A 56096-nucleotide genomic window follows, 5' to 3' on the forward strand; every position below is an offset into this window, starting at 1 on the left:
ATAAACAACTGCCTCTGGAAAAGCCTTTTTCATTTCATCTAGTGCGCCAATATGATCCATATGACTATGAGTCAGAATAATTTTGTTAATGGGTTTGTTTAATTGATGTGCAAATTCAATGATCGAGCTTGCTGCCATTTTCAAAGCTGCATCAATTAAGATGAGTTCATTCTCTTCCTCAAATACATAACAATTTACCGGAAAAATACGTGGCATGAGTGTAAGCTGGTGCAAACGGTCAAATGTTGTCAATCTCATCTTGTTTCCCCCTAAAACTAATGTCGTTAGTTTTATATTAACTAATAGTATTAGTTTTAGCAACTATTTTTTCATCGACTGCAATATAAATATCAACTTGCGCTTCTTTTGGATCAATTGATCGTTCGTCGTACCATTCAAAATCGCCAGTATATGTTCGCAAGTGACGCTGATCCCAGCTCCAAATCTGCTGCCATGTTTCAAACACAACCTCTTCAATCGGGCCCTTTCTCGTTTGAAATCTTGCGTAGGTGGAGCCTGGAATCTCTTTTGCATCTTGTGCTAGCTGCTGGTCAACCAATTGCCCCGCTGTGAACAAATAAGCGCCATTTTCATCCTTTTCATAATCTGAATACAGCCCTATGACTGGCGCATGGCCCCCGTCGAGCTGCTGCGTGAAAAATTGCTGCCAAAGCGGTGCAATCTTCCGCTCGTTTGTTTGCTCCATTTCATTTGTTGTTCGAACAGATAATCCCTTGATCCATTGTTTCTGTAAAATCACGATATCGTACATACATTCTCATCTCCTTTTTTTCCATCATATAAAAAGAAACCTGACAACATTGTGTCAAGTTCCTTTTGGTTTTTGAAATTGTTTCAACTTTAGATCAAATGCTTCCCGAACGGATAGCGGAGAGACAATCTCGACATCTGGCCCTAAATAAAAAAGAAAGCTATATAACCAATCATCCTGAGGCAACGTGATTGTGGCAAGATACGTACCATCTGCACATACGGTGAATTCATTTTCATCTATCCATTCCTTCACTTTACCAACAGAATCTTGAGTCAACCTGAGCGTTAGTGTACTGACGGAAGGTTCTTCATGCCAAGAATCATTCCAAGACTTGTCTTCATTTTTTATTCGTTTAGGAAGAAAAGATACTGAATGCGTGATAAGGTCTGACATTCTTTTGAGTTTAAACAGACGAAACGCTTTTTTCACGCAGCAATACGCATACAAATACCAGTGTCTTCCTTTTAAGACAAGTGTATAAGGCTCTACTTTTCTAGGAAGTGTTTCGCCTTTTGCATTGCGGTAGGTGAACTGGATATATTGATGCGCTGAGGCAGCGGTATGAATGAGCTGGAGCTTCTTTTCTAAGTAGCGGTCTTTCCCCCAAGAGCTTAAATCAATAAATACATGGTGCTGTTTTTCGTTTTGAGGCGGAATCAGGGATTTCATTTTCTTTAGTACATGTTCACTTTCTTTAAAGGTGTATGCACTCGTGATGCTTTCAAGAGCTGTTAAAATCAGTTCAATATCATCATCGGTGAATAATTTTTTCTCTAGACGATAGTCGTCAACGAGTGAAATTCCACCCCCTGCGCCTTGTTTTGTGACAACTGGAATCCCCGCTTGATTAATCGTATCAATGTCACGGTATATGGTTCTTACGCTCACTTCATGTAGTTCAGCGAGGTCTTTCGCCTGTACTTGCCGTTTGCTAATCAGTATCATCACAATGGACAAAATGCGATCGATTTTCATGACTTTTCCTCTTTTTCATAAATATAGGTTTTGATTTGATAAAAAAAGAAAGAATGGTAATGATAAGTAACAGCCAGCATTCGTTTACATCCCTGCCTGTGCAGGAGGAGGTTGCATCATGACACATCACGTATGGCAGTTGTTCATGATCGGGATCGTCATGCTCGTCTGGATCATCATTCGTATGAATCGAATGAGACACTATCAGCTTGTGCGCCCGGTAAATCTTTTCATGAGAATGTATGTATTTAGTCTCACTGCCCTTATTCTCTTATCAGAAGGATGGCAAAATCACAGTATTTTGATTTATGCCGTCATTGGCATGATCTTCGGGAGCAGTCTCGCCGTTCATGCCTATCAGACGATTCAAATGAAATTAGAAAATGGCCGGCTGTATGTGAAAACAAGTAAATGGATTGAAAGCTTTATTTTATGTTTGTTTTTATCTAGGCTTGCATTTAAATCGGTCAATCTGACAACACATGCGATCACCAAAATGGATATCGTTGAATTGTATCAGCATATTGTCAGCGATGATGCGTTGACAATACTCAGCTTTTTCCTTCTAGCGGCTTACTATATTGTGTTTTCTTATCAAATGATGAAAGCAAATAAACGATCAACCCATGTACATCATGCATAAAAAACCTTCCTATATAGAAGTAGGAAGGTTTTTTCTCAATCATGCTGTGCATGGTGTATCATTTGTTCAAGCACTTCCATCACATGCTGATCTTCAGGACTGTAAAAAATCGAGGTCCCTGCTCGTCTAGATTTCACGAGACGAAGATTTTTTAAAAAGCGCAGCTGATGAGATACGGTTGATTGCATAAGGTTTAGTGTTTCTGCTATATCATTTACTGAATGTTCACCTTGAGACAGCAAATGCAGAATACGAATACGCGTCGGATCAGATAAGGCTTTAAATGTTTGGGAGACAAGAAATAGACTTTCTTCGTCCAGCTCCATCCGTTCCTGTTCTTGATTTGTATTCAGTTCTTCCTTCATTTCGCTTCACCTTTCTTGTCAGTCAACTCACGACTTATTCTATGTATCATCATATACCAAAACGTGTAGCATGCAAAGCTTCCACACCTTTTGAAAAAAGATTTATTCAAATAGCATTGACACGTGGTAGCATTCTTTTTAAAATGAGCATTATTTATTCATTTTTTTAGAGGAGCTGATAGGCAAATTGACTGAAGAGCCAAGACTAAAACGCAGCCTGACTGTTTTTCCACTTGTTGTGATCGGGCTTGCTTATATGGACCCACTTGTCGTATTTGATTCATACGGCATTGTTGCTCAGCTGACGAAAGGACACGTTGCTGCAGCTTATATCTTTACTTTACTGGCATTACTATTGACAGCGCTTAGCTATGGGAATATGGTGAAGGCTTTTCCAAAAGCAGGATCTGCATATACATACGCGCAAAAAAGTATTCATCCTCACGTTGGCTTTCTTGTAGGCTGGACACTATTGCTAGACTATTTATTTTTGCCTATGGTGAATTTTGCAATCGGAAGTGCTTATTTAACCGCAGCCTTTCCTGATGTACCTCATTACATTTGGATCATCATACTTGCTATCGCCATAACGACTGTCAATGTAATCGGTATACGTCTTACAGCCAACATTACAGCGCTATTTGTGACCTTTCAGGTGATTGTCGCTGTGACATTTGTTGGGTTTATTGTTTATGGGCTCACGCAGAATGCAGGCACGGGAGAGTTACTGTCAACCCGTCCGTTTTATTCAGCGAGCTTAGATCCCGCCCTTATTTTTTCCGGCGCAACGATTTTATGTTTTTCTTTTCTAGGATTTGATGCGATTTCGACCATGTCTGAGGAAACAATTAAACCAAAAAGAACGATTCCTCTCGCCATATTTTTAACGGTCGCTATTGGAGGTGTGCTGTTTACCCTCACCTCTTATTTTTTACAGCAGGTGTTTCCAAATTTTCAACAGTTCAAGCATCCAGATGCGGCATCACTTGAAATTGCAGAATTTGTGGGTGGCGCGTTTCTCCACTCATTCTTTTTAGCCGGCACCATGGTCGCTGTCATCTCTTCCTCCCTATCATCACATGCGAGTGCCGCAAGACTCTTGTATGCGATGGGAAGAGATCAATCATTACCAAAGCGTTTCTTCGGTTATATTCACCCAACATTGAAAACGCCTGTATTTAATATTTTATTAATTGGTGTTTTCTCGTTAACCGCAGTTGTTGGTGAGCTTGAGGTCATTTACTCGTTTATCAGCTTCGGGGCATTAATTGGATTTACGTTTGTTAACTTGTCTGTTTTCGCTTACTATTTCATCAAACAAAAACAAAGAGGTGTATTAAACACACTGAGGTATGCCATCATCCCTCTTTGCGGAACGGCTTTTTGTATTTGGCTCTTAACAAGCATCAGTACAAATGCATTAATCATCGGCATGGTGTGGCTCATGATCGGTTTTGTTTATTTCTGCTATAGACTGAAAACAAGAACAGAATTTACGTTTGGCTATGATTGAATATAAGGTTTTCACTTGGTATCCTGTGCAGGATATGGCATAATATAAAGGCTGTACTTCCCTTTTAAAAGCGGGGCAAAACAGGGGTGAACTGACCTTGAAAAAGAAAAAAACAGGATGTTTTGCCATTTCAGGCTGTTTCACGATTTTTCTGTTTGTTTGCGTATTAGCGGCCATTGTCATTTCCTTTAATCAAAAGGAGTTAAAAAAGCTGCCGATTGATACGGAATCAATTGTTTTGTCGAGACTGGATGATTACAAACCGCTTGTAGAAACAGAGTTAAGAGATCAAGATTTAGATCAATATACCGCGTTAATTCTCGGTATGATGTATCAGGAATCAAAAGGCAGAGGCGGAGATCCAATGCAGTCCTCTGAATCTCTTGGTTTGAAACGAAATGAAATCAATGACCCTCAGAAAAGCATTAAACAAGGAGTCCATCATTTTTCAACCATGTACAAGCATGGGAAGAAAAAAGGCGTTGATTTGGAAACCATTATTCAAAGCTATAACATGGGAATCGGCTATATTGATTTTGTTGCAAAAAACGGGGGAAAACATTCCGAAAAATTGGCAAAGCAATACTCCAAAAAGCAAGTGAAGCGAAACCCTGAAGTCTATACATGCGGGGGCGACAAAGATAACTTCCGCTATCCGTATTGCTACGGTGATTTCACTTATGCTGAAAAAGTAAAAGAAAAAACGAAAACAGTTGAAGAAAAGATGAAATTGGCTTCATCATCCACACCATCATCGTAAAAAAAGCACTTCCGTTTAGGAAGTGCTTTTCATTTTATGAATGCTCTTTCCCGATTTCCGGCAGGATCGTTTTGGCTAAATGCTGATCCATTTCTTCATATTCATCATAATGAATCGTTTCATATAGCTCTTTTCTCGTTTGCATGTCCTCCAGCATCCCCTGCTGAGTCCCCTTTTCCTTAATCTCTGTAAATAAACGCTCATACGCTTTTGCAGCAACTCTCAGGGATGACACTGGATAAATCACCATTTGAAAGCCAAACATAGAAAATTCGTCTGTATGATAATAAGGTGTTTTTCCAAACTCCGTCATGTTTGCAAGAAGCGGCCCTTTTATATTATTTGAAGCATACGTGAAATCTTCTGCTGTAATCAGCGCCTCAGGAAAAATGGCATCTGCTCCTGCTTCTAGATAGAGATTCGCCCGGTGAATGACATCCTCCATCCCGTTTACTGACTTCGCATCCGTTCTTGCGATGACGAGAAGTGTAGGTGCCGCTTGTTTGATCGCTTTGATTTTCGCCATCATGTCTTCTACAGAAACGAGTGATTTTCCGTTTAAATGTCCGCATTTCTTCGGCATTTGCTGATCTTCAATTTGAACAGCCGCTACCTTGCTCTCCACCATTTCTTTTGCTGCCCTGGCTGCATTTAATACACCGCCATAGCCAGTATCCATATCAACTAAAAGAGGCAGCTGAGAAGCTCGAATGATTTCCTTTGCCTTTTCCGCCATTTCAGTGGAATGAATCATACCGAGGTCAGGAAGCCCTTTGCTTGCGCAAAAAGCGGCACCCGATAAATAAAGCCCTTGAAATCCCATTTTCCTCGCATAGAGCGCAGACATTCCATCGTGAACGCCTGGAATTTGAAATAAAGCGGATTTGTGCATTTGCTCTTTAAAAGCTGCGGCTAAGTCAGCTTGATTTACTTCATCATTCAAGATCCACACACTAGCTCCCCCTTATATGACAAATAAATCCATAAATGCTGGTACTGTCGTTGTTTTTAATTGATTTGGATTTTGGCAAAGTGAAACAATTTGATCGACTTGTTTTTGTGGAAATCTCGTTTTCAAATGATATACCCATTTCTTTTCAAGCAGCGGGATCCCTTCCTGCCTTCTTCTGCGATGACCAAGCGGATATTCAATTTCAATTCGATCTGTCATCGTTCCGTCTTTAAAGAAGATTTGAACACAGTTTGCAATTGATCTCTTTTTCGGATCTAAATAGTCTTCTGTATACCGTTTATCTTCTTTGACGATCATTTGATCACGCAAACGGTCAATGAGCGGATTCTGCGCCGTCTCTTCTTCATAATGATCAGCGGTCAGCTCACCATAGATTAACCCAATGGCCGTAATATACTGCAAGCAATGGTCACGGTCTGCCGGGTTGTAAAGCGGTCCTTTTTTATCAATAATTCGAATGGCTGATTCATGTGTCGTAATCTCAATCCTGTCAATCTCATCTAAACGGTCTTTTACCGCGTCATGTAGAATGACAGCGGCCTCAGCGGCAGTTTGCGCATGAAATTCTGCTGGATAGGCAATTTTAAAGAGTACATTCTCAATCACATATGACCCGAGCGGCTGGGCAAGTGTAAGTGGTTTTCCTTTCATTAACACATCTTCAAATCCCCACTTTTCTGCACTGAGGGGCGTCTGATAGCCCATTTCTCCTTTCAATGTCATCATCGCTAGTCTCACTGCACGGCTTGTGGCATCCCCTGCTGCCCACGATTTCCTTGATCCTGTGTTCGGGGCATGCCGGTACGTTCTAAGCGGTGAATTATCCACAAATGCTTGTGATAACACATGCTGCACATCTTCTTTCGTTCCGCCAAGCATTGCACAAACGACTGCACTTGATGCCACCTTGACAAAAAGAACATGATCCAAGCCATTTCGATTCAAACAATTTTCTAAAGCAAGCACACCTTGTATTTCATGTGCCTTTACAATCGCATGCAGTACGTCATTCATCGAAAGCGGTTCTTCTCCGTTTGCAAGCCTCGTTCTGCTGATATAATCGCTTACAGCCAATATCCCGCCCAGGTTATCTGAGGGATGGCCCCACTCCTGTGCAAGCCACGTGTCATTATAATCTAACCAGCGGATCATACATCCTATATTAAAAGCCGCTTGAACAGGATCTAATACAAATGAAGTGCCGGGCACTCTTGCTCCGTTAGGGACAACAGTTCCAGGTACGATGGGTCCAAGATGCTTCGTGCATTCTGGAAAGTTGAGCGCCAGCATTCCGCAGCCGAGTGTATCCATGAGTACATACCTAGCTGTTTCAATGGCCTCTTTGCTCGTAATTTCTCCATCCACGGCATAAGCTGCGATATCTTCTAATAGTTGATCTGTTTGATTGGCTACTGCTGTTTTATTCATATTCATTCCCCCGTTTTTCCATCATCATTTGAGACTTTTAATCCTCTTGGTCCTAAATACCTTACTCTCGGTCTAAAAATCCGATTGTGTGAATGCTGCTCGATGACATGCGCTGCTAATCCGCTTGCTCTCGCAGCAAAAAAAATCGGTGTATAAAGTGAAATAGGAATACCGAGCACGTAATAAATAGGTGCTGCGTAATAATCAAGGTTTGGATAGAGGTTTTTCTTTTCTTTCATGTATGCCTCGCCTGCGACGCACATGTCATAAAGCGTCGTGTCTCCTTTTGATTCGGTAAGCGTTTTCAACGATCGTTTTAAAAGAGCCGCTCTTGGGTCCATTTTTCTCATGTATACCCGGTGTCCAAAGCCCATCATTTTTTCTTTTGCGGCTAATTTACGTTCGATGAGCGAAAGGAAACCTTCTGTTGTTTTGCCTTCGAGCAGCATGTGCATGACTGCTTCGTTTGCGCCTCCGTGTAAGTCACCTTTTAATGAAGAAATCGCTCCAGTAAAAGCACCATACATGTCAGAATGAGTAGATGCAATGACTCTTGCTGCAAATGTTGAATTCGGCAGCTCATGCTCACTATAAAGCGTGAGTGTTTGGTCAAATGCTTTGATTTCGTCTTGTGCCGGAGTGCGGCCTGTTAACATCGCTAGAAAGTTTTCAGTGTAGGATTTGGTCTGGTCTGGAGTAGGTGTGGTGTCTTGTGTGAGAATATGATAGCTTCCCGCAACAATCGCTGGTAGCTGGCCAAGTAATCGAACAGCACGCGCTTGTTGGCATGCTTCTGATCGATCATTCAGTTGTTCATCGTACCCTGCAAGAGCAGATAAACACGTTCTCATGGCATCCATTGGGTGAGTGGTTTTTGGCAGTTTTGTCAAAATGGTTTGAATGGTTGGATGTAAGCTTGTTTGTGAGGAAATATCTTGCTGAAATTGGTGATATTCCATTGCATCTGGTAATCTTCCATAAATGAGCAAATAGGCTGTTTCTAAGTACGTCTTGTTTTGTGCCAGCTCGATGAGGTCATAACCGCGAATCACAATTTCTTCTTGCTGGACATCTAGGAACGAAATTGACGTTTCGCTTGCCACAATGTCTTCAAGCCCCGGTTTGTACTGCAATTGTTCAGTCATCATATAACCCCCGTTTCGTTCAATTGTGTTCTCCAAACGAGCAAACGGCCAGACATGATGTGATTCTATAGGTGGGAAGATACCGTGCAAGTCGGATACCCAATTCCCATTTTATCCAAAGCACTTCATCTTGTAAATAAAAGAACGTATGTCCAGATGGACATACGTTAGCTGTAGTATGGAGAAATCATAATATATACGATGACACCTGTTAGACTGACATAGAGCCAAAGAGGCATGGTCCATCTGGCAATTTTACGATGACGTTCGACTTGCATTTGTGCGCCTCTAAAGAGAGTGATCAGTGCAAGCGGTACAATGACGGCAGATAAGACGATATGTGTGATGAGAATAAAGAAGTAAATCGGACGAATGATTCCTTCTCCCCCGAAGTGTGTATCAGCTGCCATTGAATGATACGTCACATACGAAATTAAAAAGACAAGTGTTGTTGAAAAAGCCGCAAAGATAAATCGTCTATGGGCTTTAATGTTCTTTTGTTTAATCATAATGAGCGCTGAAAGTAAAAAGATAAACGTAAAACTGTTCATCACGGCATTCAGTAACGGCAGAAATGTAATATCCAGATGACTAAATTTATCTGTTTTTGGCATGAAAAATAATAAAGCAATTAAGCCGTTTATGGCAATTGTTAAAAAGACAACAATGCCGGTGAAATTTTTCGGTTTTTGATTCTGTTCGTTCATGTTTGAAAACCTCTCTTTATTAGTTCCGACTAAGAGTATGTTATTTAACTTTCTCTCTAAAGTCAATGAATTCGCTGTCTTCGTCGAATTTTAGACAAACTTGCCGATTGCCTGCCTTCTAGCGGCTTGAAAGATCCACTCACTTCCTTTAGAATGGGAATTTGTGTGGTTTTTATCAACTCTTCTATGAAAGGAGCAATAGACTTGTCAATCTTACAGGAAACAACAAAAGATGTGAAGACATTAGAGCAAGAATTACAGCAGTTGCAGTTCCAGATGTATCGAATGCAAGAAAATATAAAAGATATTTCAAAAAAAGCAAAGATTATTGGCATTGATCAAGCGAAGGAAGATGAATGGATGATCGTCTCTGCAATTGAGAATGCAGAGACGTGCAAAATCATGTTAAGCGATTGTGAAAAAGCTTTTCGCGGACAATCTGATTTTTCCTTGATCGCGGAATATCCTGAAGAAGGAAAGATTCACATTGCCGATATTAAAGGCCCGCCTGATAATGGCTATGGATCCATCTGTATGAAGCATTTAAAAGAAATCGCAAGAGAGCAAAACATTCCAGTCATTACTGGGGATCTCGTCAAAAGAGATTGGAACCATGTGGACCGCCTGATTCATTTTTATGAAAAACACCATTTTGATGTCCAAATTAATTGGAAAGAGCAAAGCGGAGAAATTTATTGGGTGGACAGCTAACGACACAAAAACCAGCGTTGAGATGGGCTTATACGCTGGTTTTTGTCGAAAATGCGAATTTTTCAGAAAAATATGTGTATTTCTGGCCAAAAAAAGGTATAATAAAAGCATCAGGCCGCCACCTGATGCTTTCTTCCAAAAACAATAGACTACTAGTTAAGTACTTTCACTTTGACTGATTTTACGCCCCAATTTTTAGCTTGGGATTTGCTTGGTACGTGTACATCAATTTTGTTACCTTTAATTGCGCCGCCAGTATCTGCTGCGATGGCTTCACCGTAGCCTTCAACATAAACCTTACTTCCTAATGGAATGACATTAGGATCTACTGCGATTACTTTTGCATTTGGGTTTTTGTTTAAGTTTACCCCTGTTGCAGTGATACCTGAGATGCCACCATCATTTGCTGTATAAGCCGTAGCCGTTACAGTCATTTCTTTTTGAACACTTTGACTAGCAGAAGATGATTCTGCTTTAGCTGTTTCCTTTTTAGGAGCAGCTTTTTTCGTTGTTTGCTCTTTTTGGACAGGTGCCTGTTTTTGAACAGGTTCTGAGCTTACCGGAGCTGAGCTTTGACCAGCAACACTTAGTGTTGAACCAATCATAATTATATCTGAGTTTAAGTTATTCCAAGACTTAATATCGCTAATTGACACATTGAATTTTTGAGCGATTTTCCAGAGGCTGTCCCCCTTCTGGACTTTGTACTGCTCCTGAGTTTTCTCTTTTGAAGAGATTGTCAATTTATCTCCTACATAGATCATGTCTGTAGATAAATTGTTCCAACCCTTTAGGTCCTTTAGAGACACATCATTTTTTTGAGAGATTCCCCAAAGTGTATCACCTTTCTGTACAGTGATTTCCTTTGCAGAAACTTGCTGTGCTCCTAATGCTGTTGTTGAGATTGCTGCAACAGCAACCAAGGACATAATAGTCTTCTTCATAAAGTAAATCCTCCCTTGTTAGCTTTTTATGGCGGCTAACGAGTGCTATCGTAACATATGTAAATGTCATTTCAATAACAAAACGATATGTTTTAGATTACAGTTCCTTTACATGAAACATCTCTCTCCATTGGTAAATCAGCCCACTAAATGGCTCAATTCCGCATCATATCAAGGTTTTGTAGGGATGGAAATCATCATGATGAAAACGCGTCCAAATGAAACGAAAAAAATTTATTTTCCTTCTTCAAACTCTTTATTTTTTCTCTTTTTCTATAAATAAACGAATTTCTTCTAAAAAAACATCTCCATATTTCTCTCTTTTTTGTGCACCGACACCTTTAATATTTAAAAGTTCTTCTTCTGTTTTAGGCTCTACTGCTGACATTTCCTTCAATGTTTGATCAGAAAAGACAACAAATGGCGGAACGCCCTGCTCTCTTGCCAACTTCATTCTGACCATTCTTAACTGCTCAAATAAAGCATCATTTTCTTGAATAGCCTCTGCCTTTATCGCCTGCTTTTTATAGACGGTCTCCTGCCCCACTAGCACTTTCTTTCCTTTTTGTGTCACTTTTAGTGTTGGAAAAGCTCCTTCAGACATGTGTAAATACTCTTCTGTAATTAAAAATTCAATGAAATCACTGATATGTTGGGCTGAATGCTGTTTCATTAAAGCATAAGTAGGAAGCCGGTCGAAACCAAAATCAAGCACTTTTTTGTTTTTAGAGCCGGCTAATACTTGAGCAATCATCATTTTTCCGAATCGTTCGTTCATTCTAACGGTACACGACAAAACCATTTGTGCTTCTCTCGTGACGTCTTCACGCTCTCTCTCGTCTAGACAGTTGCTGCATTTTTGACAAGGGGCACTTGATGATTGGTCAAAGTAATCCATCACAAATTGCTGAAGGCACTGTTCCGTATGACAGTAGTCTACCATTTGTCTCAACTTGAGCAATTCATGCTGATACCGCAATTCATCTTCTGTTGATTGTTCAATGAGAAAGCGCTGCACGCGTACGCCTTGAGGTGAAAACAGCAAAATGCATTCACTTTCAAGCCCGTCTCTCCCGGCACGTCCTGCTTCTTGGTAGTAACTTTCAATATCTCTTGGAATTTGATGATGAATGACAAAACGTACATTAGACTTATTAATCCCCATACCAAATGCAGATGTAGCTACCATTACTTGAATATCATCATTTAAAAAAAGATTTTGCTGTTCTTCTCTCACTTCATCATCTAATCCTCCGTGATAAACACCCGCTTTGATCTTTTGCTTTTTTAGACGATGATAAATTTGATCTGCTTCTTTTCGTGTGGCTGTATAAATAATGCCTGACTCAAGACTGTTTTTCTTCATATATTGTGTGATGAATTGGTCGCTGTTTTGCCCTTTCACCACTTGAAAAGACAAATTTTCTCTAGCAAAACCAGTAAAGATTGTTTCTTCTTCGTCCATGCCAAGTTGCTCACATATATCCTGTTGGACCTTCTTTGTAGCAGTGGCTGTTAATGCTACAATAACAGGCCTTTTTGAAAGCTTGTTTACACATTCTTGTATAAAGCGATAGCTCGGTCTAAAATCATGTCCCCACTCAGATATACAGTGCGCTTCATCAATAGCCATTAAAGGAATCGTCAATCGATCAAGCAGCTGAAAAAAACGTTCATTTTGTAAGCGTTCAGGGGTGATATAAAGCAAATCATACTCCCCCTGTTCACATCTTTTCAGCCTTGTATTCATTTCACCTGCTGAAAGTGTACTATTTAAAAAGGACGATCGTATTCCCATCTCATTTAACGCATCAACCTGATCTTTCATTAAAGAAATAAGCGGAGATACAACGATTGTCGTTCCTTCCATCATAAGGGCAGGAATCTGGTAGCAAACCGATTTCCCTCCACCTGTCGGCATAATGCAGACCGTATCCTTCCGTTTATTCACAATCGATTCAATGGCTTGTTTTTGTCCTTGTCTAAAAGCATCAAAGCCATAATATTGTTTAAGAAGTGCTTCAGCTTGTTGTAACATCCAATTCCCTCTCCGTCGTTTGTTTTGTCTATTTTAACATACATTTGTCCATCCACATTCGGTCTGTTCAAAATCGTATTTTGGACAAAATAAAAAGCCATTTTCCAAAAATGGAAAATGGCTTGAATCATCCTAGGAAAAGCTGCGGATGCCGTAATCTAAGTAAGAAAGTTTTAAACCACCACTCCTCAAAGTGGGTGTTTGCAGAAACGTTCCTGTCTTCCTCTCGAAGGAGGCGTGACATTCCGGATTCAATATAAAACTCCCTATTACAGCTTAAAGGTTAAAACTTAATTAACATTACGCGCATCGCAGCCTTTAAACTATACTACACGAAAGTTTATTAAATTTCAAGATATGTTTTTTCTAAAAAAATACTCATGTATACAAGATTTTTGTCCATGTAGACGGGGGAAAACATTATGTTGAGAAAACATAAATTCCTCTCATCATGTTATTTTTCCTCATCTACATCAACATCTTGCTCTTCTTCTAGCCTTTCATACGTATCTGAATGCATTTGATCCATTGTTTCTCTATTTGTTAAATCACGCATTTGCTCAGAGAACGAACGGTCAAATTCATTTGGATCTTGATTGGTTTCTTCATTTTTCTTTGCATCAATTGAATAACGAGTATAGGGTACTGCTTTCAAACGTTCATATGGAATGTCTTTTCCTGTTTTTTCACAAATTCCATATGTTCCGTCTTCCATCCGCTTAAGCGCTGCATCAATTTCACCTTCGAGCTGATCATCGACTTGATCCAGCGTCTGTTCGGTCATGCGGTCTAAATAGATGCTTCCGTGATCTGCGATATGGTTTCCAACACCATTTGAAATCTCATTCGATTCGGCCAGCATGGATTCTTCTTTCTTTTTTGATCCTTTCACATCTTCTTTTAATTGAATAAGTCTTTCATACAAATCAGCTTTTTGCTCTTTCGTTAAGCTCACGGTCAATCACTCCTTTCTTTTTACCTTCCCGCTCCATGCGAAATGAAAACATCAAAAAAGCCGCCGCCTCTTTGGCAGCAGCTTTCTTCATTTAAAGATTGCGAAGTGCTTCTTCTACTGGTGTATCACCTTTGATTAAGTCAAAGGCTTTATTTTTCACATTGAATTCCGTTAAGCTTTCCACTAAGACAGTGGCTACATCTTCTCTGGAAATCTCAATGTCACGATCGTCTGGAATATGAGCAGCCGCTTCTATTTTCCCTGTCTTCTCCTCATGCAGCAGTGCTCCTGGCCGCACAATGGTGTAAGAAAGACCAGACTGTTTTAAATGTTCATCGGCTTTTCTTTTCGCTTCATAATAAATCTCCATACTGCCTTGTCCTTTTCCTTGATGAGGATCGTCGGCATTATAAGAACTCAGCATCACAAAATGCTGAATATTTTCTTTTTTGGCTGTATCAACGAGGCGTTTTGCCCCCTCTTGATCAACAGCGATGGTTTTATCTGCACCTGTTTTTGAGCCTGAACCAGCTGCAAAGATGACAGCTTCTGCTTGCTTCACAGCATCTGTCACATCCTTTTCAAGATCACCGATGACAGGCGCTGCCCCAAGTTCTTTTAGCGCATCTGCTTGTTTTTCATCTCGAATGAGAGCAAGCGGCTCATGTCCTTTTTCTTTTAAATATCGAATGACAAGTCTCCCTGTATGTCCGTTTGCTCCAGCAACTAATACTTTCATTGTTCATTCTCCTTTCTGTATCTGTTTCATCTTTATCCTTTTTTGTTGTGATTCAAACACATGAATAGAAAAAAGCCTTCCCCACTGTAGTGGGAAAAGCTCAAGAGATGTGCGATAGATAAAAATAAGAACAAAGAATGAGAAAAGTGCATGTGATCTATGTAATCGCATCGTTGATCAGCAAAGATGTTTTGTTAAAATGGCCTGCACGTCACTCAAATCTGTATCTTTAGAAAAATCGAGTTCAAATACTTTTGAGCTTGTAACAAGCAGCATACCAGTGTCCTGATCAAACACGCCAGCTTCTTGAATGGCAAAACTTTCAATTGATCGATACGGCAAGGAGACCCTGACTTTCTTTTTAGAAAATACGCGGTTATCGCCAAAGATCAGTCGTTTATTGGTGAAACAAATTTGGTCGTGACGCAGTCTGTAAACAGCCTCAATTCTTTCTCCTTCAATTAATAAGGATTCGAATTTTTTATGATCATTTTGTTTACTGACAGAAAAAATACCCACGTAAACCCCCTCTTCCTGCATCAAATTCCTTTATGACAAAACGGCCACACGGCTCTGTGGGTACGTTTTATTCTCACTTATAGAATACGCTATAAATCGTCGTTATTCCATTACGAATAGATTAAATTTCATTTAACTTTTTCTTTTTGATCCGATGCTCTTTCCTCTACTTATTTAGACTGTTAAAGCAGGAAAAAAGTTTCATTTTTTTTCAAGAAATCATTCGTTATGAGACCATAAAAAAACAGTGATTATGTAAAATCACTGTTCAGCGTGTAGACAAACCCTCGCATTCTTTGTCAGTCCTGCGCTCTGGTGCTCACGAATGGCAAATTCGCTCCGCAAAAGTAGCTGTCCTTCCTAGACTGCAAAGGTTTTCTATCACGCTGAAAAGAAGACAAAGGGCTAAAATAAAGTTCATTTTAGCCCTTTGTCAACAATCTGAACAGTGATTATGTAAAACCACTGTTTTAAATGACTATTCATCTTTCGGGGTATCAATCGTTCCTTCGGCATACACATCAGAAATTTGCTCAAGTGTAATCGCCATATCAGCATCTTCATTGTCATGCCAAGCATTTTGATGTTTCTGCTCTTCTTGTTGCTGCTTTTTCATCATCATCACCCTTTACTGTTTTTCTTAGTATGAGTGATGACCCTCAAAATCATTCAGCAGAATTGTCTTCGAAATACTCTTTGTAATACCCGCCTACTTTACCCGTATTATCAACGACAAAGAGAAATTCCTCTGTTTCATTTTTCACATCATATGTGTGTCCAACCGTTAATGCCCGGTCAACCATATATTTTTTCGCATTTGTATGTACACATTTTACTTGTTTTACCGTTTCAGCCGTTTGCCAGTTTTGATGGATCATGATTTAAAAACTCCTTTTTTCATCTATACATTTATTGTAGCCAATTTTTCGTGAAATGCAATGAGTGTTATCGATTGCTTTCAAAGATGTCGTGTAATATGATAAATGTATACGTTTACATATGTGTGCGTATACAAATGGCTTCATGTCCACTTTTTCCACCTAGAACTCGCAGAACAACCCATATCTTTAAGGAGGTTTGTTTATTTATGAGCTCTACAACACTTCAAATCAGTTCAAAACTCGAATCTTTTCTCCAAGGGACGAAAAAACTCTACATTAACGGTCAGTTTGTCACAAGTCATGATAACAAAACATTCTCTACACCTAACCCTGCCACAGGAGAAACCCTTATTGATGTATATGAAGCAGGTGCAGCCGACATTGATGAGGCAGTAAAAGCTGCTAAAAAGGCTTTCCATGGACCTTGGCGTTCTATGTCTGCAGCCGAACGTGCCCGCTTGATGTTTAAGCTGGCAGATTTAATGGAAGAACACCAAGAAGAACTAGCTCAGCTGGAAACACTTGATAATGGAAAACCAATTAATGAAACAACCAATGCGGATATCCCTCTTGCCATTGAGCACATGCGCTATTATGCAGGGTGGACCACAAAAATGACTGGACAAACCCTTCCTGTCAGCCAGGGATATTTTAATTATACCCGCCATGAGCCTGTTGGCGTTGTGGGACAAATCATTCCTTGGAACTTCCCGCTCCTCATGGCCATGTGGAAAATGGGTGCTGCACTAGCAACAGGCTGCACCATCGTTTTAAAGCCAGCTGAACAAACACCGCTATCTGCTTTATATTTAGCTGAATTAGTGGATAAAGCCGGATTCCCAGAAGGCGTGATTAACATCGTTCCTGGATTTGGTGAAACAGCCGGTGAAGCATTAACCGATCACCCTGATGTCAATAAGCTGGCTTTCACTGGATCAACAAGTGTTGGGAAATTGATCATGGAAAAAGCAGCCAAATCCATCAAGCGTGTTACTTTAGAGCTTGGCGGAAAATCGCCGAATATTATTTTACCAGACGCCGATTTAAAGAAAGCCATTCCAGGTGCATTAAACGGCGTGATGTTTAACCAAGGCCAAGTGTGCTGTGCAGGATCAAGGGTCTTTGTGCACCGGAGCCAATATGATGAAGTTGTCGATCAAATGGCTAAATATGCGACATCCTTAAAACAAGGAGCTGGTCTTCATCATGATACCCAGATTGGGCCTCTAGTGAGTAAAGAGCAGCATGAACGTGTGTTAGGTTATATCGAAAAAGGGAAGTCAGAAGGTGCAACAGCCGTAGTCGGTGGTGACTGCCCTTATGAAGCAGGCTATTTCGTCTCCCCTACTGTCTTTAGAGATGTAGAAGATGAAATGACAATCGCAAAAGAAGAGATCTTCGGTCCAGTTCTATCTGCGATTCCTTACGATTCCATTGATGAAGTGGTCGAACGGGCCAATCAATCTGACTATGGGTTAGCGGCAGGACTTTGGACAGAAAACTTAAAGCATGCCCACGATATCGCTGCACGCCTAGAAGCAGGAACCATTTGGGTCAACTGCTATAATGTCTTTGATGCCGCCTCCCCGTTTGGCGGATATAAACAGTCAGGCCTTGGCAGAGAAATGGGATCATATGCCCTTAACAACTATACAGAAGTCAAAAGCGTGTGGATTAATCTGCAAGACTAATCATTTAAGAAAACCGATGACGATGTCATCGGCTCAGATTGTTGACAAAGGGCTAAAATGAACTTGATTTTAGCCTTTTGTCTTTTTTTCAGCGTGATAGAAAACCTTTGCAGTCTAGGAAGGACGAGTACTGGAGCGGAGCGAATTTGACATTCGTGAGCACCGGAACGCAGGACTGACAAAGAATGCGAGGGTTTGTCGACACGCTGAGCCGGTGACGATGTCATCGGCTTTTTTTGAGCTGTCATGTGACAGGCCGACTCCTGAATATAGTGATAAAGGAAAGGAGCATGGCCGAATGCAAGATTTAAAAACGAGAGTCAACGAATATATCGATGAACTGCACATGCAGGTAGAACGTAGACAAAGAGAAGATGGCGCATTTATTTTCTGCTTTGAAGGACCTATGATGACAAATGCTTTTTTCATTATGCTGTTAAAAGCCGTTGGTGACCCCGATCAGCAATTGATCCATCAATTGGCCGAAGCAATACATGCCAAACAAAATGAAGATGGTTCCTTTTCTTTGTATCATGACCAGTCAGGACATCTCACAGCTACAGTACAAGGTTATTGCGGAATGCTCGCATCTGGCAGATTTCAAAAAGACGAGCCCCATATGGAAAAAGCAGCACAATATATTCGCTCAAAAGGTGGCCTAAAGAACGTTCATTTTATGACAAAGTGGATGCTTGCCGTAAATGGCATGCACCCTTGGCCCTACTTCTATGCACCTCTTTCCTTTTTACTCATCCCTACGTCTTTTCCGCTACACTTCTACCACCTTAGTGCCTATGCAAGGATTCATTTTGTACCCATGATGATCGCACTGAACAAACGGTATACCTCTCATGCTGCGTTTCCATCATTAGCCCATCTTGATGAAAACATGTCTAAAAATCCATTTGACTGGTTTATGGCAAGAGAAGAACGTTCGACTGATGACTTCCTCATGTATATGCGGTCATATACAGCCCTCGACAGCCGGCTCGACTTTTTCGGATATGAAGCGGCAAAGCGATACATGTTTGACCGTCTTGAAAAAGATGGGACGCTGTACAGTTACTTAAGTGCAACCATCTTTATGGTCTATGCCCTCATGAGCCTTGGGTACTCCCCTGGACATCATCTCATCCAAAAAGCAGTCAGGGGTATGAAAAAGCTCGTCACCTCCTGTCAAGGCAAGATATATGCTGAGAATTCCACCTCGACTGTGTGGGATACAGCGCTTGTCAGTTACGCTTCTCAAAGAGCAGGAAGAAAACGAGAAGATCCCATGATCATGAATTCCTTCACCTATTTGCTGGACCGCCAGCAAATGAAGAAAGCGGATTGGGCAGTTCATAACCGTCTTGCTACTCCCGGGGGCTTTGGTTTCTCACATATCAATACGAATAATCCTGATTGTGATGACACGCAAATTGTGTTAAAAGCGATCCCAAAAGAATACGCTCCACTTCAGTGGAAACGAGGATATGACTGGCTTCTCTCCATGCAAAACCGTGATGGCGGCTTTTCTGCTTTTGAAAAAAATCAAGATCACTTTCTACTTCGTCACCTTCCACTTGAATCTGCGGAGGATGCGGCGATTGATCCGTCAACTCCTGATATTACTGGTCGTGTGCTCCATTTGATTGGTTTAGAAGAAAAAGATACTGCTTCACCCTCGATTCTCAGGAAAAAAGATCGATGTGTAAAATGGCTCATTGACCACCAAGAGAAAAACGGATCATGGTTTGGCAGATGGGGTGTTTGTTATATTTATGGAACTTGGGCGGCGTTAACAGGACTGAAAGCGGCCGGCATTCCCTCCTCACACCCTGCTGTGCAAAAAGCGTGCCGTTTCCTAAAGCAGATTCAGCTTGAAGATGGCAGTTTCGGAGAATCGTGTAAAAGTGCAGAACTGAAAACCTATGTCCCGCTTCCCTTTGGCACAGTGGTTCAAACCGCATGGGCGACAGAGGCGCTCCTCCAATATGAGAAAGCAAATAACGCAGGCATTTTGAAAGCTGTCTCCTTTTTAGTGAACCATCACCATACTGAAGAAGCCATGTACTATCCAGTCGGCATTGGACTGCCAAAACAATTTTACATCACCTATCATAGCTACCCATTTGTGTTTCCGATGATGGCTTGTTCTACATTTTTAGAGGAAATGAGGCGTATACATGAATAAAGAAGAATATCGCTCACAGCTCAAAGAGTGGCTTAGCACGATTCAACATGTGTGGCAAGATGATAATATCCATCGAAAAGTGGAACATTTACGACTCAAAATGGAGGATGATGATTCCAGTGAACAAGAATGGTACGAACTAGCCGAAAGGATTGCAGAAGACATGCAGCATCCACACGAAGAAGTGCGCGATGTAGCAGCTGGAAATCATCAGTTACCACCACTGCCTTATCGGTATGACGCGCTCGAACCTTATATTTCAAAAGAAATTATGTACTTGCACCATCAAAAGCATCATCAAACTTATGTTGATGGTCTAAATCAAGCTGAACTTGCGCTAAAAAAAGCAAGAAGAACCAACGACTTTACCATGATCAAGCATTGGGAACGTGAGCTTGCCTTTCATGGGGCAGGACATTATTTACATTGTATCTTTTGGTTTTCCATGAGTCCTTCAGGGAAAAGAAAACCTACTGGTCAAATGCTTCGTCTCATTGATCAATCATTTGGCAGCTATGAGGCGTTCAAGTCACATTTTTCAGCTGCTGCCAAACAAGTAGAAGGTGTCGGATGGGCGATTCTTGTATGGTCCCCTCGATCTCAGCGTTTAGACATTTTACAAGCAGAACGCCATCAGTTCCTCTCACAATGGGACATCATCCCCCTTCTTGCTCTTGATGTGTGGGAGCATGCCTATTACCTCCAATATCGAAATGAGAAGGCGCAATATGTAGACCGGTGGTGGAATGTCGTTGACTGGCGTGAGCCAGAAGCAAGACTAAAACAGGCTCAACAAGTAAAATGGACACCTTTTTGATCGCATACTCCACATAGTTCATTTACTATGTGGGTTTTTATTAGTTTACATAATAATATTATGAACACCCCTCGCAAAATCATAGGTTGTTTTTTCAGAAAATTCATTTAAAATAGAAAAGATATGAAAAGAAAGAGAGTTGAAAGATAGTATGAACACCCTTTTACACATTAGTCACTTTGCAGGAAGAACATTCGCTATATGGGTCATTGTCTTTGCTTGTCTAGGTTTTACTTTTCCTGCGGCATTTTCTTTGATTGGACCTTATATCCCTTTTTTACTGGGCATTATTATGTTTGGTATGGGGCTGACGCTGTCTTCTGAAGATTTTAAAGAGCTTTTTAGAAAGCCTCTTTATGTATTGATTGGGGTTTTAGCGCAGTATACACTGATGCCACTCATAGCATTTTTATTGGCCTATGGGTTACATTTACCTTCTGAAATCGCTGTCGGTGTCATTCTCGTCGGCTGCTGTCCAGGCGGGACTGCATCCAATGTAATGACCTTTTTGGCGAAAGGAAATACGGCCTTATCCCTTGCCGTGACAACGATCTCGACACTACTTGCTCCCATTTTGACCCCTGTTTTTATTTATATTTTTGCAAAATCTTGGTTATCTGTATCACCGGGTGCTTTGTTTTTGTCGATTGTCCAAGTTGTCTTAATTCCGATTATTTTAGGTGTCATCGTCAAATTGTTTTTTAAAAAACAAGTGACGTATGCTGTACAAGCACTTCCACTTGTATCTGTTACTGGCATTGTCGCCATCATTGCAGCTGTTGTCAGTGCAAATAAAGAACAGATTCTGCAATCTGGACTGCTTATTTTTGCCGTTGTTGTTTTACATAATGCTCTTGGTCTATTATTGGGTTACCTCATTGCAAAATGGTGTAAAATGGACATTCCTTCTCAACGAGCAATTTCAATAGAAGTAGGGATGCAAAACTCTGGACTTGGCGCAGCCCTTGCGACCGCACATTTTTCTCCGCTTGCCGCCGTCCCCAGTGCCATTTTTAGCGTATGGCATAATTTATCTGGCTCTTGGCTGGCAACATTTTGGTCAAAAAGAAGCTACCCAGAAAATAAAGACCAAAAAAGCTAGTACCCTGATCGGTACTAGCTTTTTCTTTCGATTATCCTTCAAGCAATAGCTGTTCAGGATCTTCAAGTAGATTTTTAATCGTGACAAGGAACCCAACAGCTTCTTTACCATCGACAATACGGTGGTCGTATGAAAGAGCTAAATACATCATTGGACGGTTTTCAAAGCGTTCTTCATCAATTGCAACAGGACGAAGCTGAATTTTATGCATACCTAAAATTCCAACTTGAGGACTGTTTAAAATTGGTGTTGAAAGCAGAGAACCAAATGTTCCTCCGTTTGTGATCGTGAATGATCCACCTTGTAATTCATTGAGCGATAATTTGTTATCTCTTGCTTTTTTCGCAAGATGACCGATTTCTTTTTCAATTCCTGCAAATGATAGTCTGTCTGCATCACGGACAACTGGTACCACAAGCCCTTCATTGGCGGCTACAGCAATACCGATGTCATAGAATTTTTTAATGACAAGCTCATCACCTTGAATTTCTGCGTTGAGAAGTGGATATTTTTTAAGTGCTGCTACCACTGCTTTTGTGAAGAAGGACATGAAGCCCAGTTTCACATCGTTTTGTTCAAGGAAGGCATCTTTGCGACGCTTTCTTAGATCCATGACAGCTGTCATATCGACTTCATTAAATGTTGTCAGCATCGCTGCCGTTTGTTGAACTTCAACTAAACGTTTTGCAATGGTTTGTCTGCGGCGTGACATTTTTTCACGCTCAACTGGTTTCCCTGCTTGATCATTTTGCACCGCAGCATTTGCTTTTGGCGCGGCTTTCGGTGCACTTGCAGGAGCTTCATTCTTTTGGTAAGAAGCTACATCCTGCTTTCGTACCCTGCCCAGCGGATCTGCGGTTGGAATCTCAGATAAGTCTAACCCCTTCTCTCTTGCTAGTTTTCTAGCTGCTGGAGAAGCGATCGTTCTGCCATTACCAGATTTCGGCTCTTCTTTTGCTGCCTCTTCTTTTTGTTCAGCTGCTGGTTCTTCTTTCGAAGCTGGTGCAGAATCTTGCTCAGGTGCTGGAGCTGCGGACTCGCTTCCGCCAGCTTCACCTGCTGCAATCGTTCCGATGACTTCTCCAACTTGGACAGTGTCACCAGAATCTTTCAGTACTTCTTTTAGAACACCAGATTCTTCAGCTGTCAATTCGACATTGACTTTATCTGTTTCAAGTTCTAACAGGTATTCCCCCTGCTCAACATAATCGCCCGGCTGTTTTAGCCACTGAGCAATTGTTCCTTCCGAGATTGATTCCGCTAGTTCAGGTACTTTAATTTCCGCCATTTTTCATTTCCCCCTTAGTTTTTGCGAGTCAAGCTATCAGATACAATTCGTTCTTGTTCTTTTTTATGAACAGTTGGATCACCCTCAGCCGTACTTGAACGTCTTCTGCGGCCGATGTAACGTACTTTTACTTTTTCAGATGCAATTTCACGTAAATATGGCTCAATATATCCCCAAGCGCCCATATTTTGCGGTTCTTCTTGCACCCATACGATTTCTTCTAAGTTCGTCAGTTTTGATAAAATGGCTTTAATATCTTTGGCTGGGAATGGATATAATTGTTCCACTCTCGCAATATGAAGCCAATCTTTTGAGTCTTCCATTTGAGTAAAACGATCACTAATATCGATCGATACCTTCCCGCTCGATAGCACAAGGCGTGTTACTTTTTCATGATCATGCACAAGGCCCGGCTGTTCAAGAACTGGACGGAACTGTCCATCTGTTAGTTCTTGGACTTCGGATAATGTGTTCGGGTTACGAAGCAGACTCTTCGGTGTCATGATGACAAGAGGACGAATCTCTTCACGAAGCAGCATTTTCGCCTGTCTTCTAAGAATATGGAAGTATTGAGCTGCACTTGTCAGGTTCGCAACTGTCCAGTTATTCTCAGCAGCTGATTGCAAGAAGCGTTCTGTTCTTCCACTAGAATGTTCTGGACCTTGTCCTTCATATCCATGTGGCAAGAGCATCACAAGCCCTGACTTTTGTCCCCACTTGGCGCGGCCTGCTGAAATAAATTGATCAAAATACACTTGAGCCGCATTTGCGAAGTCTCCAAATTGAGCTTCCCAAATTACTAATGTTTCAGGAGAATAGACATTATAACCATATTCAAACCCGATGACAGAGCCTTCTGACAGTGGACTATTATGGACTGTAAATGATGCATTTGCATCACTCAGTTCATGAAGAGCAATGAATTCATCACCCGTTTGACTGTCGTGAAGAACAAGGTTTCTTTGAGCAAATGTGCCTCGCTCAGAATCCTGTCCGGTCATTCGAATTGGCGTACCGTCTTTTAATATAGATGCAAATGCCAGTGCTTCACCAAGTGACCATTCCACTTTGCGATCATCTGTAAACACTTTTGCACGTTTTTCAAGGATCCGCTTTAGCTTACCGAATACTTGGAAGTCTTTCGGCCAGCTAATTAATTCTTCATTCAGCTTTCTTAATACATCAAACTCTACAGATGTATCAACTGCAGGGAAGCCGTTAGATACAGGCTCTGGCAGTTCGATTTCTTGAATCGTATGTTCTTTCTTTGAAGGCACTTTTTTATAAGCTTCTTCAATTTTTGCCGTGACAGCCTGCTCAATTTCTTCTCTTTGTTCTTTTGACAGAAGGCCCTCAGTGACAAGCTTATCTGCGAAGATATTCTTGACCGTTTTGTGCTTTCTGACCGCATCGTACAGCATTGGCTGAGTAGTAGAAGGCTCATCCATTTCGTTATGGCCATATCTGCGGTAGCCAATCAAGTCAATTAAGAAATCCTTTTTAAACCGTTTACGGTATTCTACCGCCAGCTGAACAGCTGCTAAACAAGCTTCTGGATCGTCTGCATTGACGTGAACAATTGGAATCTCGAAACCTTTTGCAAGGTCACTAGCGTATTTCGTTGAACGAGATTCATTGCTTTCTGTGGTAAATCCAATCATATTGTTGGCAATGATATGGATCGTTCCCCCCACTTGATAGCCGACTAATTGACTTAAATTTAATGTTTCTGCGACAATTCCCTCTCCAGGAAATGCAGCATCCCCATGAATTAAGATGGCTAACGCTTTTTCAACGTCTTGAACTGGATAGCCTTTTTGAGTACGCGATTCTTGCGCTGCACGAGTGCTTCCTTCAATAATCGGGTCAATAAATTCCAAGTGACTTGGGTTATTGGCAAGTGTGACTCTTGCACTCTTTGTATCTTCATCTTTGATTTGGCGGTCAGCACCGAGATGATATTTTACATCCCCTGTCCATCCGTAGCTGATGCCAATAGAGCCTTCTGATGGTACAAGCTCTTTATTAGGCGCATGCTGGAATTCTGAGAAAATGATCTCATATGGCTTTCCTAACACATGTGCTAATACATTTAAACGGCCTCTATGTGCCATTCCAATGTTAATATTTGAAGTCCCTTGTGTAACAGACTCGGATATAATTTCATCAAGTACTGGAACAAGTGCGTCTAATCCTTCTATAGAAAAACGCTTTTGTCCAACAAATGTTTTATGAAGGAACTGCTCAAATTGCTCGACTTCTGTTAATCTTTTGAGTACAGAAACTAGTTTATCTGCTGGTTTTTTCTTAAATAATTCACCAGACTCAATAGATTTAGAGAGCCAGTTGCGCTCTTCGAAGTCATGTACATGATCAAACTCAAATGAAATGGTACGCTTATACGTATTTCTCAAATGGTTAATGGCTTCTATGCCGTTTGAAATGTGTTTAGGTGCATCTGGACTAATAATTGATATTGGAATATTCTTAACGTCTTCTTCAGTTAAACCGTATTCCTTTAATGGAAACAGCTCTTGTAATTCCTTTTCTTTGCGAAGAGGATTGACGGAAGCATTTAAATGGCCATACGTTCTGATGTCTTCTGCCAGTTTAACGACTGATGCTATCTTTTGGATTTGTTCAGAAGTAACTACGCTATTTTCTTTTTTCCCAATTTCCTCCTTCATTTCACTCGGTGGTGCACCAAGTTCATCAAATATGCCTCTTATGTCTTCATCAACACTAGTAGGATCCTGGACATATTGATCGTAGAGCTCGAGCACGTAGCCGAGGTTCGGACCATGAAATTCTTCCCAACTCAACGGTTGTTTCACATCATTTTGAAACATTTTGAACACTACCCCCAACTTTGATCATCAAGTGATTGAACACTATCTCGATATAACTTCCAGAACACAATGACCAAATTTATGTAATAAAACGCTTCCAATCATATTCTACCACTGTTTCGGATTACTTTCTACATTCTTTGTTCAATTAAAGATAAAAAATTCAAAGAAAAACAAAAAATTTAAATCATTCCGAAAAATATTTTAAAGAAAGGGGCAAAACCTTATGCCCCAATGCTTTTATGCAGCAATTTCTTGAGTAATGGATATAGCACATCTGGCAATGTATCGACATCCGGTACAAAAATGCTGAACTTGCCATACATATCTTGGATCGTTTTCATCTGCGCCTCTTCAATCGGAGAATTGGATAAAAACACATTGATCACTTCAATTCCCTTTTTTCTCGCTTCGAGAACCGCTTCATGTGTATCCACGATCCCATTTTGTTCGTAGCTGAATGCAGCCGGCTCTCCGTCTGAGAAAACAATGAGGAACTTTTGCTCTTCTCTTCGTTTTAAAATCATTTTTGTCATTTGGCGAATCGCATATCCATCCCGGTTATCTTCTTCTGGCTCAAGTGACATAATGGATGGTCCTGCGTCAAATAAGGAATCTTTGAACGATACGACGGTGTTAAAGTAGTTCGGCTGACTTGTTTCAGTTGCGTCATTTGTATCTTCCCAGAACCCAACAATTTGATGAGGTACCTGCACTGATTTTAAAGCTTCATGAAACAGAACAATCCCTTTTTTTGTCTCATCCATCTTGTCAAACATACTCGCAGAGCAGTCAACTAATAAAGTGAACACAGCATCAATTTGAGAAGATGGCGCTTGTTTTTTATAAAATAGTCGAGGGTTAGACTCTGTAAAATAACGAATGAGCTTTTTACTGAGACGCCCTGCATGAAGATCTGTTTTTGGCCATGATTTTTTATGCTCAAGTGTTTTTTGAATCATTTGTTTTAAGCGTTTCTGATAAGGCTCGATTGCCTTTGCGTGCTGCTTGTACACATCTATTTGCTCTGGTGCAGGAGGTGCTGGTGAAATCATGACTGGAAATGCATATTTGTTTTCTTTTCCATTCTCATGCGCATCTGCCCCGCTTTCTTCTCCTTCTGCCTCTTCTAGTGCTTCAAGCTTTGAATAGTCTTTTCGATGGGTTTGTTTGGCTGAACCTTGAACCGTTCCAAGCGCCTGATCTCCATCGTCACCTTCTCTTGCCGCATCTTTACCGAGATCGCTTTTACCACCGTGTTCTAAATCAAATTGAAGGAAACTTTTAGATGGTGCTTCTGTTTCTCTATGCCATACTTCCATATATTCATTATGGATGTCTTCATCCCCCTCTTTTTCCCGATCGACTTTTATATCCTCACTTAATTTAGGCTTTCTTTTGAGGTCATGGAAAAGCGGTTCTTTTGCCGCTTTTTCATAGTCCAATTCTGGGAAGAAAAAGTATGTGTTCAGCATATCCTTTTCAAGGAGCTCATCGAAGCCTTCTGTCAATTCCTTCACAATGATGGCGATATCAGATGTCGAGCGTGCGTCATATACACGTTCAAGACTTGACTCAATAAACGGAATCATTGGATCTATCCGCTCATGAAGGGGTGGAATTTCTTCAAGCGGAGATTCGGCTGTCAGCTTCACGTATATCGCACAAAAGAGTGCATCTGTTAAAATACTGCGCTCTTGGTTAATCGTTAATTGTGTTTTAAAGTGACGTCTGTAAAGCTCTCTTCTCCGTTTAAATACCTTTTTTGTTCCTGGGCGGTCACGTTTAATCCGCTCTTCAATCCGGATATCTTCAAACAGCATAAACAATTGTTTGCACACATCAGGAATGGATAATGTGTGGGCATAGCGAATGATGTCTTCAAATACTGTAAGATCGCTATACACTGTCCCTACTGCTCGCAGAAACACATCACTTTTTAGGCCTGCCATCATATCCTCTTGATGACGATCATCCCAAAAATGGCTGATGAAAATTTTCTTTTCAAACGGTTCATAGTACGACTGAACTCCGTATTCAAGCTCCACATCATCACTTTTGGCAAGTGTTTTGGCTAAATCCGTTAATTCCATAAATAGAAATGAATCGATTCTGCTGTCATTAAATTTGATGAATTTCAAAAGTCAGAACCTCACTCGAATAATGTTTGAGCGATATTTCTTACCGCTGCTTTTTCCCGGTCATCTTCTAGCTTCTCTACAATTCCCCGTTCAATTGCACGAAGCGGCGGGATATATTGCGCAAGATCACATGTATCTAACAGTGCGCGAATGGATGCGGCTTCTTCACTGACCTGTCCATTGTGTGCTTGGACGATGAGATCTGATGAGAGCTGTACGAATTGATCGATTAACCGCTCATCCTTTAATACGGATTGAGTGTGCAGTACTTCTTTTAAAATGCCGCCGCCAATGTAAGGAACTTCAATGACGACAAAACGGTTTTTCAGCGCTTCATTGAGCGGCACTGTCCCCACATATCCCTCATTGATTGCTGCAATCACGCCAAAACCTTCTTCTGCTCTAACGACTTCACCTGTAAATGGGTTTGTCATCATTTTTCTGTAATCAAGCACACCGTTTAAAATAGGCAGTGTTTCTGGTTTTGCCATGTTGATTTCATCAATATATAAAAGGTGTCCTTTTTTCATTGCTTTTGTAACGGGTCCTTCAATGAATTCTATAGAAGCAACTTGCCCATCATTATGGATGGTTTTATAGCCAATAAGACTTTCTGCATCAAGGTCAACTGAGCAGTTTACACTGTGCATCGGCTGTTGAAAGAATGCGGATAAAGTTTCTGCTAGTTTTGTTTTACCTGAGCCCGTCGGTCCTTTTAACAGAACATTTTTTCCTAGGGCAAGTGCAATCATGGCATCTTGAATAATAGACGTATCTTGTGATTCATAGCCGCCTGTTCCGATAAGCGGACGAAATTCTTCTTCGAGAACTTTTCCTTTTGCTTCGATCATTGCTTGAATTTCTTCTGGGAGTGATGGTTGGTTAAACATATATGATTAATTCCTCTCTTCGATCATTTTCCTCACCAAGTATACTAAAAAAACCTTTATGCACTCAATACATAAAGGTTCGTCTTCTGTTATTTTACCATTTCTTTTGTGATGGCTCCGCAAGCAATGCGTTTCCCTGAGTTGCCAGAAGGGTTGCTTAAGTAATCATCTGCTTCTGCATGGATGATAAAACTTCGCCCGTTTTGATTAACTAATTGATTCTGGCCTCCCTTTAACGTCACATCTGGTACATTCACGACAACATCAATTTGTCCATCTGCCCCTACCTCTAAATTAGGCATATCTCCAGCATGGTGCCCCTTTGGGTTGTCGAAGCCATGCTCTCTATGGGTCGGATTAAAATGTGCACCTGCTGTTTCAAAATCTGGCGTTTCACATATTCCTGTTTCATGAATATGAAAGCCGTGAGGACCTGGTGGCAGTCCTTTCGCTTTCACATGCAGATCCAGCCCATTTTCTGAGGACTCTCTTATTTCAATGCTCCCTATTTTTTGCCCGCTTTCGTTTATGAGTGACGTTGTGACTGGTGCTTGTTTAGGTGCGGCAACTTCTCTTGTTTCTTCTGTCGTTTCTTTTTTCGGCGGTGCATGACATGCTGATGCGGTAAAGATCAAACATATCATGATCATCCACACTGACTTTTTCATTTATGACTGCCCCCTTTTGATATCAGTATGGACAATCACAGCAACGGGCAAACAAAAAAAGCCGAAAATCGGCTTTTTTAGAAGAAACGTTTTGCGCCTAGGTAGGCTTTTTTCCAATAAGGATTGCTTAAGTTTGAAATTCCTACTCCGCTGTCACTTGCATGAAGGAAATCTCCTCCACCTAGGTATAGTCCCATATGAGAAGGACCTGCTTTGTACGTTGTGAAATAAACAAAATCTCCAACTTGTGGTGTGCTGACAGGCGTCATCATATTCCAGTATCCTGCTGTACTCAATCTAGATACTGATGAAACCTTATTAATGAGATAGTAAACAAAGCCGCTGCAATCAAATCCAGCTGGTGTATTGCCGCCCCATCTGTAAGGAATGCCTGTGAGTTTTTTACCTTCTTGAATCATTGTCGTGATTTTTGCATTCATTGGAACGTCATTTTTATTATTGTTGACCGGTGTTGATGAACCGTTTGACGTAGAACCATTAGATCCAGTTGAACCGGAAGCTGTTCCGTTGATTTTTAATACTTGTCCAATTCTAAGCACATCACTTTTCAAGCTGTTTGCTGTGCGGATTGATTGAACCTGCACCTTAAACTGATTCGCAATTTTCCATAATGAATCACCTGATTTAACCGTATAAGATGTGGTTTTACTACTTGAAGACTGATTGCTGTTTGAAGGCGTGCTAGATTGAGCAGGTGCTTTCGGCTGACTTGGTTTTGACGTCACCGTTCCTTTTACCTTCAATACTTGATTTGGATAAATCATATCAGATTTTAGCGAGTTCAATGTTTTAATTTCACCAATCGACATGTTTAACGAATTGGCAATTTTCCAAAGTGAATCGCCTAATTTTACTTTATATGTACTAGATGCTGATGACGAACTATTAGAATTCGTTGATTTGTTACTTGAGCTAGAATTAGATGTTGAGTTTGAATTTGTGGACTGGCTGCCGCTCGTTTTCGTCGTTCCAGACACTTTCAGCTTTTGTCCAGGACGAATGAGGTCACTGTTTAAGCTGTTCAAACTTTTCAAACTTGCAACTGACATTTTGTGATTCTTCGCAATCAGCCATAATGAATCCCCAAGCTTGACTGTATAGCTAGATGTTGTTGAAGCACTTGATTTCGTTGCTTTTGAACTTGTTGATGAGCTGGATTTTGAACTTTTTGCACTAGGAATCTTTAAGCTTTGTCCTGCAAAAATCATCGTCGTTTTTAATTGATTAAGAGATTGAAGTTCCGAAATACTTGTGTTGTACTGTTCGGCAATCTTCCAAAGTGAGTCACCGCTTTTCACCTTGATCGTCTGTGCTTCTGCCGGTGCAGCAATAACAGCTGAGCCCGCGATCGCTGAAACTGTGAGGCCGGTTACTACTTTTTTCTTCATAGATAAATCTCCGCCTTTCATGATTTCGTCCCATAAGACTTATGTACTAGTTTCGAGTTTAGCATTTAATGGTTCTGCTTCTCTTGCACTATTTTATCTTTATTTCTATAATATTACTCGACATGAAGACGTTGGGCAATACTAAATAGGTTAGAGCAGCAAACTCAAAATGCTAAAACAAAGCCATATCGTTTCTATCGGCTGTTTGCTGTATTTATAAACATTTTTTAAGGAATTTTTAAGTTGACGTTTAGAAATTTGTCAAAACAAGCACGTTGCTAGTTTCATAGTTCTATTCTACATGACAAATTTTTCTGTATCAAATGACTTTTTACTTAATTGCCTGTTTTTTCTCCTCAATAAAAAAAGCACCCTTCCCAATGAAGAATGCTGTGTTCATGTTTACTTTCTGATTTCTTGGTCTTTTACAGTTAACGGATAGAGGACGCCTTCTTTCGCAAACGACATTTTCCCTGTTTCTTCTGATACCACAAGAACAAGGGCATCAGTCATGCCAGAAAGTCCAATGGCTGCCCGGTGTCTTGTCCCAAGAGAAGGGCTGACTTTTTTTGAGGTGAGCGGTAGGACGTTTGCAGCGGAAACAAGCGTGTTTTCTTTTACTAAAAGGGCGCCATCATGAAGTGGGTTTCCAGGATAGAAAATGCTTTCTATTAATGATGCGCTAATTTTCGCATGGAGGTTTGTCCCTTTTTGTATATAATCCTCCACCTCATCTCTCCTTTGAATCACAATCAGTGCGCCATGCTTTTGTTTTGATAAGTTCTCAATGGCTAAAGAAAATTGAGCAAAACCTGGTGTGAATTCTTCCATATATGCTTGTAAATAAAATGAGGAAGCCTCTGCATGCATTTCATTAAACTGATCATGCAATGATTCGAGTTCACAAAGAAGGCATTGTTCCGTCTGGTCAAGCGAATCGACGATTTTCCTTGCATCCATCATAATTTGCGTTAAATGAGATTTCATTTCTAACTTAAACATCGCTTCTTCATTTGTGCGATTGATCATCTCACCATGTCCCTCCTTCTTTCGCTTGTGTCATAAAATAACAAATTGTGCACATTCTATTTGTATGGAGGTGAATTCAATATGACCATTCAAAAAGTGATTCAATATGCTTGCAGCATTTTAGGTGTTGTCAGTCTTTCTTTTATTTATGCCCAAATGTTCAAAAAAACGAAGCCCTCAAAGAAAAATAATCCGACGGAGAATTGATTTTTTTACATAGCATGATATAATTCCTCTCGTTATTTCTGTTCAGAGAGGAACTTATGATGAGAGAAACGAATAGTATTCAAGCAAAATTGGCACAATTTTTAACCATATTGATTCCGATTTTAATTACACAAGCAGGTCTTTCGCTCATCACATTTTTAGACACGGTGATGTCTGGAAAAGTGAGTGCAGAAGACCTAGCAGGTGTAGCGATCGGTTCGAGCATTTGGACACCTGTATATACTGGTCTTGCTGGTATATTAATGGCTGTTACCCCTATAGTGGCTCAGCTGATGGGCGGCGGCCGCAGGGAAGACGTTCCTCGTGCAGTCTTTCAGGCCATTTATTTATCTTTTCTTTTAAGTATCGTGGTGATTGTTATTGGAACGTTGTGTGTTCCTTTTATTTTAGGGAGACTTGGGCTTGAACCATCCGTAGAAACCATTGCCCGTCATTTTCTCAGCTTCCTTGCTATTGGGATCATCCCGCTTTTTGGTTATTCAGTCATGAGATCGTTCATTGATGCATTAGGAAAAACACGTGTAACGATGTTCATTACGTTAACCGCACTTCCTATTAATTTTGTTTTAAATTATCTCTTTATTTTCGGAAACTTTGGGTTTCCAAAGCTTGGCGGTGCAGGGGCAGGTCTTGCATCTGCGCTGACGTATTGGGCGATTTTCATCATGAGTATTTGTATTGTCATCAAAGCCGAACCGTTTGCATCCTTTCGGTTGTTTCAGACATTACCTCGTTTTAACGTCTCCCGAATGGGTCAAATACTGAAAATCGGTATCCCTATTGGGTTTGCGATCTTTTTTGAAACAAGTATTTTTGCAGCTGTCACACTCTTAATGGGTCACTTTGATACCGTGACAATCGCCAGTCACCAAGCAGCGATGAACTTTGCTTCTATTTTATATATCCTGCCGCTTAGTATCTCAATGGCTTTAACGATTGTTGTAGGTTTTGAAGCCGGTGCGATGCGATATAAAGACGCAAAAAGCTACAGCTATATTGGCATTGCAACAGCTGTTTTGTTCTCATTATGTACCGCAGCACTCATCTTGTTATTTAGACCTGAGATCGCTGGTTTATATACAACTGAATCAGCTGTTTTACAAATGACACAGCACTTTTTGATGTATGCGATCTTTTTCCAGCTGTCTGATGCGATCGCTGCACCCATTCAAGGGGCTCTGCGCGGCTATAAAGATGTGAATTACACACTGATTGCTGCGTTTGTCTCTTACTGGGTCATCGGCCTTCCAGCTGGCTACTTGATTGGCACGTATACCTCATTTGGAGCGTTTGGTTATTGGGTTGGGCTGATTACTGGGCTTGCCACAGGTGCCATCGTCCTATTTGTTCGTCTCAGGTTGATTGAAAGACGTATGCATTCTGATACAACAGGAAAAGGCAGCTGACTGAAGTCAGCTGCCTTTCATTTAGTCATTCCATTGATACGTCCAGAAAATTTCTTCATCAAACCATTTTTGGACGACTGGTTCTTTGTTTTTCAGCTTTTGTTCAAGCTCTCTTAGCATGCCTTCTGTTTGCGTTCTATGCGCTCTTAGTGCATTTAATTTGATATCGGCTACATCCGTAATATCAATCACAATATCGGCATTTCCTAGCACTTCTTCTCGATTTTTCGTAATGGCCATGCAGTATGTGACGGGACGGTCTTCTTTTTTCTTGCGGTATAGAGCACGAATGACCGCTTCACCTGTCGCATCATGATCAGGGTGTACGCCATGACCTGGATAAAACGTGACAATAAGAGTTGGTTTCACTTCATCAATTATGCGTTCCATCACATCCGCTAAATACTCATCATCTTCAAATTCCAACGTTTTATCCCGAAGACCAAGCATTCGCAAGTCTGTGACATCCATTTCTTTACATGCATGGATTAATTCCTGTTTTCTTAATTCAGGAAGTGTCTCACGGTTAGCATATGTTGGACTTCCCATATTTCTTCCCATTTCTCCAAGTGTCCCGCATGCATACGTCACTGGAATTCCACGTTTTCTGCTTTGCGCGATGAGCCCTGCGACCCCGAAGGATTCATCGTCGGGGTGAGGCAGCATCACAAGTACATGTTCGTTCATCACTGTTCCCCTCTCTCCTACACCTGAAATGGTGTTTCACTAATTTGTAATGATATCGCTAGTTTTCCGTCTGGCAGGTGTCCTGCTAACAGCAGGCGGCCTTGTTCATCAAACACGTAATCGGTTAAACCTTCTGCGTAAATCCAGCCATCTTCTGTTTTCATCCCGACACGGTATGGACCTTGTCCTTTTATTTTTGCCTGTGAATAGACGACTTTTGCGTTGCGGATATACGCCACGACCGTCATATTTTGCTCATTTACATGAGCTGAATAAGAACCAGTTGTCGTTTCAAGATGAACGAAGACTGGCCGATTTAAAAACGATTCAAGATGTGCTGTGACATCTTCCGTTTGAATTGGTTTCATGAGTGGTTCCTTCCTTCATTTTGAATTAGTTCTCGCAGCTTTTTTGTATGTAAGCTGATCAGCTGTAGTTGATGACCCTGCTCAATCGTGCTTTCTAAAATTCTTTCCACAGCGAGTACATACTTTTGATGTAATGACTTTCTTGCGCGAGGATGGGTGAGTGCATCAAGCAAATCATCTCGTATCGCCTCGTGTAATGAAGTCATATCCACTACATCAAGCTGCCGATTTTTCCATAAAGATTGATAAGCGTGTGCAAGCTCATCGACTGATGACATGTAATCACCTCTACAGTTTTGGTAACAACTTATTATGACATGATCCGCCTGCAAAAAAAAGCAAACTGCTTCGTATCTTTAATGAGAATTCGCTGTTTTTTTCATTCGCAGTTGAGAGGTTGTAAATAGTAAAATCGCCACCCAAATACAGAGGAATGTCACGATTTTTGCTGCAGATAAGTGTTCGTGATACACAAACAGCCCCAAAAAGAGTGTAATGGTCGGTGCAATATACTGCAAAATACCAACTTGGTATAAAGGAATTCTTTTGGCCCCTTCAGCAAATAAAAGAAGCGGTACAGCTGTAAAGACACCTGCAAAAAATAATAGCCCAAGAGAGCCGAAGCTGCTCGGATTCATCGTGACAACAGGTTCTTTTAAGAAGAAGAATAAGTAAACAAGCGCAGCTGGTGCAAGAAGCAGTGTTTCAATGGTTAATCCAATGGCACTCGTAAAACTCATCCTTTTTTTAATCAGTCCATAGAACCCAAAACTAAAAGCCAATACGAAAGCCACGACAGGAAATGAGCCGTACTGAACAGTTGAGATGATGACCCCAGCTGCGGCAATGAGAATGGCGGTGGTTTGCATTTTATTCAGTCGTTCTTTTAAGAAAATGATGCCTAGTAAAACTGATACAAGCGGATTAATATAATACCCTAAACTCGCTTCCAGCATAAGATCGTGATTTACCGCCCAAATATACACATACCAGTTGACCGAAATTAAAATAGCCGATAAAAGTAATGAAAAAAGTGCTTTTCCATCTATCATCAGACCTTTCACAGTCTGCATCGCTGGACGGACTTGCTTTAAATATAAAAGAATACCGCACATAAAAATAAAGGACCATACGATTCTGTGCGCTAAAATTTCGCCTGACGAAATATGCTCCATCAGTTTCCAATATAATGGGAACAACCCCCATAATGTAAAAGATGCAGCCGTATATAAGACACCTTTTGATTGTTGTTCGTTCAATCTAACCATTCCTTTCTAAACCTATCGTATATTATAGCACGCACATCACATTATGGGCATATACTAATTCAGGGCATTTAGAAAGGATGATTTGCATGTTTGACTGGAACCGATTATTCCCTTTTCAAAAGCAATTTTCAAAAGAAGCGTTAAAAAATTCAGACCCTAAAGACGTTGAGCAATATGTCAATCAAGTCATGGAAAGTGTTTTCGGCTCCAATTATTCTGCTCAATTCCCCTTTCAGGATCCGCTGTCTCAGAAGCAGAAAGCAAGAGAGACAGACGATAAAAAAAAGAAAGAGCCGAATGTTGAAGTATTTGAGACGACAGATCACGTGTTTGTCAAAATAGAGCTCGATCGTCCGAACACTGAAAAAGTAAAAATCAAACATACAGCCAATCTGCTGTTTATTGATCATTTTCCTGAAGAGAATAAACAAAAGAAGGTTGTCCTGCCTGCTGCTGTGAAAAGAAAAGGAACGAAGGCTTCGTATCAAGATGGTATTTTAGAAATTATGTTTTTAAAGCATGATGATCCAGGCATCTCTGAAATTGATATTCCATTATAAAAAGCCTGCTTTGAAATGGAAGCAGGCTTACTCTTTTTTCTTAATAATATGGTGGATATCCGCCGCCATAAGGTGGTGGAACAGGCGGTGGTGGAGGCGGGTAATATGGACGAGGATAATTAAAAATCGCACTTCCTAGAAATCCGCCAAGCAGTCCGCCGACTAAAGGAGCGCCAAAACCAAAAAACAAAGGGACTCTAGATTCATATGGCGGAATGCCAGGGGCACCGCCTCGAAAATACGGAGTATGAGGGTACATGCTTTTCTCCTCCTTTGTCATGTGCCTAACATCAGCATATTCATTAGAAGACAAAACGTTTGGGCAAACCTAAAACTAAGCTTGCTCCTTTTTTTCATGAGATCCAGCATACTCCCCTGCCCAGCGCGATACTTCTCCGAACACACCATGTAATGCACTCCCTTTTTCGGTTAGACAATAGATGACTTTGACTGGCGTTTCAGGAAGTACAGTGCGCTTTATGATTCCTTCTTGCTCAAGCTCTTTTAAGCGTTCTGCGAGCATTTTTTGACTGATGGATGGAATAATGTCCGTCAGGTCTTTAAACCGCTTCGGACCATCAAGCAATACATGAATGATGAGACCATTCCACCTTTTGCCAAGAAGCAAAAAAGCTTGCTGAATGTTTGGACATAATTGAAATTCCATATATTTCAGCCTTTCTTTTCATAATCGTTTGACAAACTAACGGTGTACAATTTAAAATATATCTCTAGTTACAATAAGTAAGTTTCTCACTTTTTTATTTATTGTACCATACTATTTGCAAAAACGGGAGGAAATATCCATATGGCGAGCGATCAAAAAACGATTGACATTTTAAAAGAAAGAGCTTCAGTAAAAGAGTATGATACAACTCATGAAATGACAAAAGAAGAGTTAACAGAGCTTCTTGATATCACAACAAAAGCACCATCTGCTTGGAACCTTCAGCATTGGCATTTCACTGTTTTCCATAGTGCTGAATCAAAAGCAAAACTTCTTCCAATAGCTTACAACCAAAAACAAGTCTCTCAAGCATCAGCTGTGATTGCTGTGCTAGGTGACCTTGAAGCCAATCTAAAGGGTGAAAAAATCTACAGTGAGCTAGCAGAACAAGGCTTCATCACAGAAGATATTAAAGAAACACTGATGACACAAATCAATGGTGCTTACCAAAGCGAGCAATATGCACGTGAAGCTGCGTATTCAAACGCTTCGTTAGCTGCTATGCAATTAATGATTGCGGCGAAAGCAATGGGATATGATACATGCGCAATGGGCGGTTTCAGCAAAGAAGCGTACGTGAAAGAATTCAATGTGAGCGGTCGATACGAACCAGTGATGTTGATTTCTGTCGGGAAAGCAGCAAAAGAAGCTCACAAAAGCAATCGTTTTGACATCGAAGAAGTAACTGATTTCCTATAAAAAACGGCACAGTCTCAGCGTCATGCTGGGGCTTTTTTATTTGCTCTAAATATTATTTTTCCATACTTATTTTCAAGTCTTCCTTTCTCATTCTTCAGTATTTAACTCTTTTTAAAAATGAAAGCGTTATATTAGTATGATATTCATAAAAATGATTGTTTTTTCTGAAAATGGTCTTGTGATCTAATCTGACAACTGCTATTATTATGAAATTACAAAATATTAGAGGAGGAAAACATGAACAAAAAACTGATACTGGCGCTACTCATCGCGATTCCATTCATTGGACAGCTTGCACTGCTCCCCTTTGTGAATCGTATTCATCCATTTGTCATCGGGCTGCCTTTTTTCCACTTCTGGCTCTTACTATGGATTGTACTCACACCCGTTTGCACATTTATCATTTACAGGATGCAACATTCAAATGGAGGAACTGACGAATGCAAGGAAACTTAACAGCTTTATTGATTACTGCAAGTATCATTTTCATCGTCGTGGTCATCGGTTTTGCCGCTGGTCGTGATAAATCATCAAGACAATCAGTCGAAGAATGGTCTGTTGGCGGGAGAAAATTTGGCGGGCTTCTCGTCTGGTTCCTTGTTGGCGCAGACTTATATACTGCTTATACCTTTTTAGGGCTCACAAGTACAGCTTATACAGTGGGAAGTGTTGCTTTTTTCGCTATCCCCTATTCAGTTCTTGCTTATTTTATTGCGTATTTCTTCTTACCAAAACTTTGGACGGTTGCAAAAAATCACAAGCTGACAACACTTGCTGATTATGCACGTGAGCGATTTGACAGTAAACTGTTATCCAGCTTGATTGCCATTGTTGGTGTACTCATGCTCATTCCATACATTTGTCTTCAGTTAAGCGGGATTCAAGATACGTTAACTGTCGCTGGAACGAGTTATATTAATGTGAATGCAGTTGTTATAATTTCATTTATTTTAGTTGCACTTTATACATTTTTCAGTGGTATTAAAGGTCCTACATATACAGCCATTATTAAAGATATTCTTGTTTGGGTGATCATGCTCTTTATGGTCGTTTCCCTCCCGATTATTCATTTTAACGGCTGGACCCCAATGATGAATACGTTAGCTAAGGAAGCCCCACAGCTTCTGACGATTCCTGAAGGCGGGCCTAAAGGCATTTTGTGGTTTATTACCGCATCAGGTGTTTCTGCACTCGCATTATTTATGTGGGCACATGCAGCAACTGGCGTTTTCACAGCCAAAAGCGCAGATGCCATCCGTAAAAACAGTATGTTTTTACCTCTTTACAACATTGTATTGATTTTGGTCATCTTCCTTGGCTTCATTGCCTTTTTAGTCTTACCGGAAGATACAAATCCAAGATTTGCTCTTCTTCATTTAATTCAGACGTCATATGGCGGCGTGATGCAGGGGCTTGCGTATTCAACGATTGCACTTGCTTCTCTCATTCCATGTTCGATCATGGCCATTGGGGCGTCGAATTTATTTGCCAATAATTTGTACCGTGATTTAATCCATCCAACTGTGTCACCTAAACGGTTAACGATCATTACACGTTCGATGGTATTTATCGTGATCGGGCTTGCTCTTTTATTCGGTATGCTGTTCCCGACTGCGCTTGTCACGCTTCAGCTGATCGGTGTTTCAGGAATGGTTCAAATCTTCCCTGCCATTGCGATCAGCTTGTTCTGGAAAAAACAATCAAGAGAAGCAACGATTGCGGGTTTAGTTGTTGGCATCATCGTCACCTTTACAGCCAATATCTCACAAGTCACGTTTGGTCTTTATGAAGGATTTCTTGGTTTACTAGCAAACGTTGTGGTCATCCTGATTTTGAATCCATTCTTCCAAAAGAATGTCACATCTAATGCTGTGACAAGTGATTTGTTTGAAAAGAATGGGAAAACAACGGAACCTGTGGCTAACAAAGCGTAATACAAGAAAAAAAGCAGTCCCCTGATAAGGACTGCTTCAGCGTGTAGCCAAACCCTCGCATTCTTTGTCAGTCCTGCGTGCTGGTGCTCACGAATGTCAAATTCGCTCCGCTCCAGTACTCGTCCTTCCTAGACTTCAAAGGTTTTCTATCACGCTGAGCTGAAAAGAAGACAAAGGGCTAAAATAAAGTTCATTTTAGCCCTTTGTCAACAATTTGAAGCAGTCCCCTGATGAGGACTGCTTTTTCTATTTCATTTCTTTTTTCAACACTTCAATGGCTTTTTTCATTTGCGTGTCATTTTTCTTGAGCTTATCTTGGATGTTTGTCATCAGTACCGTCGTTGTGTCCCCTGTCAGAATACCATCAGCCTTTAGATCGTGATCTGATTGGAAACTTTTCACGATCGACTGGAATGCTTGATCATATTCTCCATTGGCTTTTGCTTTGTAGCCAAGCGCTTGGAACATTTTTTGAGCCGCTTTGACTTCATCTCCATCATCATTCAGTTGATACGTCTTTTTCGGACTTAAGTATGGCAGCTTCGCATAACTCGGCAGAGATGCTTTCACCTGTGGCTCAATTCCTTTTTTGTGAATCCAAGACCCGTCTGGTGTCAGCCACTTGGCAATGGTTAATTTCACACTAGAGCCATCATTGTAGCTTTGCGCATTTTGAACAGTCCCTTTACCAAATGTCTTTTCTCCAACCAGTTGAATGCTAGAGGATTGGTGCAGAGCTGCCGCCATGATTTCAGCAGCACTCGCTGAACCGCCGTTTACAAGAACAACTGTCGGCTGATGAACTTTGCGTTCTTTTTCCGCTTTGTACACTTGTTTCTTTCCTTTTTCCTCAACCTGCATAATGACTTTTCCTTTATCGATAAAGTCATTGCTCATTTCAATTGCTTCTGTCATAATGCCGCCTGGATTATCTCTCAGATCAATGACAAAACCTTTTGCCCCTTTTTTCTCGAGGTCATCAATCGCTTTATCTAACTCTTTAGACGTGGTTTCAGCAAAAGAAGTGATTTGGATTTCACCTATTTTATCTTTTGTTAGTTTTGCATACACCGTTTCAAGTGGAATCGTATCTCTTGTGATCGTCACATCCACATTTCCAACACCTTGTCGGTTCAAATGCAGTTTGACATCCGTTCCTTTTTTCCCTCTGATAAGAGAAACGGCTTTATTCACTGACATGCCTTTTGTACTTTTACTATCCACTTTTAAAATACGATCATGAGGTTTCAAACCAGCTTTTTCAGCAGGAGAGCCTTTAATCGGTGCGACAATTAAAATTTGTCCATCCTTCTCTTCTACTTGTGCACCAATTCCTTCAAATGAAGATGAAATGGTGTTGTTAAATCCTTTGGCTTCCTCCTGATCCATATATGTAGAGTATGGATCATCAAGTGATGCAATCATTCCTTGAATCGCACCGTCTACTAGTTTTTGATCATCCGTTTTTTCGTAATACTCGTTTTTTACCTTCGTATATGCAGCCATGAGTTTACTAAACTTCTCATCTCCTGAAACGCTGACAGCACCTTGTTTTGTGATCACAAATGTAATCGCTGAGGAAAGCGCTGCTGTTACCAGAATGGCTATCACGAACTTGAATTGTTTTTTCAAAAAAACACCACCTTTATCTCCTTTCATTATTATCAAGGACGATTCTTCATCCGTCAACCAAAGGATCAAACTTCTATTTGAAAAGATAAGCCATTTCGCCTTGCAATGCATAATCTTTAGAGAGAAACATGATAAAGAAAGAAGGGATTCCATGAGTGACTATGTAGAAATGCTTGCCTATTTTGGTGTATCAGGTGCCCATCCTGGTGGAATTGAGCTAACAAAAACGATGATTGAGCATCTTCACTTGGCGTCTGACGATCGTATACTGGATGTCGGATGCGGCACAGGACAAACAGCCGCCTATCTAGGACATTTAGGTTATGAAGTAGAGGCGATTGATACACACCCTTTGATGATTGAAAAAGCCAATCTGCGATTCGAGCGGGAACAACTACCTTTCCGTGCACAGCAAGCATCGATCGAACACCTGCCATTTGCGGATGACTCGTTCTCTCTACTGATCAGTGAATCTGTTTTAAGTTTCACCCATTTACCTGCTGCGCTTGCTGAGGTCAAACGGGTGCTTGCTCCTGGAAAACAATTGATCGCAAATGAGGCTGTGTTAAAAGTGCCGCTTCCCTCAAAAGAACAGGCAACCATTCGGGAGTTTTATGGGTTTCACTCCCTCTTTTCATTTTCTGAATGGAAAAGGCAGTTAGCGTCCGCAGGATTCCGTGACATTCAGATTCTCTCATTCGATGAGCACATGGTGCAGGAAGAGCCGACCGAAATGGAATTATCAGATCAAATACCACCTTCTCTTTATGATACATTACAGACACACTATGACCTGATTCAAACACACCGAGAACACCTGAGTCACCTTGTATTTGAATGTACAGTATAAAATGAGCGAATCTCCTATATGTTTTGTCCAAACTCTATGAAGTCTTTCGCATAGGATAAGAGTGAAAAGAGTTTGTCATAAGGAGGAAAAACATGGAGCGCTACTATAAACTTTGTCAGCAGCATATGGGGAAAGTAGCTAGAATTACTGATCGAAATGGCAGAGTACATGTTGGACGTATTGAGCGGGTGTCAAACCGCAAAGTTTATATCCGACCAGTCGGCGGGTCCCGCAGGGGCTTAGGCTTTGGCTATTACGGAGGTTATTACGGAGGCTATTATGGCTGGGGTCCAGCTTATGGCATCGGTCTCGGTTTTATTACCGGCTTCGCATTAGCAGGTTTGCTCTTTTTTTAAAACGGCGTATAAAAGAAGGCCTCCCAGCTTCGGGAGGCCTTTTATTTGTTTATATTTTCTTCACTTTGTTCATATACTCTTCGAATGTTAAATCATGATCGTGCATCGCTTTTGCAGCTTCTTTCCCTACATAGCGCAAGTGCCACGGCTCATATTCATATTTCGTGATGTCTTCTTTCCCTTTTGGATAACGGATGATAAAGCCATATTTATAAGCGTTTTTGGCTACCCATTTACCATCAGGTGTTTCACCAAATTTTTCAGAGATTTCAAAGCCGGCACTTTTTGAGGAAATATCCATAGCTAAACCTGTTTGATGTTCACTTTCGCCTGGTAAGGCTACGGCTTCTTGGGCTTTTTCTTTCCCTTTTAGTTTCACTTCACTATCAAAAATGACTTTTTGACGATCATAGGAACGATAGCCCGATACTGCAGCAAGCTCAAAGTTTTCCTTTTTAGCACCTTTGAATAACTTCGCAAGTGCCTCCGCTGCTTCTTTTCGAATATATCGTTTTTCAATATCCTCTGAAAAAGAGAATTCCACTTTTGGTACAACGAGATCAGAAGGTTTATAGGTTCCTGGCAGTGCATATTCTTTGTTCACTAAAGCAAGCACATTTTCAGGGTTTTGAATGGTCTTCAGTCCGCTCACTACCTTGATGTCATTGAAATATTCACTCTTTAACGTCAGCTCTTGATTAGATGAATCTGCCGTATCGTTTGAGTTTTGCTGGGATGATGAACTTGCTGCGTTCTTTTGTTCGTTTGTTTTGTTAGATTCAGTGGTACCGCTTTTCTGATCCAGCAACTGGCAGCCTGATAATGCGGCCGTCAAACCAAGAATCGATGCGATTGAGAGTATTTTATAGCTTTTCTTCATGACATACCTTCCTTTTGCTCTACTAAAAAAATAAAGATGCGCTACATCGTAGCACACCCTTTATACTATTATAAAACAGAATCTAGTGCAATTAAGATCATTTCGTCAAATGTCGTTTGACGCTCTTCAGCAGTTGTTTCTTCTCCTGTTAGCACATGATCGCTCACTGTCAGAATCGACAACGCTTTTCTGCCAAATTTTGCAGCAAGCGTATAAAGAGCCGTTGTCTCCATTTCGATCGCTAGAATTCCATATTGGTCCATCAGCTCAAGTGGTTTTTCATTATAAAACTGGTCTGCTGTAAATACATTCCCAACACGCACAGCTACATTTTTCGCTTCTGCTGTGTCGTAGGCTTTTTTCAGTAAACCAAAATCAGCACATGGTGCGTAATCAATCGGTCCAAATGCCACACGGTTCATTTGAGAATCTGTTGATGATGTTTGAGCTAAGATGACGTCACGTACATTGACATCTTTTTTGATCGCTCCGCAAGAGCCAACACGGATTAAGTTTTGAACATCATAGCTTTGGATCAGCTCATTCACATAGATCGAAATAGACGGTACGCCCATTCCAGTACCTTGTACAGAAATGCGTTTTCCTTTATATGTTCCAGTATAACCATACATGCCGCGCACTTCGTTATAGCACACAACATCTTCTAAGTATGTATCTGCAATATATTTCGCACGAAGCGGATCGCCTGGCAGCAATACCGTTTCTGCAATTTGTCCTTTTTCTGCTCCAATATGTACACTCATTTTTTAGCCTCCACTTACGTTTAACATGTGTTTAGTCCCATTTATTATAAACGATTGCGTTCAAAAAAGAAAATACCAGCTGAAAGTAAAGCTGGCATCGTCGTTTATATTTAACTCATCGTCATTAGGCGTTCACTGCGTTTCCATCCTGCCGGAAAGAGCTGGTAGTAGCACTTCCCTTTTTTCTGGTCATCAATCACAACGATATCCCCAGTTGTGATAAACCGTGCATTGTAATCATTAGGGACTGTATCTTGTACATTAAATGTCGAGAATGCTTTTTCCAGTACATCAAGGTGTGTCCTGCCGCCAATCTTTGTCCGGTACACAGGCTGATGCCCGCTTTCTGCACCATATTCAGGTGTTTGATAAATGGTTAAGTGATAAGCTGAAGGTTTCTTTTGAAAAAATCTCAACGTCAATTGCATTCAAATCCCTCCCCTTTTATATAAAATTGGCTGGGATCTATGAATTTCCTTCTTCTATTTTTGTCGAATGACGGACAATTTTTCGTCAATCTTTTTACATATGAGAAATAAAGCTAGTCCTATCGCAAAGCCCCCTGCTACATCAGTGACATAATGAACACCGATATACATCCTGCTGATGCCGATCATCAGCACATAGCACCCTGTCACCATGTAGACTGCTTTTTGTCTCTTTTTCAGCCACGGAACCATTTCAATGAATAGATAGGCGATAAATGGATAGATCGTTGCTGCATTCATAGAATGTCCGCTCGGAAAGCTGTAATAGGTCTCATTCACTAGATGATCAAAGGCTGGACGCTCTCTAGCAAACAGTCCTTTCAGTTCATGATTGACCGTTTTTTCTGCTATATATAGTAGAAAAAGCAGCATAATAGAGTGGTAGCGTTTATACATAAACAGCACCACGCTAAAGATGAGCATGATTGGGACAAGCAGCGCACTGATACCAAAGTCAGTCAAAGTCAGCATGACATCATTTAAAAAAGGAAGTCTGATGTTTTCAAACGATAAGATGATCTGGTTGTCCAACTCCTGGAACATGCCAGACACCATAAGCGCTGCGATGGCGCCAAACAAAAGGAAAAAAATGATGACATACACGCGAACCAATTCCCCTCCCTTTCTACTCAGAATCTCTTCAAAGTATAGTGCCTACCGCGCCTCTTCTTCAACTATCATTGCTTTCCTCAGCATATATTCAAATGTAATATCGGCAAGCTCAAACGTTTCCAGTTCAGATGGTATGTACCCTCTTTTGACCAGCTCCGTGTAGAAGAATTCTGCAATTTCCTCTGTATCAATCACCAAATCTGCTTCTTTCATTGCTTTCCGCCTCCTTTTTTATGATGTATGAACGTCGCCTTATTTTTATTACAGTTTGTCATAATGGCTCATTCCATACATATAAATGCAGTAAACGAAAAGAAAAGGGGCATGAGGCAATGAAATGGTTAAGCATTTTAGATGGACATACTTTTGATCAGGTGATGGGCCGTATCTTGAGGGGATGGTTTTATGTGATTGCTTTTTTCTGTGTTCCTTACTTTTTATTCGTGTTAGGACAAGTCTTCTTTTAACCAAAATGCTCGTTTAAACTTTCCAAAATAAAGTCCATCATATCCTTATATTCTGGGTCTTTGAAAAATTCATAGAGAATTTTATAATCATTGTAAATATCAAGAAGCTCATCCACTATAGATACAGCGAGAAATTCTAGTGATGCTTCGCTTTCTTGTTTCTCTTCTAACTGTAATAGAGCGGTTTGCACCATATCTTCCTCTATTTCTTTTGAGGTTTCTCCAACGTAATGCACAAAAAGAAGCTGATGAACAAACTGATCCATCTCATATTTTCTTAGGACAAGCGTCAAGTCTTCTTCTTCTGTTTCCAGCCATTCTCCGTCTTTTAACCTTGTCAGTTCATAAATGACATCTTCCCAGCCATCTTCAAGGTAGCGCCATATCTCAGTCCGATGGCCAATGATTTTAAATAGCTCTTTCCCGTAATCCTTTACATATACAACATCGCCAATGAGGAACTCATATTCAATGTCCAGCTTTTCTGTATCTACAATCACCCCGTCGTACTCATCGTAAAGCTGGAGTGATGTTTCAAAATAAAGCACCTCATTATGATTGACCTCATATAGATAATGTTGGTCAATTTGATGGACTTTTGTTATCGTTCCAACTGTGCCGTACATGACAACGACGACAATATCCCCTACTTTATATTTTGGTGCTTTCGCCTTCATTCTGTCTCCCCCTTGCCCGACTTTTGGTCTTAACGTATCGTATGCCGGCGCAAGGAATTCTGCATGGGCAACCACACCATGCAAAACGCCATTTTATTTCTTCATGAAAAAACCGCTTCTTCCATACGGAACAAGCGGTTGTGTGTGTTATTTTTTTTTGACTTCTACTTCGTATTGCTCAAAAGCCTCATCAAATGTCGTCATGGAGCTTAAATAGTCCCCATTTAACTCTAAATAGGCACATAGCTCATGATAATCAGTGGATGCTTTAGGAAAGCTGTGATCTTCATAAGCAGCATTTGCAAAATGACTGATTTCATCCTTCGGTTTTGGATGTCTGTACTTCATTAAATAATGGTAAAACGACTTCACCTGTTTTTCCCTCCGCGACACTCTATTTTGTTGTTATATTATACAGGAATTTGATGACTTGTATAGGCGGAGGTACAACTTATGAAGAAAAATCAAAGTAATTACGCTTTAATAACCGCTCCATGCTCATTAATTCTTCATATGAGATTTTTTCTGGAAGTTTTGTTTGATCGACTAAAATTAATTGATCTTCTATCTCTTTTACTGTCTCATCCTTCTGATACGTCATCCCGCAATGCTTGCAAGAAATCGAAGGCGTTTCCAAAATCTCAATCGATTGTGTGCCCGTGATGAGTTCCCAATAGACTGTGGTCTGTCCTGCGTTCGCTTTCTTCTCCTCACACCAATCACATGTCAGCAACTTTATTTCTCCTCCTTTACGGTTTGTTCTTTTTTGAGCTGGGCTTGATATTTCTTCTCTTTTAATTCATCTCGTTTTTCACGTTTGTTTTTGAGCGTATCATGTTCAGGATTCGTTTCATAAGACTCTCTTCGTTTCATTCGGCTTAAATTTTCAGGCGTAAAGGATCTTGCTTCATCCTCAAATAGAGCAGTTATGCCAATGGCGGGTTCTTTCTTTTCTTCATAGATTTCATTAAAATACGCATCTGCTTGGCCTGCGACGTAATGTTCTGGCTCCGGATAATAGGTGATCACACCTTCAAAGTTACGCAGGACCACTTTCTCTGGGCTTTGAGATAATAAATAATTTGGCTGTAAGGTGATCTTACCTCCTCCGCCTGGTGCATCTACAACAAAGCTTGGCACGGCATAACCACTCGTATGTCCTCTTAAGCCTTCAATGATTTCAAGGCCTTTTGAAACCGGTGTTCTAAAGTGGCCGATCCCCTCAGATAAATCACATTGATAAATATAATAAGGTCTGACGCGAATCATGACGAGATCATGCATCAGCTTCTTCATAATTGGAACACTGTCGTTAATTCCTGCTAGGATCACCGCCTGATTACCAACAGGGACGCCAGCATTGACAAGGCGCTCACACGCTTCTTTCGCTTCTTTTGTGATTTCAATGCTTGTATTAAAGTGAGTGTTCAGCCAAACAGGATGATATTTTTTTAAAATCTCACACAATTCATCTGTAATTCGCTGCGGAAACACGACCGGTGCACGTGTTCCAATTCGAATGATTTCAACGTGAGGAATGTCTCGTAAGTTTTTCAAAATGTATTCAAGCACTTGATCATTAATTAACAGCCCGTCACCGCCTGAAATTAACACATCCCGCACTTCAGGGGTTTCTCTAATATATCCAATGGCGGCATCTAATTGCTTTTTCGGCACGCCCATCCCGATCTGACCGGAAAAGCGCCTTCTCGTACAATAGCGGCAGTACATGGAGCACTGATTTGTGACAAGAAACAGCACACGATCTGGGTAGCGGTGCGTTAAACCTGGAACAGGTGAATCCTCATCTTCATGGAGCGGATCTTCGAGGTCATATTTTGTTTTATGAAGCTCCTCTGCAATTGGTACAGACTGCATACGAATTGGGCATCTTGGATCGTCTGGATTCATCAGTGAGGCATAGTAGGGTGTTATGTTGAGTGGAATGGTTTTCGTGGAAATCTTCACCCCTTCTTTTTCCTCTTCTGTTAAGTTCACGACTTTTTCTAAATCTTCTAGCGTTTTGACCGTATGCGTCAGCTGCCAAATCCAGTCGTTCCACTTTTCCTCGGGTACGTCCTTCCAAAGTTCAATGTCCTTCCAATGTCGCGCAGGTTGATACAGTTTTTGATTCATATCCATTCCCCCTATCAGCATTCACTTTATACTATGCAAGTTATGTGCCAACATGGGAAAATGCCCCTATTCTTTAGAAAAGGAGCTTTTCCGTCACATTCACCTGTTTGAAGTGCCTACTTTTCGGCATCTGTATATTTTTTTAGCTTATACTGCAATGTTTGTCGAGGAATTTTTAAAGCGGCTGCCGTTTGCTTAATATTCCCTGCGTGCTGTCTTAAAGCTTCTTGAATCAGCGTTTGTTCAAATGACGTCACTTGACTTTTTAATGAGGACTCTGGCGGATGACTTTCTATCTGATGCGTCCGCAAATGGACAGGGAGATATGCTGTGGTGATTTCTTCTGCTTCCTTTGGCATCATCAAGACGGCATGCTCGATCGTATGTTTTAATTCTCTCACATTCCCTGGCCACTGATGGGCCATAAATACTTGGACAGTTTCTTCAGAAAGGCGGTTGACGTTTTTTGAAAATTGCTGATGATACGTTTGAATAAAGTGGCTGGATAACAGCTGGATATCATGCTTCCTTGTGCGAAGCGGCGGGATATGAAATGATGACACATGCAGTCTATAAAATAAGTCTTCTCTTAACATTTGTTTTTTAACGGCTTCAAATGGGTCGATATTGAGGGCAGTAATCACTCTGACATTTACTTGAATCGCCTTTGCATCACCTATCCGGCGGACAACACCATCCTCTAACACACGCAGTAATTTTGTTTGAAGCGTAAGCGGCATCGCTTGCAGCTCATCAAGAAAAAGCGTACCACCATCTGCTAATTCAAACAGCCCCTTGCGATCTATTGCGCCCGTATAACTTCCTTTGACAGACCCGAATAAAAGACTTTCAAGCAGCGATTCTGGAAGAGCAGCGCAGTTTTGCGGGATAAAGACTTGATCTTTCCGATCAGATGCATGAACAATCGCTTGTACGAGTACCTCTTTTCCTGTCCCAGTTTCCCCGAAGACCATAACCGATGAAGGATATGCAGCAGCTTTTTTCGCTTTCTCCAGCACCTCTTTTAAGTGTGGATCATTTGTTAAAAATGAAGAAAAATCGAGCATTTGAGTGGTCTCCGCGGCACCATCCGTTCGTTTTTTTTGATCTAAACGATTCGAAAGCGCTGACAGCTTCGACACATCCTTCGCTACTTCTACCGCCCCAATTAACTTGCTGCCTTCTATAATAGGCAGTGTAGTGTTGACGGTCTCAATTTTTTCTCCATTTTTGTTCAAATAGGTTTGCAACGAATGATAAATGGGTTTTCCTGTTCTAAGTACATGCATGAGTGTACTTGTCTTTTCAGTTAATGAAGGATACACGTCCAGTATGTACTTGCCAATCACCTCTTCTTTCGCTAAACAGTCGAACTTCGCTGCATTATGATTATAAAAGATGGTAACCCCTTGATCGTCTACAACGTGAATCGCTTCATCGATGGCTTCTAAAATTAATTCAAACCAATCCGCTCTTTCGACAATCTTCCCCACTATTTCCCCCTCACTTTCTATGCCGAAAATCCGGCACGTATTGCCCAATTTTCAGCGGCTTGATGATGTTCAACGTGTTCCCCTATCCTTTTCACGTTTCGCTTTTTCCTGTCGATCTCCTGCTTTTTTCATCTATTCTAAAAAAAGCACCCCTCTTAGGAGGAGTGCTTTCGTCCTGACATCTGATAAAGAGACAAGTCAAATTCCTGAAGTGACTCCATATACAGCGGCACAATTGGCTTTCCTTCTTGAAAAAATGCAAATTGAGAAGGTTGTAGTTTGATTGGCTGATGGTAAAACGCAAATATTTTCACTACCTCAGGGACAATTCGGCAAAAGGTATCATGCACAAATAAATAGACATCTTGTTTCCATTTAAACAGCCGTCTATTTGGCGGGCTGAATATAGGAGATACTTGAATGATCTTGCCATCCTTAAACGTCTCTAGCTGCTGTTTTGTGACCGTGTATATCTCCTTTTGATGAAACTGAAAATATTGCACATCACGTCTTGAAGCAAACCTTCTTTTTGTCTGATGTTCAATATAATAAAATGTTCTTCCGTTATCTGCAGTGACGACTGTATAATTCGGAACTGTCAGCGGCTCGTTCATTTCATATTTCATCGTACATAAAGAAGGAACACGAATCGCACGCCTGTTCTTTTCATTCACCCAGCGCCTGTCAATTTGATGAAGACATCCGTGAGCGATTTGATAATAATCGCCATCTCTTTCAATCACAGTTCCGTCAATTAAATCGTAGGGCATACTCGAAAACATATGATGGAATGATTGTGGCGTTTTATATGTGGTATCAAGTACTTCTTGTAATGGAAAGAACGCAGCAAAATGATTCAGTCTCATCCAAAACACAGAATCAGCATGATGCCAATGTTTTGGTTCGTCGGCCCAGTATTGTCCGTATTTTTCATGAATAAGCGAAAGCAGCCGGCTTCTATGCATAACAGAGCAATGGTCGACTTGAAAGGATGCATGCTCCAACACTTGATCTGCTTCTCGAACGAAGCTCGCCGTTTCCACCAAATGCTGATTCACATGCACGACACGCTGCGAGGAATAGACGATATCTATGTGAGGCTTCGATTGAAAAACCTCGACCATTTTCTCTAAACGATCTTTTCTGTAGACTGTATCATCAGTTACATAACAAACCAGCTCACCTGTTATAAGTGTTAATGCTTCATTAATTAGCGTTGCATAACGTACAGTCTTCAGCCGGTTTGCAGGATAAATTTGATGAGAATACAATTGAATGCGCTTATCCACTAAATAAGGCTGCATCTTTTGGATCGTTTCTTGTTCAGAGCCATCATCCATGATCAAAAGCTCCCAATGCTGATACGTTTGTTCTACCACACTCTTTAACACACGTTCAATGAAATCAGGTTTGTTGTAGCTTGTTAATATCACTGATACTTTCATGACCATTATCCTTTTTTAAATAGATTAAAAAGCCCCCCAGCTGACAATGTTCACATAAGGAACACTTACTCTTAGCTGATTTGTCGCATTTTTAAAGACTGCTACTGAGTCAAACAATTGTACGACAACCACGTTTTGCAACACATCTCCATTGACTAAATGAACACGCGGCAGCGGAATACCGAGCTCAAGCCACGGGCGCAGCAATTCTTTAATCTCTGACGCACTCCCTTCCTCACTTTCCTCTAAAAGATGAAGAAGAAGTATAATCAACACAACTTCAAGTATTCCTTCTGTTTCTAGTAATTCTTCGTTCCAGCCATTTAATAGTTGTTCAAATTCCATTCAGATTCCCTCTTTCTTCTCGTTTGATCTTTACTAGAGTATGAGGATCACTTCATTTAGCATCAGCATTTGAAAACATTTTTCAAAAATGTGTGAAGTCATTAAATGAAAAAAAGAACAAGGAATGAGCATTCTGCTTATACCAAAAAAAGAGAACGGCATATACATAGTGGTGTGTTTGAATGGATGAAGAAAGGATGGGGAAAACATGAGCGAAAAGCGTGCCGAATTAAAAAAAGAGCTGTTAAAGCTGTTTTTCAAACCGCTTAGTCATGCGTTAACAGTTAATCTCGAAGAAGGAGGAGTTCAAGTGGAAGAAAAATTGAACGATTTATTTAGTGAGGTAGCAGCTGAAGCATCACCTTCAGATTCTGCTACAACACTCGACGTATCTCAACCAGCAAGATGGATTTTTGCAAGACTTGCACCTGGAACAGTCATTAGCATTGTCATGGACTCAGGTGACTTAATCGGACCCGTTCAATTCGTATCATTCGATGCTTCAACAGGTGTTGTTTTCGTCACACAAGAAAGCTCTGTGACACCTACAGGCTCTGCAACGACTCTATTAGATGTAGATAAAGTAGAAAGTGTTACGTTCACATCTTAATGTGAGAGGGCCATCATGAAGCTTCTTTATATCAGCTCTGGCTACGGTGGAATCTATCGGATGTTCGATCAATGGATAGAAGATAGCTTCATTGATTCCCCCTTTTCATGCGTCAAGGTGGAAAGGGAAACTCTACCCGCTCATATGCACAAAATCCGGACATTTTCTCCGGATTTTGTTTTCATGATGATCGGTGATCATATTCCAACAGAACTGCTTCATCAATTCAAACAAGAAAAGATCCCCGTTGTACTGTGGATGACAGAAGACCCTTTTTATATAGATGTGTCAGCTGCATGCGTAAGTGATGCACAGCTGATCTTAACGATTGACGAAGGTGCTTTGTCATTTTACAAACAAATGGGCGCTGATCACGCGCACTACTTTCCCATTCCAACCAATACACACGTATTTCAGAAAAAAGAATCACCACATGAATCGTGCATTTATGACATTGCACTCATTGGCTACCCTTATCCAAACCGTATCAAAGCCATCAATACACTCTTACATCAAAACAAATGGCGCATTCTCGTAGCAGGAAAAGAGTGGCATCGCGTGTTGAATAAATCACGCAAACGATATCGTGATCTCTCACTGATGACCCACTGGCTGAGTCCCGAGCAGATGGCAGACATCTATCAAACATCAGCCATTGTTCTGAATCCGCACAGGCCCGCGCAATTTGCCTATAATCAAAACAAAGCCAATGTTCAAAATATGAGTCTCAACAACAGAGCATTTGATATCGCTTCAAGCGGAGGCTTTCAGTTGACAGATCTACAACCGTCACAGGCATTTTCAAGCTTCGCTTTTTACACACATGAAAACGATTTGATTAAACAGGTCGAGCACTATGTAAAAAACCCTCAACAAAGACAATCGGTTGCAGAGAACAATTACGAGCAAGTCATTCGCTGGAACACATTTGATACGCTACCTTACAGACTTTATGAAATAGTCAAAAGCGCCCTATGACCGGGCGCTTTTTCTAATTGTCATCATCTTATGCCGTTCCTTCTGCATCTTGTCGAGCCAATAAAATCTTCTCTGCCTTTTTCCGATCCTCCTCACTTTTCACAACAAGCGATTGCGCATGATCCATCATATATGCACCAACAGATCCTTCTAAAAAGGAATGAATGCATTCTTTTGCATATGGAACATGAAACGCATAGACAGCTCCATTTAAACGCCCATACGTATAAGGGTGCTCCTGAGTTGGTACAAAAAAATAATGATTGTCCTTATACAGGCTGGCTTCATTGGTGTCATGAAGTGTCCAAGTTTCATTTGGATTTTCTAACGCCTCTGTAAAAGAAGCCGCACAATCATATCCTCCCTCTACTAGAAGCTGTAAGCAGTTCTCAATATCTGCCGTCTGCCTTAGTGGTGATGCTGGATGCAAATACAAAACAATATCAAACGTTTTTCCCTCTCGTTCTAAATAAGCAAGTGCGTGCTTCACAGCTACTAAAGAAGGTGTTTGTTCCGTCACATGTGTGCTTGGCAGTTCAATCACATTTGCTCCATAGTGGGCCGAAATGATTTGAGTATTCACATCCTCTGAAGATACGATGACTTCATCTAATTCAATCATTTGTAATAATGGCTGAATGGTCCAATAGATTAGCGGCCGCTCCGCCAATACGCGAATGTGTTCAGCATGATGCCCCTGCTTGCTGCTAAAAGCTGGTATCATGGCTAAAATACGATTTCCCCTATACATGTATGATCTTCTCCCCTCGCGCAGCTCAGTATCAGTGAATACATTCTGAGAGCTGAACTGATCGCCGTACTGATCGCCGTACTGAAGTCTTCAGGTGCCTCGCTATTCTACTTAATCTTCTATCTCTACATATTCTATTAAGTCGTCAAGCAGATGGTTATAATTGGTTCACCTAATTTATGCATGAAGTGGTTCTTTTCCTCAAACGTCTTCCACTCTTTCACATATGATGCAAAGTAGAGAATTGAGAGTTGGGGGATTAGATATGTCCAAACAAATAGAAACGAGTTTGAAGACCTTTTTTCGTGACAAAATCATCTTGGTCACAGGCGGTACGGGTTCGATCGGCCGGCAGATTGTGAAAAAATTAACAGCCTGCTCTCCTAAAAAGGTCATTGTCTTTAGTAAAGATGACAGTAAACAATACATGATGAAAAATGAATATGCGGCAAATCCAGAGGTTGTATTTGCACTTGGAGATGTGAGGGATGCAAGCCGCGTCAGGCAGCTTGTCAAAGGAGTAGATATCATCTTCCATGCAGCTGCACTCAAACAAGTACCCACCTGCGAAGATAATCCGTTTGAAGCTGTCCAAACCAACATCATCGGCGGACAGCATGTCATCGAAGCAGCACTTGAACATGAAGTCAGTCATGTTGTCAACATTTCAACCGACAAAGCGGTTTCTCCGACAAATGCCATGGGAGCTACAAAATTAATTTCAGAAAAATTGTTTTTTCAAGCGAATGAAAGTATTTCAAATCAGAAAACGAGATTTTGCTCTGTCCGGTTTGGCAATGTGCTTGGATCAAGGGGTTCCGTCATCCCCATCATGCTTCAACAGTTGTTAAATGAACAACCTCTAACTGTAACTGATCCTAAAATGACACGCTTTTTTATGTCTATCGAAGAAGCTGTATCCCTCACGCTTGAAGCAGCTATCATGATGAAAGGCGGCGAAACATTCATTCTCAAGATGGAGTCATTACAGCTGGCTGATCTATTGAAAGCATTTCATGAATATGCCGGTCAGATCAACGTTCCTTCTCCTGATATTCTTGTTGTCGGAAAAAGACCTGGAGAAAAACTTCACGAGGAACTCACATTCCCTCACGAGGCAGATGCACTGTTTGAACATGAACAATTTTATGCCATTTTACCAAGACCACATCTTCACCCTCATTTTCAAAAAGTCCATTTGACCCATTACACATCAAACGAAGCACCGCTCATTACAAAAGAGAAGCTGTTTCACATCATTGAACAATTACATCATACACACCATAAAAAATAAAAAAATCGTCACACGGAAGCAGCTGACTTCCATGTGACGATTTTTAAATCAATTATTGAAAGATGTGTTTCAAATGACCATAGCCTTCTTTTTCAAGATCATCCTTCGGGATAAACTTTAAAGCGGCAGAATTAATACAATACCGAAGACCGTTTGGCCCTGGGCCGTCAGGAAATACATGACCAAGGTGAGAGTCGGCCGTCTTACTGCGAACTTCTGTCCGCACCATGCCATGGCTCGTATCTACTTTCTCTTCTACCTCTTGATCTTCAATCGGTTTTGTAAAACTTGGCCAGCCGCAATGGGCATC

General features: G+C 40.8%; 63 protein-coding genes and 1 other RNA gene (2 of these 64 cut by a window edge). 20 read left to right on the forward strand and 44 right to left on the reverse strand.

Annotated elements, in window-relative coordinates:
• The 3 genes in view from MHB38_RS09980 to MHB38_RS09990 are tightly spaced (at most 54 nt apart) and all read right to left on the reverse strand, a layout consistent with a single transcriptional unit that may run on beyond the window.
• Nucleotides 1-258: the 5' end (the start) of an MBL fold metallo-hydrolase gene (locus MHB38_RS09980; protein ID WP_052320504.1), read on the reverse strand. Its footprint begins 462 nt before the window's first position; the window shows 258 of its 720 coding nt (coding positions 1-258); the start codon lies at nt 256-258; its stop codon lies off the left edge, out of view.
• 37 nt (nt 259-295) lie between these two features.
• Complete coding sequence (locus MHB38_RS09985; protein WP_341003277.1) at nt 296-772, reverse strand: GyrI-like domain-containing protein; 477 nt, start codon at nt 770-772, stop codon at nt 296-298.
• Between the two features lie 54 nt (nt 773-826).
• Nucleotides 827-1750: a helix-turn-helix transcriptional regulator gene (locus tag MHB38_RS09990; RefSeq protein ID WP_135227093.1), complete on the reverse strand. Its 924-nt coding sequence runs from the start codon at nt 1748-1750 to the stop codon at nt 827-829.
• Between the two features lie 118 nt (nt 1751-1868).
• On the opposite strand from MHB38_RS09990, the gene MHB38_RS09995 reads away from it, so the two are divergent.
• On the forward strand, nt 1869-2393 hold the full coding sequence (locus MHB38_RS09995) for a mother cell-specific membrane sporulation protein (protein ID WP_144740083.1): 525 nt from the start codon (nt 1869-1871) through the stop codon (nt 2391-2393).
• A 35-nt stretch (nt 2394-2428) separates the two neighbouring features.
• Here the strand turns inward: MHB38_RS09995 and czrA are convergent, their stop codons facing one another.
• Nucleotides 2429-2758 carry a Zn(II)-responsive metalloregulatory transcriptional repressor CzrA gene (gene czrA / locus MHB38_RS10000; RefSeq protein WP_007500691.1) on the reverse strand — a complete coding sequence of 110 codons (330 nt, stop codon included), beginning with the start codon at nt 2756-2758 and terminating at the stop codon, nt 2429-2431.
• A 187-nt stretch (nt 2759-2945) separates the two neighbouring features.
• On the opposite strand from czrA, the gene MHB38_RS10005 reads away from it, so the two are divergent.
• Nucleotides 2946-4271 carry an APC family permease gene (locus tag MHB38_RS10005; RefSeq protein WP_236809924.1) on the forward strand — a complete coding sequence of 442 codons (1326 nt, stop codon included), beginning with the start codon at nt 2946-2948 and terminating at the stop codon, nt 4269-4271.
• 97 nt (nt 4272-4368) lie between these two features.
• Complete coding sequence (locus MHB38_RS10010; RefSeq protein WP_017359484.1) at nt 4369-5031, forward strand: lysozyme family protein; 663 nt, start codon at nt 4369-4371, stop codon at nt 5029-5031.
• Between the two features lie 34 nt (nt 5032-5065).
• Here MHB38_RS10010 and prpB read toward each other — a convergent pair whose 3' ends face one another.
• The 4 genes from prpB to MHB38_RS10030 form a co-directional block, all read right to left on the reverse strand.
• Nucleotides 5066-5983 carry a methylisocitrate lyase gene (gene prpB, locus MHB38_RS10015; RefSeq protein WP_341003281.1) on the reverse strand — a complete coding sequence of 306 codons (918 nt, stop codon included), beginning with the start codon at nt 5981-5983 and terminating at the stop codon, nt 5066-5068.
• A 12-nt stretch (nt 5984-5995) separates the two neighbouring features.
• Nucleotides 5996-7432, reverse strand: a complete 1437-nt coding sequence (locus MHB38_RS10020; RefSeq protein WP_024718585.1) for a bifunctional 2-methylcitrate dehydratase/aconitate hydratase — start codon at nt 7430-7432, stop codon at nt 5996-5998.
• Nucleotides 7433-7434: 2 nt separating this feature from the next.
• Entirely contained in the window at nt 7435-8577 is a 1143-nt protein-coding gene (mmgD, locus tag MHB38_RS10025) for a citrate synthase (RefSeq protein WP_035391756.1), read from the reverse strand.
• Between the two features lie 167 nt (nt 8578-8744).
• A complete protein-coding gene (locus tag MHB38_RS10030) occupies nt 8745-9284 on the reverse strand; it encodes a DUF420 domain-containing protein (protein ID WP_008346516.1) in 540 nt (179 codons plus the stop codon).
• A 204-nt stretch (nt 9285-9488) separates the two neighbouring features.
• Here MHB38_RS10030 and MHB38_RS10035 point away from each other — a divergent pair, with 204 nt between their 5' ends.
• Entirely contained in the window at nt 9489-9995 is a 507-nt protein-coding gene (locus tag MHB38_RS10035) for a GNAT family N-acetyltransferase (protein ID WP_019743302.1), read from the forward strand.
• A gap of 152 nt (nt 9996-10147) precedes the next feature.
• On the opposite strand, the gene MHB38_RS10040 is transcribed toward MHB38_RS10035, so the two are convergent.
• The 8 genes from MHB38_RS10040 to MHB38_RS10075 all read right to left on the reverse strand — a co-directional run bounded on the left by MHB38_RS10040 (nt 10148) and on the right by MHB38_RS10075 (nt 16068).
• Nucleotides 10148-10939: a LysM peptidoglycan-binding and 3D domain-containing protein gene (locus MHB38_RS10040; protein ID WP_341003282.1), complete on the reverse strand. Its 792-nt coding sequence runs from the start codon at nt 10937-10939 to the stop codon at nt 10148-10150.
• Between the two features lie 256 nt (nt 10940-11195).
• Nucleotides 11196-12977, reverse strand: a complete 1782-nt coding sequence (gene recQ, locus MHB38_RS10045) for a DNA helicase RecQ (protein WP_341003283.1) — start codon at nt 12975-12977, stop codon at nt 11196-11198.
• A 135-nt stretch (nt 12978-13112) separates the two neighbouring features.
• A non-coding RNA gene (gene ssrS / locus MHB38_RS10050) (6S RNA) lies at nt 13113-13298 on the reverse strand.
• A gap of 133 nt (nt 13299-13431) precedes the next feature.
• Nucleotides 13432-13932, reverse strand: coding sequence for a TraR/DksA family transcriptional regulator (locus MHB38_RS10055; RefSeq protein WP_057079424.1), 501 nt, complete (start codon nt 13930-13932; stop codon nt 13432-13434).
• Nucleotides 13933-14023: 91 nt separating this feature from the next.
• The gene (locus MHB38_RS10060; RefSeq protein WP_144626230.1) at nt 14024-14671 is read right to left on the reverse strand and encodes an SDR family oxidoreductase; all 648 of its coding nucleotides are present in this window, start codon (nt 14669-14671) and stop codon (nt 14024-14026) included.
• A 177-nt stretch (nt 14672-14848) separates the two neighbouring features.
• Nucleotides 14849-15190, reverse strand: a complete 342-nt coding sequence (locus tag MHB38_RS10065) for a PH domain-containing protein (protein WP_008346505.1) — start codon at nt 15188-15190, stop codon at nt 14849-14851.
• 478 nt (nt 15191-15668) lie between these two features.
• The gene (locus MHB38_RS10070; RefSeq protein ID WP_017359491.1) at nt 15669-15806 is read right to left on the reverse strand and encodes a YozQ family protein; all 138 of its coding nucleotides are present in this window, start codon (nt 15804-15806) and stop codon (nt 15669-15671) included.
• Between the two features lie 49 nt (nt 15807-15855).
• Nucleotides 15856-16068 (reverse strand): DUF6501 family protein, encoded by a 213-nt coding sequence (locus tag MHB38_RS10075; RefSeq protein WP_017367443.1) that lies wholly within the window; start codon nt 16066-16068, stop codon nt 15856-15858.
• A gap of 209 nt (nt 16069-16277) precedes the next feature.
• Between MHB38_RS10075 and MHB38_RS10080 the strand changes: the two genes are divergently transcribed.
• The 4 genes from MHB38_RS10080 (at nt 16278) to MHB38_RS10095 (ending at nt 21857) form a co-directional block, all read left to right on the forward strand.
• Nucleotides 16278-17762, forward strand: coding sequence for an aldehyde dehydrogenase family protein (locus MHB38_RS10080; RefSeq protein WP_017359492.1), 1485 nt, complete (start codon nt 16278-16280; stop codon nt 17760-17762).
• 298 nt (nt 17763-18060) lie between these two features.
• Nucleotides 18061-19938: a terpene cyclase/mutase family protein gene (locus MHB38_RS10085; RefSeq protein WP_341003288.1), complete on the forward strand. Its 1878-nt coding sequence runs from the start codon at nt 18061-18063 to the stop codon at nt 19936-19938.
• Nucleotides 19931-20755 (forward strand): superoxide dismutase, encoded by an 825-nt coding sequence (locus MHB38_RS10090; protein ID WP_007500719.1) that lies wholly within the window; start codon nt 19931-19933, stop codon nt 20753-20755. Before MHB38_RS10085 ends, MHB38_RS10090 begins: the two co-directional genes overlap by 8 nt.
• A 151-nt stretch (nt 20756-20906) precedes the next feature.
• Nucleotides 20907-21857: a bile acid:sodium symporter family protein gene (locus MHB38_RS10095; protein ID WP_035703263.1), complete on the forward strand. Its 951-nt coding sequence runs from the start codon at nt 20907-20909 to the stop codon at nt 21855-21857.
• A 31-nt stretch (nt 21858-21888) separates the two neighbouring features.
• Here MHB38_RS10095 and odhB read toward each other — a convergent pair whose 3' ends face one another.
• The 7 genes from odhB to cdaS all read right to left on the reverse strand — a co-directional run bounded on the left by odhB (nt 21889) and on the right by cdaS (nt 32131).
• Nucleotides 21889-23145, reverse strand: coding sequence for a 2-oxoglutarate dehydrogenase complex dihydrolipoyllysine-residue succinyltransferase (gene odhB / locus MHB38_RS10100; RefSeq protein WP_007500721.1), 1257 nt, complete (start codon nt 23143-23145; stop codon nt 21889-21891).
• Between the two features lie 14 nt (nt 23146-23159).
• Nucleotides 23160-25994, reverse strand: coding sequence for a 2-oxoglutarate dehydrogenase E1 component (gene sucA / locus MHB38_RS10105; RefSeq protein WP_035391743.1), 2835 nt, complete (start codon nt 25992-25994; stop codon nt 23160-23162).
• Between the two features lie 224 nt (nt 25995-26218).
• On the reverse strand, nt 26219-28135 hold the full coding sequence (locus tag MHB38_RS10110) for a vWA domain-containing protein (RefSeq protein WP_098680957.1): 1917 nt from the start codon (nt 28133-28135) through the stop codon (nt 26219-26221).
• Nucleotides 28136-28146: 11 nt separating this feature from the next.
• Nucleotides 28147-29025: an ATP-binding protein gene (locus MHB38_RS10115; RefSeq protein ID WP_017367449.1), complete on the reverse strand. Its 879-nt coding sequence runs from the start codon at nt 29023-29025 to the stop codon at nt 28147-28149.
• 89 nt (nt 29026-29114) lie between these two features.
• Nucleotides 29115-29693, reverse strand: a complete 579-nt coding sequence (locus MHB38_RS10120) for a superoxide dismutase family protein (protein ID WP_019743268.1) — start codon at nt 29691-29693, stop codon at nt 29115-29117.
• 77 nt (nt 29694-29770) lie between these two features.
• Complete coding sequence (locus tag MHB38_RS10125; protein ID WP_202734391.1) at nt 29771-31102, reverse strand: C40 family peptidase; 1332 nt, start codon at nt 31100-31102, stop codon at nt 29771-29773.
• A gap of 402 nt (nt 31103-31504) precedes the next feature.
• The gene (gene cdaS, locus MHB38_RS10130) at nt 31505-32131 is read right to left on the reverse strand and encodes a sporulation-specific diadenylate cyclase CdaS (RefSeq protein ID WP_024718575.1); all 627 of its coding nucleotides are present in this window, start codon (nt 32129-32131) and stop codon (nt 31505-31507) included.
• Nucleotides 32132-32212: 81 nt separating this feature from the next.
• Here cdaS and MHB38_RS10135 point away from each other — a divergent pair, with 81 nt between their 5' ends.
• A complete protein-coding gene (locus tag MHB38_RS10135; RefSeq protein ID WP_003215647.1) occupies nt 32213-32338 on the forward strand; it encodes a hypothetical protein in 126 nt (41 codons plus the stop codon).
• A 59-nt stretch (nt 32339-32397) separates the two neighbouring features.
• Nucleotides 32398-33765: an MATE family efflux transporter gene (locus MHB38_RS10140; RefSeq protein WP_202734390.1), complete on the forward strand. Its 1368-nt coding sequence runs from the start codon at nt 32398-32400 to the stop codon at nt 33763-33765.
• Between the two features lie 21 nt (nt 33766-33786).
• Here the strand turns inward: MHB38_RS10140 and bshB2 are convergent, their stop codons facing one another.
• The 4 genes from bshB2 to rarD form a co-directional block, all read right to left on the reverse strand.
• On the reverse strand, nt 33787-34452 hold the full coding sequence (gene bshB2, locus MHB38_RS10145; RefSeq protein ID WP_135227103.1) for a bacillithiol biosynthesis deacetylase BshB2: 666 nt from the start codon (nt 34450-34452) through the stop codon (nt 33787-33789).
• 17 nt (nt 34453-34469) lie between these two features.
• The gene (locus MHB38_RS10150; RefSeq protein ID WP_008346474.1) at nt 34470-34820 is read right to left on the reverse strand and encodes a YojF family protein; all 351 of its coding nucleotides are present in this window, start codon (nt 34818-34820) and stop codon (nt 34470-34472) included.
• Nucleotides 34817-35098, reverse strand: coding sequence for a hypothetical protein (locus tag MHB38_RS10155; RefSeq protein WP_202734389.1), 282 nt, complete (start codon nt 35096-35098; stop codon nt 34817-34819). Before MHB38_RS10155 ends, MHB38_RS10150 begins: the two co-directional genes overlap by 4 nt.
• A 78-nt stretch (nt 35099-35176) precedes the next feature.
• Nucleotides 35177-36088 carry an EamA family transporter RarD gene (gene rarD / locus MHB38_RS10160; RefSeq protein ID WP_234922828.1) on the reverse strand — a complete coding sequence of 304 codons (912 nt, stop codon included), beginning with the start codon at nt 36086-36088 and terminating at the stop codon, nt 35177-35179.
• Nucleotides 36089-36174: 86 nt separating this feature from the next.
• Here rarD and MHB38_RS10165 point away from each other — a divergent pair, with 86 nt between their 5' ends.
• Entirely contained in the window at nt 36175-36648 is a 474-nt protein-coding gene (locus tag MHB38_RS10165) for a spore gernimation protein GerT (RefSeq protein WP_046526872.1), read from the forward strand.
• A 40-nt stretch (nt 36649-36688) separates the two neighbouring features.
• Here the strand turns inward: MHB38_RS10165 and MHB38_RS10170 are convergent, their stop codons facing one another.
• Both MHB38_RS10170 and MHB38_RS10175 read right to left on the reverse strand, forming a co-directional pair.
• Nucleotides 36689-36907, reverse strand: coding sequence for a hypothetical protein (locus MHB38_RS10170; protein ID WP_003215921.1), 219 nt, complete (start codon nt 36905-36907; stop codon nt 36689-36691).
• A 75-nt stretch (nt 36908-36982) separates the two neighbouring features.
• Nucleotides 36983-37315 (reverse strand): winged helix-turn-helix transcriptional regulator, encoded by a 333-nt coding sequence (locus MHB38_RS10175; RefSeq protein WP_017359678.1) that lies wholly within the window; start codon nt 37313-37315, stop codon nt 36983-36985.
• A 141-nt stretch (nt 37316-37456) separates the two neighbouring features.
• Here MHB38_RS10175 and MHB38_RS10180 point away from each other — a divergent pair, with 141 nt between their 5' ends.
• The 3 genes from MHB38_RS10180 (at nt 37457) to MHB38_RS10190 (ending at nt 40008) form a co-directional block, all read left to right on the forward strand.
• The gene (locus MHB38_RS10180) at nt 37457-38074 is read left to right on the forward strand and encodes a nitroreductase family protein (protein ID WP_202734387.1); all 618 of its coding nucleotides are present in this window, start codon (nt 37457-37459) and stop codon (nt 38072-38074) included.
• Nucleotides 38075-38311: 237 nt separating this feature from the next.
• The gene (locus MHB38_RS10185; protein WP_017359680.1) at nt 38312-38530 is read left to right on the forward strand and encodes a DUF3311 domain-containing protein; all 219 of its coding nucleotides are present in this window, start codon (nt 38312-38314) and stop codon (nt 38528-38530) included.
• Nucleotides 38515-40008, forward strand: a complete 1494-nt coding sequence (locus MHB38_RS10190) for a sodium:solute symporter family protein (protein ID WP_341003303.1) — start codon at nt 38515-38517, stop codon at nt 40006-40008. The genes MHB38_RS10185 and MHB38_RS10190 overlap by 16 nt, the downstream gene beginning before the upstream one ends.
• A 246-nt stretch (nt 40009-40254) precedes the next feature.
• On the opposite strand, the gene MHB38_RS10195 is transcribed toward MHB38_RS10190, so the two are convergent.
• Entirely contained in the window at nt 40255-41640 is a 1386-nt protein-coding gene (locus tag MHB38_RS10195) for a S41 family peptidase (RefSeq protein WP_311754224.1), read from the reverse strand.
• A gap of 151 nt (nt 41641-41791) precedes the next feature.
• On the opposite strand from MHB38_RS10195, the gene MHB38_RS10200 reads away from it, so the two are divergent.
• Together MHB38_RS10200 and MHB38_RS10205 are read left to right on the forward strand one after the other, a co-directional pair.
• Nucleotides 41792-42490, forward strand: a complete 699-nt coding sequence (locus tag MHB38_RS10200; protein WP_060832400.1) for a class I SAM-dependent methyltransferase — start codon at nt 41792-41794, stop codon at nt 42488-42490.
• A 92-nt stretch (nt 42491-42582) separates the two neighbouring features.
• The gene (locus tag MHB38_RS10205; protein WP_017359682.1) at nt 42583-42846 is read left to right on the forward strand and encodes a hypothetical protein; all 264 of its coding nucleotides are present in this window, start codon (nt 42583-42585) and stop codon (nt 42844-42846) included.
• A 49-nt stretch (nt 42847-42895) separates the two neighbouring features.
• On the opposite strand, the gene MHB38_RS10210 is transcribed toward MHB38_RS10205, so the two are convergent.
• The 5 genes from MHB38_RS10210 to MHB38_RS10230 all read right to left on the reverse strand — a co-directional run bounded on the left by MHB38_RS10210 (nt 42896) and on the right by MHB38_RS10230 (nt 45803).
• Entirely contained in the window at nt 42896-43726 is an 831-nt protein-coding gene (locus MHB38_RS10210) for a M15 family metallopeptidase (protein ID WP_007500752.1), read from the reverse strand.
• Between the two features lie 68 nt (nt 43727-43794).
• Nucleotides 43795-44490, reverse strand: coding sequence for a purine-nucleoside phosphorylase (gene deoD, locus MHB38_RS10215; RefSeq protein WP_007500754.1), 696 nt, complete (start codon nt 44488-44490; stop codon nt 43795-43797).
• 110 nt (nt 44491-44600) lie between these two features.
• Nucleotides 44601-44918, reverse strand: a complete 318-nt coding sequence (locus MHB38_RS10220) for a YodL domain-containing protein (RefSeq protein ID WP_007500756.1) — start codon at nt 44916-44918, stop codon at nt 44601-44603.
• Nucleotides 44919-44972: 54 nt separating this feature from the next.
• Complete coding sequence (locus MHB38_RS10225) at nt 44973-45581, reverse strand: phosphatase PAP2 family protein (protein WP_017359684.1); 609 nt, start codon at nt 45579-45581, stop codon at nt 44973-44975.
• A 51-nt stretch (nt 45582-45632) separates the two neighbouring features.
• On the reverse strand, nt 45633-45803 hold the full coding sequence (locus MHB38_RS10230) for a YozD family protein (protein WP_008346445.1): 171 nt from the start codon (nt 45801-45803) through the stop codon (nt 45633-45635).
• Between the two features lie 119 nt (nt 45804-45922).
• Between MHB38_RS10230 and MHB38_RS10235 the strand changes: the two genes are divergently transcribed.
• Nucleotides 45923-46057, forward strand: a complete 135-nt coding sequence (locus tag MHB38_RS10235) for a hypothetical protein (RefSeq protein ID WP_017359686.1) — start codon at nt 45923-45925, stop codon at nt 46055-46057.
• Here the strand turns inward: MHB38_RS10235 and MHB38_RS10240 are convergent.
• The 7 genes from MHB38_RS10240 to cgeC all read right to left on the reverse strand — a co-directional run bounded on the left by MHB38_RS10240 (nt 46054) and on the right by cgeC (nt 52153).
• The gene (locus tag MHB38_RS10240; RefSeq protein WP_008346441.1) at nt 46054-46734 is read right to left on the reverse strand and encodes a hypothetical protein; all 681 of its coding nucleotides are present in this window, start codon (nt 46732-46734) and stop codon (nt 46054-46056) included. The two genes, MHB38_RS10235 and MHB38_RS10240, sit on opposite strands and share 4 nt — an antisense overlap.
• Before the next feature lie 147 nt (nt 46735-46881).
• The gene (locus MHB38_RS10245) at nt 46882-47106 is read right to left on the reverse strand and encodes a YozE family protein (RefSeq protein WP_003215834.1); all 225 of its coding nucleotides are present in this window, start codon (nt 47104-47106) and stop codon (nt 46882-46884) included.
• A 79-nt stretch (nt 47107-47185) separates the two neighbouring features.
• The gene (locus tag MHB38_RS10250; RefSeq protein WP_129548346.1) at nt 47186-47467 is read right to left on the reverse strand and encodes a YokU family protein; all 282 of its coding nucleotides are present in this window, start codon (nt 47465-47467) and stop codon (nt 47186-47188) included.
• Nucleotides 47468-47469: 2 nt separating this feature from the next.
• On the reverse strand, nt 47470-48870 hold the full coding sequence (ablA, locus tag MHB38_RS10255) for a lysine 2,3-aminomutase (RefSeq protein ID WP_341003309.1): 1401 nt from the start codon (nt 48868-48870) through the stop codon (nt 47470-47472).
• A gap of 116 nt (nt 48871-48986) precedes the next feature.
• Nucleotides 48987-50363 carry a sigma-54 interaction domain-containing protein gene (locus MHB38_RS10260; protein WP_341003311.1) on the reverse strand — a complete coding sequence of 459 codons (1377 nt, stop codon included), beginning with the start codon at nt 50361-50363 and terminating at the stop codon, nt 48987-48989.
• A gap of 155 nt (nt 50364-50518) precedes the next feature.
• Nucleotides 50519-51814, reverse strand: coding sequence for a glycosyltransferase family 2 protein (locus tag MHB38_RS10265; RefSeq protein ID WP_341003312.1), 1296 nt, complete (start codon nt 51812-51814; stop codon nt 50519-50521).
• Nucleotides 51815-51832: 18 nt separating this feature from the next.
• The gene (gene cgeC / locus MHB38_RS10270) at nt 51833-52153 is read right to left on the reverse strand and encodes a spore maturation protein CgeC (RefSeq protein ID WP_007500768.1); all 321 of its coding nucleotides are present in this window, start codon (nt 52151-52153) and stop codon (nt 51833-51835) included.
• Nucleotides 52154-52361: 208 nt separating this feature from the next.
• Between cgeC and MHB38_RS10275 the strand changes: the two genes are divergently transcribed.
• Nucleotides 52362-52763: a hypothetical protein gene (locus MHB38_RS10275; RefSeq protein ID WP_007500770.1), complete on the forward strand. Its 402-nt coding sequence runs from the start codon at nt 52362-52364 to the stop codon at nt 52761-52763.
• 183 nt (nt 52764-52946) lie between these two features.
• Nucleotides 52947-53741: a CgeB family protein gene (locus MHB38_RS10280; protein ID WP_231583265.1), complete on the forward strand. Its 795-nt coding sequence runs from the start codon at nt 52947-52949 to the stop codon at nt 53739-53741.
• A gap of 28 nt (nt 53742-53769) precedes the next feature.
• Here MHB38_RS10280 and MHB38_RS10285 read toward each other — a convergent pair whose 3' ends face one another.
• Complete coding sequence (locus tag MHB38_RS10285; protein ID WP_008346422.1) at nt 53770-54492, reverse strand: acylneuraminate cytidylyltransferase family protein; 723 nt, start codon at nt 54490-54492, stop codon at nt 53770-53772.
• Nucleotides 54493-54757: 265 nt separating this feature from the next.
• On the opposite strand from MHB38_RS10285, the gene MHB38_RS10290 reads away from it, so the two are divergent.
• A complete protein-coding gene (locus MHB38_RS10290) occupies nt 54758-55786 on the forward strand; it encodes an SDR family NAD(P)-dependent oxidoreductase (protein ID WP_035703287.1) in 1029 nt (342 codons plus the stop codon).
• Between the two features lie 52 nt (nt 55787-55838).
• Here MHB38_RS10290 and msrB read toward each other — a convergent pair whose 3' ends face one another.
• Nucleotides 55839-56096: the 3' portion of a peptide-methionine (R)-S-oxide reductase MsrB gene (gene msrB / locus MHB38_RS10295; protein WP_007500777.1), read on the reverse strand. It continues 174 nt past the right edge of the window; the window shows 258 of its 432 coding nt (coding positions 175-432); its start codon lies off the right edge, out of view — the gene reads right to left on this strand; it ends in the stop codon at nt 55839-55841.

Source organism: Bacillus sp. FSL K6-3176, assembly GCF_038003325.1.
GTDB lineage: Bacteria > Bacillota > Bacilli > Bacillales > Bacillaceae > Bacillus > Bacillus altitudinis.

Excerpts from the sequence above, each read along its gene's own strand:
- cdaS (WP_024718575.1), bottom strand. The coding sequence starts at position 32,131 with ATGATCAATCGCACAAATGAAGAAGCGATGTTTAAGTTAGAAATGAAA.
- MHB38_RS10070 (WP_017359491.1), bottom strand. The coding sequence starts at position 15,806 with ATGAAAAAGCAGCAACAAGAAGAGCAGAAACATCAAAATGCTTGGCAT.
- bshB2 (WP_135227103.1), bottom strand. The coding sequence starts at position 34,452 with ATGAACGAACATGTACTTGTGATGCTGCCTCACCCCGACGATGAATCC.
- MHB38_RS10280 (WP_231583265.1), top strand. The coding sequence starts at position 52,947 with ATGATGATCGGTGATCATATTCCAACAGAACTGCTTCATCAATTCAAA.
- sucA (WP_035391743.1), bottom strand. The coding sequence starts at position 25,994 with ATGTTTCAAAATGATGTGAAACAACCGTTGAGTTGGGAAGAATTTCAT.
- czrA (WP_007500691.1), bottom strand. The coding sequence starts at position 2,758 with ATGAAGGAAGAACTGAATACAAATCAAGAACAGGAACGGATGGAGCTG.
- MHB38_RS10155 (WP_202734389.1), bottom strand. The coding sequence starts at position 35,098 with ATGTCATCAGTCGATGAGCTTGCACACGCTTATCAATCTTTATGGAAA.
- MHB38_RS10220 (WP_007500756.1), bottom strand. The coding sequence starts at position 44,918 with ATGCAATTGACGTTGAGATTTTTTCAAAAGAAACCTTCAGCTTATCAC.
- MHB38_RS10200 (WP_060832400.1), top strand. The coding sequence starts at position 41,792 with ATGAGTGACTATGTAGAAATGCTTGCCTATTTTGGTGTATCAGGTGCC.
- MHB38_RS10185 (WP_017359680.1), top strand. The coding sequence starts at position 38,312 with ATGAACAAAAAACTGATACTGGCGCTACTCATCGCGATTCCATTCATT.
- MHB38_RS09995 (WP_144740083.1), top strand. The coding sequence starts at position 1,869 with ATGACACATCACGTATGGCAGTTGTTCATGATCGGGATCGTCATGCTC.
- MHB38_RS10140 (WP_202734390.1), top strand. The coding sequence starts at position 32,398 with ATGAGAGAAACGAATAGTATTCAAGCAAAATTGGCACAATTTTTAACC.
- MHB38_RS09990 (WP_135227093.1), bottom strand. The coding sequence starts at position 1,750 with ATGAAAATCGATCGCATTTTGTCCATTGTGATGATACTGATTAGCAAA.
- MHB38_RS10030 (WP_008346516.1), bottom strand. The coding sequence starts at position 9,284 with ATGAACGAACAGAATCAAAAACCGAAAAATTTCACCGGCATTGTTGTC.
- MHB38_RS10165 (WP_046526872.1), top strand. The coding sequence starts at position 36,175 with ATGTTTGACTGGAACCGATTATTCCCTTTTCAAAAGCAATTTTCAAAA.
- MHB38_RS10275 (WP_007500770.1), top strand. The coding sequence starts at position 52,362 with ATGAGCGAAAAGCGTGCCGAATTAAAAAAAGAGCTGTTAAAGCTGTTT.
- recQ (WP_341003283.1), bottom strand. The coding sequence starts at position 12,977 with ATGTTACAACAAGCTGAAGCACTTCTTAAACAATATTATGGCTTTGAT.
- rarD (WP_234922828.1), bottom strand. The coding sequence starts at position 36,088 with ATGGTTAGATTGAACGAACAACAATCAAAAGGTGTCTTATATACGGCT.
- MHB38_RS10240 (WP_008346441.1), bottom strand. The coding sequence starts at position 46,734 with ATGAAGGCGAAAGCACCAAAATATAAAGTAGGGGATATTGTCGTCGTT.
- mmgD (WP_035391756.1), bottom strand. The coding sequence starts at position 8,577 with ATGACTGAACAATTGCAGTACAAACCGGGGCTTGAAGACATTGTGGCA.
- MHB38_RS10040 (WP_341003282.1), bottom strand. The coding sequence starts at position 10,939 with ATGAAGAAGACTATTATGTCCTTGGTTGCTGTTGCAGCAATCTCAACA.
- MHB38_RS10075 (WP_017367443.1), bottom strand. The coding sequence starts at position 16,068 with ATGATCCATCAAAACTGGCAAACGGCTGAAACGGTAAAACAAGTAAAA.
- MHB38_RS10115 (WP_017367449.1), bottom strand. The coding sequence starts at position 29,025 with ATGTTTAACCAACCATCACTCCCAGAAGAAATTCAAGCAATGATCGAA.
- MHB38_RS10080 (WP_017359492.1), top strand. The coding sequence starts at position 16,278 with ATGAGCTCTACAACACTTCAAATCAGTTCAAAACTCGAATCTTTTCTC.
- MHB38_RS10205 (WP_017359682.1), top strand. The coding sequence starts at position 42,583 with ATGGAGCGCTACTATAAACTTTGTCAGCAGCATATGGGGAAAGTAGCT.
- MHB38_RS10235 (WP_017359686.1), top strand. The coding sequence starts at position 45,923 with ATGAAATGGTTAAGCATTTTAGATGGACATACTTTTGATCAGGTGATG.
- deoD (WP_007500754.1), bottom strand. The coding sequence starts at position 44,490 with ATGAGTGTACATATTGGAGCAGAAAAAGGACAAATTGCAGAAACGGTA.
- MHB38_RS10290 (WP_035703287.1), top strand. The coding sequence starts at position 54,758 with ATGTCCAAACAAATAGAAACGAGTTTGAAGACCTTTTTTCGTGACAAA.
- cgeC (WP_007500768.1), bottom strand. The coding sequence starts at position 52,153 with ATGGAATTTGAACAACTATTAAATGGCTGGAACGAAGAATTACTAGAA.
- MHB38_RS10090 (WP_007500719.1), top strand. The coding sequence starts at position 19,931 with ATGAATAAAGAAGAATATCGCTCACAGCTCAAAGAGTGGCTTAGCACG.
- MHB38_RS10060 (WP_144626230.1), bottom strand. The coding sequence starts at position 14,671 with ATGAAAGTATTAGTTGCTGGAGCAAACGGACATACAGGGAGACTTGTC.
- MHB38_RS10285 (WP_008346422.1), bottom strand. The coding sequence starts at position 54,492 with ATGTATAGGGGAAATCGTATTTTAGCCATGATACCAGCTTTTAGCAGC.
- odhB (WP_007500721.1), bottom strand. The coding sequence starts at position 23,145 with ATGGCGGAAATTAAAGTACCTGAACTAGCGGAATCAATCTCGGAAGGA.
- MHB38_RS10150 (WP_008346474.1), bottom strand. The coding sequence starts at position 34,820 with ATGAAACCAATTCAAACGGAAGATGTCACAGCACATCTTGAATCGTTT.
- ablA (WP_341003309.1), bottom strand. The coding sequence starts at position 48,870 with ATGAATCAAAAACTGTATCAACCTGCGCGACATTGGAAGGACATTGAA.
- MHB38_RS10020 (WP_024718585.1), bottom strand. The coding sequence starts at position 7,432 with ATGAATAAAACAGCAGTAGCCAATCAAACAGATCAACTATTAGAAGAT.
- MHB38_RS10170 (WP_003215921.1), bottom strand. The coding sequence starts at position 36,907 with ATGTACCCTCATACTCCGTATTTTCGAGGCGGTGCCCCTGGCATTCCG.
- MHB38_RS10120 (WP_019743268.1), bottom strand. The coding sequence starts at position 29,693 with ATGAAAAAGTCAGTGTGGATGATCATGATATGTTTGATCTTTACCGCA.
- MHB38_RS10135 (WP_003215647.1), top strand. The coding sequence starts at position 32,213 with ATGACCATTCAAAAAGTGATTCAATATGCTTGCAGCATTTTAGGTGTT.
- MHB38_RS10230 (WP_008346445.1), bottom strand. The coding sequence starts at position 45,803 with ATGAAAGAAGCAGATTTGGTGATTGATACAGAGGAAATTGCAGAATTC.
- MHB38_RS10210 (WP_007500752.1), bottom strand. The coding sequence starts at position 43,726 with ATGAAGAAAAGCTATAAAATACTCTCAATCGCATCGATTCTTGGTTTG.
- MHB38_RS10175 (WP_017359678.1), bottom strand. The coding sequence starts at position 37,315 with ATGGAATTTCAATTATGTCCAAACATTCAGCAAGCTTTTTTGCTTCTT.
- MHB38_RS10085 (WP_341003288.1), top strand. The coding sequence starts at position 18,061 with ATGCAAGATTTAAAAACGAGAGTCAACGAATATATCGATGAACTGCAC.
- MHB38_RS09985 (WP_341003277.1), bottom strand. The coding sequence starts at position 772 with ATGTACGATATCGTGATTTTACAGAAACAATGGATCAAGGGATTATCT.
- MHB38_RS10190 (WP_341003303.1), top strand. The coding sequence starts at position 38,515 with ATGCAAGGAAACTTAACAGCTTTATTGATTACTGCAAGTATCATTTTC.
- MHB38_RS10180 (WP_202734387.1), top strand. The coding sequence starts at position 37,457 with ATGGCGAGCGATCAAAAAACGATTGACATTTTAAAAGAAAGAGCTTCA.
- MHB38_RS10125 (WP_202734391.1), bottom strand. The coding sequence starts at position 31,102 with ATGAAGAAAAAAGTAGTAACCGGCCTCACAGTTTCAGCGATCGCGGGC.
- MHB38_RS10265 (WP_341003312.1), bottom strand. The coding sequence starts at position 51,814 with ATGGTCATGAAAGTATCAGTGATATTAACAAGCTACAACAAACCTGAT.
- MHB38_RS10095 (WP_035703263.1), top strand. The coding sequence starts at position 20,907 with ATGAACACCCTTTTACACATTAGTCACTTTGCAGGAAGAACATTCGCT.